50 protein-coding genes and 1 riboswitch (1 of these 51 running past the window's edge) are annotated in these 56899 nt (G+C 68.9%); of the genes, 27 read left to right on the top strand and 23 right to left on the bottom strand.

Annotated features, from left to right (window positions below):
* Nucleotides 1-1023, top strand: the 3' portion of a protein-coding gene (locus ACZY1G_RS11215; RefSeq protein ID WP_463822392.1) for a C40 family peptidase. Its footprint begins 54 nt before the window's first position; the window shows 1023 of its 1077 coding nt (coding positions 55-1077); the start codon falls outside the window, past its left edge; its stop codon occupies nucleotides 1021-1023.
* Between the two features lie 22 nt (nucleotides 1024-1045).
* On the top strand, nucleotides 1046-2296 hold the full coding sequence (satS, locus tag ACZY1G_RS11210; RefSeq protein ID WP_463814334.1) for a protein export chaperone SatS: 1251 nt from the start codon (nucleotides 1046-1048) through the stop codon (nucleotides 2294-2296).
* Here the strand turns inward: satS and ACZY1G_RS11205 are convergent.
* The 4 genes from ACZY1G_RS11205 to ACZY1G_RS11190 form a co-directional block, all read right to left on the bottom strand.
* On the bottom strand, nucleotides 2276-3085 hold the full coding sequence (locus ACZY1G_RS11205) for an alpha/beta fold hydrolase (RefSeq protein ID WP_463822391.1): 810 nt from the start codon (nucleotides 3083-3085) through the stop codon (nucleotides 2276-2278). The two genes, satS and ACZY1G_RS11205, sit on opposite strands and share 21 nt — an antisense overlap.
* A gap of 95 nt (nucleotides 3086-3180) precedes the next feature.
* Nucleotides 3181-4269, bottom strand: coding sequence for an adenosine deaminase (locus ACZY1G_RS11200; protein ID WP_463814331.1), 1089 nt, complete (start codon nucleotides 4267-4269; stop codon nucleotides 3181-3183).
* Between the two features lie 10 nt (nucleotides 4270-4279).
* A complete protein-coding gene (locus ACZY1G_RS11195) occupies nucleotides 4280-5575 on the bottom strand; it encodes a thymidine phosphorylase (protein ID WP_463814330.1) in 1296 nt (431 codons plus the stop codon).
* A complete protein-coding gene (locus tag ACZY1G_RS11190) occupies nucleotides 5575-5994 on the bottom strand; it encodes a cytidine deaminase (protein WP_463814329.1) in 420 nt (139 codons plus the stop codon). Before ACZY1G_RS11190 ends, ACZY1G_RS11195 begins: the two co-directional genes overlap by 1 nt.
* A 218-nt stretch (nucleotides 5995-6212) precedes the next feature.
* On the opposite strand from ACZY1G_RS11190, the gene sdhC reads away from it, so the two are divergent.
* The 4 genes from sdhC to ACZY1G_RS11170 are packed head-to-tail and all read left to right on the top strand — an operon-like array spanning nucleotide 6213 to nucleotide 9652.
* Nucleotides 6213-6638: a succinate dehydrogenase, cytochrome b556 subunit gene (sdhC, locus tag ACZY1G_RS11185; RefSeq protein ID WP_335333221.1), complete on the top strand. Its 426-nt coding sequence runs from the start codon at nucleotides 6213-6215 to the stop codon at nucleotides 6636-6638.
* Nucleotides 6639-7112 carry a succinate dehydrogenase hydrophobic membrane anchor subunit gene (locus ACZY1G_RS11180; RefSeq protein WP_463814328.1) on the top strand — a complete coding sequence of 158 codons (474 nt, stop codon included), beginning with the start codon at nucleotides 6639-6641 and terminating at the stop codon, nucleotides 7110-7112.
* A 13-nt stretch (nucleotides 7113-7125) separates the two neighbouring features.
* Complete coding sequence (gene sdhA, locus ACZY1G_RS11175) at nucleotides 7126-8880, top strand: succinate dehydrogenase flavoprotein subunit (RefSeq protein WP_463814327.1); 1755 nt, start codon at nucleotides 7126-7128, stop codon at nucleotides 8878-8880.
* Between the two features lies 1 nt (nucleotide 8881).
* The gene (locus ACZY1G_RS11170; protein ID WP_463814326.1) at nucleotides 8882-9652 is read left to right on the top strand and encodes a succinate dehydrogenase iron-sulfur subunit; all 771 of its coding nucleotides are present in this window, start codon (nucleotides 8882-8884) and stop codon (nucleotides 9650-9652) included.
* Between the two features lie 42 nt (nucleotides 9653-9694).
* Here the strand turns inward: ACZY1G_RS11170 and ACZY1G_RS11165 are convergent, their stop codons facing one another.
* Both ACZY1G_RS11165 and ACZY1G_RS11160 read right to left on the bottom strand, forming a co-directional pair.
* Complete coding sequence (locus ACZY1G_RS11165) at nucleotides 9695-10765, bottom strand: AI-2E family transporter (RefSeq protein WP_463822390.1); 1071 nt, start codon at nucleotides 10763-10765, stop codon at nucleotides 9695-9697.
* 28 nt (nucleotides 10766-10793) lie between these two features.
* The gene (locus ACZY1G_RS11160) at nucleotides 10794-11660 is read right to left on the bottom strand and encodes an alpha/beta fold hydrolase (RefSeq protein ID WP_463822389.1); all 867 of its coding nucleotides are present in this window, start codon (nucleotides 11658-11660) and stop codon (nucleotides 10794-10796) included.
* Between the two features lie 86 nt (nucleotides 11661-11746).
* Here ACZY1G_RS11160 and ACZY1G_RS11155 point away from each other — a divergent pair, with 86 nt between their 5' ends.
* Genes ACZY1G_RS11155 through idi form a run of 4 tightly spaced genes read left to right on the top strand, consistent with a single transcriptional unit; the run spans nucleotide 11747 to nucleotide 14884 of the window.
* Nucleotides 11747-12232 (top strand): CGNR zinc finger domain-containing protein, encoded by a 486-nt coding sequence (locus tag ACZY1G_RS11155; protein ID WP_463822388.1) that lies wholly within the window; start codon nucleotides 11747-11749, stop codon nucleotides 12230-12232.
* Between the two features lie 24 nt (nucleotides 12233-12256).
* Nucleotides 12257-13066 (top strand): magnesium transporter, encoded by an 810-nt coding sequence (locus ACZY1G_RS11150; protein ID WP_463814870.1) that lies wholly within the window; start codon nucleotides 12257-12259, stop codon nucleotides 13064-13066.
* Nucleotides 13063-14295 (top strand): NRAMP family divalent metal transporter, encoded by a 1233-nt coding sequence (locus ACZY1G_RS11145; RefSeq protein ID WP_463822387.1) that lies wholly within the window; start codon nucleotides 13063-13065, stop codon nucleotides 14293-14295. The genes ACZY1G_RS11150 and ACZY1G_RS11145 overlap by 4 nt, the downstream gene beginning before the upstream one ends.
* A gap of 55 nt (nucleotides 14296-14350) precedes the next feature.
* A complete protein-coding gene (gene idi / locus ACZY1G_RS11140) occupies nucleotides 14351-14884 on the top strand; it encodes an isopentenyl-diphosphate Delta-isomerase (protein WP_463822386.1) in 534 nt (177 codons plus the stop codon).
* Here idi and ACZY1G_RS11135 read toward each other — a convergent pair.
* From ACZY1G_RS11135 to ACZY1G_RS11115, 5 genes are read right to left on the bottom strand one after another with little or no spacing between them, the layout of a single operon-like run.
* Nucleotides 14881-15891, bottom strand: a complete 1011-nt coding sequence (locus ACZY1G_RS11135) for a DUF5914 domain-containing protein (RefSeq protein WP_463822385.1) — start codon at nucleotides 15889-15891, stop codon at nucleotides 14881-14883. The genes idi and ACZY1G_RS11135 overlap by 4 nt on opposite strands.
* Complete coding sequence (locus ACZY1G_RS11130; protein WP_463814319.1) at nucleotides 15888-17423, bottom strand: FAD-dependent oxidoreductase; 1536 nt, start codon at nucleotides 17421-17423, stop codon at nucleotides 15888-15890. The genes ACZY1G_RS11135 and ACZY1G_RS11130 overlap by 4 nt, the downstream gene beginning before the upstream one ends.
* A gap of 3 nt (nucleotides 17424-17426) precedes the next feature.
* Nucleotides 17427-18374: a phytoene/squalene synthase family protein gene (locus ACZY1G_RS11125; protein ID WP_463814318.1), complete on the bottom strand. Its 948-nt coding sequence runs from the start codon at nucleotides 18372-18374 to the stop codon at nucleotides 17427-17429.
* Entirely contained in the window at nucleotides 18371-19879 is a 1509-nt protein-coding gene (gene crtI, locus ACZY1G_RS11120; RefSeq protein ID WP_463814317.1) for a phytoene desaturase family protein, read from the bottom strand. Before crtI ends, ACZY1G_RS11125 begins: the two co-directional genes overlap by 4 nt.
* Nucleotides 19879-20970 carry a polyprenyl synthetase family protein gene (locus tag ACZY1G_RS11115; protein ID WP_463822612.1) on the bottom strand — a complete coding sequence of 364 codons (1092 nt, stop codon included), beginning with the start codon at nucleotides 20968-20970 and terminating at the stop codon, nucleotides 19879-19881. The genes crtI and ACZY1G_RS11115 overlap by 1 nt, the downstream gene beginning before the upstream one ends.
* 385 nt (nucleotides 20971-21355) lie before the next feature.
* On the opposite strand from ACZY1G_RS11115, the gene ACZY1G_RS11110 reads away from it, so the two are divergent.
* The 4 genes from ACZY1G_RS11110 to ACZY1G_RS11095 all read left to right on the top strand — a co-directional run bounded on the left by ACZY1G_RS11110 (nucleotide 21356) and on the right by ACZY1G_RS11095 (nucleotide 31030).
* Entirely contained in the window at nucleotides 21356-23050 is a 1695-nt protein-coding gene (locus ACZY1G_RS11110) for an APC family permease (RefSeq protein ID WP_463822384.1), read from the top strand.
* Nucleotides 23051-23112: 62 nt separating this feature from the next.
* On the top strand, nucleotides 23113-24624 hold the full coding sequence (locus ACZY1G_RS11105; protein ID WP_463822383.1) for an APC family permease: 1512 nt from the start codon (nucleotides 23113-23115) through the stop codon (nucleotides 24622-24624).
* Nucleotides 24625-24633: 9 nt separating this feature from the next.
* Nucleotides 24634-25494, top strand: coding sequence for a universal stress protein (locus ACZY1G_RS11100; RefSeq protein WP_463822382.1), 861 nt, complete (start codon nucleotides 24634-24636; stop codon nucleotides 25492-25494).
* Between the two features lie 292 nt (nucleotides 25495-25786).
* Nucleotides 25787-31030 carry a PE family protein gene (locus ACZY1G_RS11095; protein ID WP_463822381.1) on the top strand — a complete coding sequence of 1748 codons (5244 nt, stop codon included), beginning with the start codon at nucleotides 25787-25789 and terminating at the stop codon, nucleotides 31028-31030.
* A gap of 89 nt (nucleotides 31031-31119) precedes the next feature.
* On the opposite strand, the gene ACZY1G_RS11090 is transcribed toward ACZY1G_RS11095, so the two are convergent.
* A complete protein-coding gene (locus ACZY1G_RS11090; protein WP_463822380.1) occupies nucleotides 31120-32613 on the bottom strand; it encodes a gamma-aminobutyraldehyde dehydrogenase in 1494 nt (497 codons plus the stop codon).
* A 123-nt stretch (nucleotides 32614-32736) separates the two neighbouring features.
* On the opposite strand from ACZY1G_RS11090, the gene ACZY1G_RS11085 reads away from it, so the two are divergent.
* The 4 genes from ACZY1G_RS11085 (at nucleotide 32737) to ACZY1G_RS11070 (ending at nucleotide 36128) form a co-directional block, all read left to right on the top strand.
* Nucleotides 32737-33255, top strand: coding sequence for an Lrp/AsnC family transcriptional regulator (locus ACZY1G_RS11085; protein WP_335333206.1), 519 nt, complete (start codon nucleotides 32737-32739; stop codon nucleotides 33253-33255).
* Complete coding sequence (locus ACZY1G_RS11080) at nucleotides 33252-34640, top strand: aspartate aminotransferase family protein (protein WP_463814311.1); 1389 nt, start codon at nucleotides 33252-33254, stop codon at nucleotides 34638-34640. Before ACZY1G_RS11085 ends, ACZY1G_RS11080 begins: the two co-directional genes overlap by 4 nt.
* A 23-nt stretch (nucleotides 34641-34663) precedes the next feature.
* Entirely contained in the window at nucleotides 34664-35665 is a 1002-nt protein-coding gene (locus tag ACZY1G_RS11075) for an SMP-30/gluconolactonase/LRE family protein (RefSeq protein ID WP_463814310.1), read from the top strand.
* A 160-nt stretch (nucleotides 35666-35825) separates the two neighbouring features.
* Nucleotides 35826-36128 (top strand): hypothetical protein, encoded by a 303-nt coding sequence (locus ACZY1G_RS11070; protein WP_463814309.1) that lies wholly within the window; start codon nucleotides 35826-35828, stop codon nucleotides 36126-36128.
* 61 nt (nucleotides 36129-36189) lie between these two features.
* Here ACZY1G_RS11070 and ACZY1G_RS11065 read toward each other — a convergent pair whose 3' ends face one another.
* Both ACZY1G_RS11065 and ACZY1G_RS11060 read right to left on the bottom strand, forming a co-directional pair.
* The gene (locus ACZY1G_RS11065; RefSeq protein WP_463814308.1) at nucleotides 36190-36360 is read right to left on the bottom strand and encodes a hypothetical protein; all 171 of its coding nucleotides are present in this window, start codon (nucleotides 36358-36360) and stop codon (nucleotides 36190-36192) included.
* A gap of 124 nt (nucleotides 36361-36484) precedes the next feature.
* Nucleotides 36485-37627 (bottom strand): metallophosphoesterase, encoded by a 1143-nt coding sequence (locus ACZY1G_RS11060; protein ID WP_463822379.1) that lies wholly within the window; start codon nucleotides 37625-37627, stop codon nucleotides 36485-36487.
* A gap of 152 nt (nucleotides 37628-37779) precedes the next feature.
* Here ACZY1G_RS11060 and ACZY1G_RS11055 point away from each other — a divergent pair, with 152 nt between their 5' ends.
* The gene (locus tag ACZY1G_RS11055) at nucleotides 37780-38994 is read left to right on the top strand and encodes a D-alanyl-D-alanine carboxypeptidase family protein (protein WP_463814306.1); all 1215 of its coding nucleotides are present in this window, start codon (nucleotides 37780-37782) and stop codon (nucleotides 38992-38994) included.
* Nucleotides 38995-39007: 13 nt separating this feature from the next.
* Here ACZY1G_RS11055 and yhjD read toward each other — a convergent pair whose 3' ends face one another.
* Genes yhjD through ACZY1G_RS11040 form a run of 3 tightly spaced genes read right to left on the bottom strand, consistent with a single transcriptional unit; the run spans nucleotide 39008 to nucleotide 41505 of the window.
* Nucleotides 39008-40060: an inner membrane protein YhjD gene (yhjD, locus tag ACZY1G_RS11050; protein ID WP_463822378.1), complete on the bottom strand. Its 1053-nt coding sequence runs from the start codon at nucleotides 40058-40060 to the stop codon at nucleotides 39008-39010.
* Nucleotides 40061-40073: 13 nt separating this feature from the next.
* Nucleotides 40074-41087 carry a tryptophan--tRNA ligase gene (gene trpS, locus ACZY1G_RS11045; protein ID WP_463814304.1) on the bottom strand — a complete coding sequence of 338 codons (1014 nt, stop codon included), beginning with the start codon at nucleotides 41085-41087 and terminating at the stop codon, nucleotides 40074-40076.
* Between the two features lie 16 nt (nucleotides 41088-41103).
* Nucleotides 41104-41505: a MarR family winged helix-turn-helix transcriptional regulator gene (locus ACZY1G_RS11040; RefSeq protein WP_463814868.1), complete on the bottom strand. Its 402-nt coding sequence runs from the start codon at nucleotides 41503-41505 to the stop codon at nucleotides 41104-41106.
* Nucleotides 41506-41590: 85 nt separating this feature from the next.
* On the opposite strand from ACZY1G_RS11040, the gene ACZY1G_RS11035 reads away from it, so the two are divergent.
* Together ACZY1G_RS11035 and ACZY1G_RS11030 are read left to right on the top strand one after the other, a co-directional pair.
* Nucleotides 41591-42205, top strand: a complete 615-nt coding sequence (locus ACZY1G_RS11035) for a TIGR03086 family metal-binding protein (RefSeq protein WP_463814303.1) — start codon at nucleotides 41591-41593, stop codon at nucleotides 42203-42205.
* A 53-nt stretch (nucleotides 42206-42258) separates the two neighbouring features.
* Nucleotides 42259-43284, top strand: coding sequence for an esterase/lipase family protein (locus ACZY1G_RS11030; RefSeq protein ID WP_463814302.1), 1026 nt, complete (start codon nucleotides 42259-42261; stop codon nucleotides 43282-43284).
* 49 nt (nucleotides 43285-43333) lie between these two features.
* Here the strand turns inward: ACZY1G_RS11030 and ACZY1G_RS11025 are convergent, their stop codons facing one another.
* Nucleotides 43334-44146, bottom strand: a complete 813-nt coding sequence (locus ACZY1G_RS11025; protein WP_463822377.1) for an exodeoxyribonuclease III — start codon at nucleotides 44144-44146, stop codon at nucleotides 43334-43336.
* A gap of 62 nt (nucleotides 44147-44208) precedes the next feature.
* On the opposite strand from ACZY1G_RS11025, the gene ACZY1G_RS11020 reads away from it, so the two are divergent.
* The 4 genes from ACZY1G_RS11020 to ACZY1G_RS11005 all read left to right on the top strand — a co-directional run bounded on the left by ACZY1G_RS11020 (nucleotide 44209) and on the right by ACZY1G_RS11005 (nucleotide 48441).
* Complete coding sequence (locus ACZY1G_RS11020; RefSeq protein WP_463814299.1) at nucleotides 44209-45039, top strand: alpha/beta fold hydrolase; 831 nt, start codon at nucleotides 44209-44211, stop codon at nucleotides 45037-45039.
* 43 nt (nucleotides 45040-45082) lie between these two features.
* Nucleotides 45083-45202, top strand: a riboswitch (SAM riboswitch).
* Nucleotides 45203-45242: 40 nt separating this feature from the next.
* Entirely contained in the window at nucleotides 45243-46589 is a 1347-nt protein-coding gene (locus ACZY1G_RS11015; protein WP_463822376.1) for a bifunctional o-acetylhomoserine/o-acetylserine sulfhydrylase, read from the top strand.
* Nucleotides 46590-46594: 5 nt separating this feature from the next.
* Nucleotides 46595-47713 (top strand): homoserine O-acetyltransferase MetX, encoded by a 1119-nt coding sequence (gene metX / locus ACZY1G_RS11010; protein ID WP_463814867.1) that lies wholly within the window; start codon nucleotides 46595-46597, stop codon nucleotides 47711-47713.
* A complete protein-coding gene (locus tag ACZY1G_RS11005; protein ID WP_463814296.1) occupies nucleotides 47710-48441 on the top strand; it encodes a class I SAM-dependent methyltransferase in 732 nt (243 codons plus the stop codon). The genes metX and ACZY1G_RS11005 overlap by 4 nt, the downstream gene beginning before the upstream one ends.
* A gap of 16 nt (nucleotides 48442-48457) precedes the next feature.
* Here ACZY1G_RS11005 and ACZY1G_RS11000 read toward each other — a convergent pair whose 3' ends face one another.
* From ACZY1G_RS11000 to ACZY1G_RS10985, 4 genes are all read right to left on the bottom strand, one after another.
* The gene (locus ACZY1G_RS11000) at nucleotides 48458-49660 is read right to left on the bottom strand and encodes a fatty acid desaturase family protein (RefSeq protein WP_463814295.1); all 1203 of its coding nucleotides are present in this window, start codon (nucleotides 49658-49660) and stop codon (nucleotides 48458-48460) included.
* Between the two features lie 11 nt (nucleotides 49661-49671).
* The gene (locus tag ACZY1G_RS10995) at nucleotides 49672-50802 is read right to left on the bottom strand and encodes a ferredoxin reductase (RefSeq protein WP_463822375.1); all 1131 of its coding nucleotides are present in this window, start codon (nucleotides 50800-50802) and stop codon (nucleotides 49672-49674) included.
* Between the two features lie 178 nt (nucleotides 50803-50980).
* Nucleotides 50981-51265, bottom strand: coding sequence for a DUF3017 domain-containing protein (locus tag ACZY1G_RS10990; RefSeq protein ID WP_463814293.1), 285 nt, complete (start codon nucleotides 51263-51265; stop codon nucleotides 50981-50983).
* Complete coding sequence (locus ACZY1G_RS10985; protein WP_463822374.1) at nucleotides 51262-52119, bottom strand: bifunctional methylenetetrahydrofolate dehydrogenase/methenyltetrahydrofolate cyclohydrolase; 858 nt, start codon at nucleotides 52117-52119, stop codon at nucleotides 51262-51264. The genes ACZY1G_RS10990 and ACZY1G_RS10985 overlap by 4 nt, the downstream gene beginning before the upstream one ends.
* A 28-nt stretch (nucleotides 52120-52147) precedes the next feature.
* Here ACZY1G_RS10985 and ACZY1G_RS10980 point away from each other — a divergent pair, with 28 nt between their 5' ends.
* A complete protein-coding gene (locus ACZY1G_RS10980; protein ID WP_463822373.1) occupies nucleotides 52148-53356 on the top strand; it encodes an NADH:flavin oxidoreductase in 1209 nt (402 codons plus the stop codon).
* Here the strand turns inward: ACZY1G_RS10980 and ACZY1G_RS10975 are convergent.
* Nucleotides 53340-53903: a TetR/AcrR family transcriptional regulator gene (locus tag ACZY1G_RS10975; protein WP_463814289.1), complete on the bottom strand. Its 564-nt coding sequence runs from the start codon at nucleotides 53901-53903 to the stop codon at nucleotides 53340-53342. The two genes, ACZY1G_RS10980 and ACZY1G_RS10975, sit on opposite strands and share 17 nt — an antisense overlap.
* A gap of 305 nt (nucleotides 53904-54208) precedes the next feature.
* On the opposite strand from ACZY1G_RS10975, the gene ACZY1G_RS10970 reads away from it, so the two are divergent.
* Nucleotides 54209-56782, top strand: a complete 2574-nt coding sequence (locus ACZY1G_RS10970; protein ID WP_463814288.1) for an FHA domain-containing protein — start codon at nucleotides 54209-54211, stop codon at nucleotides 56780-56782.
* Nucleotides 56783-56899: the final 117 nt, after the last annotated feature.

Genomic DNA, 56899 nt, shown 5'->3' with positions numbered 1-56899 from the left:
CTGGTCGGTCCGGGCTGGTCGGGCGATCAGGCCGGCGATCCCGCGGCGGTGCTGACCGGGGTCCGAGACACCCTGACCGACGTGGCCGATGCCGCCTCGCAGGCGTGGCGCGAGGCCGACGCGGACTGGTCGGGTTCCGGCGCGGACGCGGCGGCGGAATTCGCGGCGACGACGACCGCGGCGATCGACGGTGCGGCGGAGCGGGCCGGTCGGCTGGGTTCGGTGGCGCGCGACGCCGCCGGATCCGTCGCATCTGCACACCGGCGGCTGCAGGACATCGTCGACGAGTTCGAGGCGAAGGCCGCGGCACTCGAGCCGAGATTGGACGAGCCCGGCGTGGCCAAGCAGTTGCTCACCGAGGCACGCGACGCGCTGAGCCGCGCGATCGCCGTGGTCGAGGAGCTGCTCGCCGAACTCGACCGGCATGCCGCGGCGATCGAGACGCGGCCCGCACCCACCCACGCGGCGGGGTGGCCGGGCACCGGCACGGGCGGGGGCGGACTCCCCGCGGGTGGGACAGCCGGGCTTCCCGGGGGAGGTCTGTCCGGCGGCGAGCCGATGGCCCAACCAGCGGCTTTCACAGCGGCAGAGGCGCCGATCGACACCCCCGACGCGGCGACCTTCGGCGAGGGTGTGGCGGTGCGATTGCCCGATGGGACGGTGGTGATGGCACCCAACGCCGTCGCCGCCGACGCCGTCCGCCACGCGTTGACCCAGCTCGGCGTCCCCTACCAGTGGGGCGGCACCACGCCGGGCCAGGGCCTGGACTGTAGCGGCCTGACCCAGTGGGCGTATCACGAAGCGGGCCTGGACCTCCCGCGGTTGGCCCAGGAGCAGGACATCGGCCGCGCGGTGCCGCCGGGCGCGCTGATGCCCGGGGACCTCGCGGTGTGGGACGGCCACGTCGCGATGATCGTCGGGGACGGCACCATGATCGAGGCGGGTGATCCTGTGAAGCTCTCGCCGATCAGGACGGCGAACGCCGGCCAAGGCTTCCAGGGGTTCTGGCGGCCCACCGCCTAGAGGCCTCGTTAGGCTGTGCCGCATGGCTGCAGACATCGTGCCGATCGGGCTGAGCTTGACCAAGGGCGACGTGTACACGCTGTGGGCACCGCGGTGGCGCGCCGACGGGGACGAGTGGGAAGCGTTCCTCGGCAAGGACGAGGACCTCTACGTGCTCGATTCTGTGGCCGACCTGGCCGCGTTCGTGCGGACCAACGCCGACAACGACCTCACCGACCACCCCGCGTGGGAGAAGCTGACGACGGCGAACGCGCACCGGCTCGTGCCCGACGAGGAGCACTCCTACGACCTCGCCGGCTTCGAGGAGATCCTGTCGAACAAGCCGACCGAGGACAGCGTGCGCACGCTGCACCGCGCACTGTCGGTCGTGTCGTCGATCGGATCGGTGTGCGAACTGCCCGCGGTGACGAAGTTCTTCAACGGCAATCCGCTGCTGGGCACCGTCGGCGGCGGCGCCGAGGCGTACGCCGGTCGAGCGGGGCGCAAGCGCTGGGCCGAGATCGAGAAGATCATCAACCGCGGCTGGGACGCAGTGATCGAGTCGATCGACGAGATCATCACCAAGCCCGACGTGGACAGTGCCGCCGTCGAAAAGGCGCAGGCAGAGCTCGACGAGCCGGCGCCTGAGCCGGAAGAAGACGAGGTCGTCATCGACGACATCGTGGACACCGAGGAGGAGGCCGACGACCTGACCGCGGCCGCCGAGGACAAGGTGCTGGGCAGCGACGAGGACTTCTGGGCGCGCGTCGGCATCGACCCGGTCCGGATGATGACCAGCAGCGGCACCTTCTTCACGCTGCGCTGCTACCTCGACGACCGGCCGATCTTCCTGGGCCGCAACGGCCGCATCAGCGTGTTCGGGTCGGAGCGGGCCCTGGCTCGCTACCTGGCTGACGAGCACGATCACGACCTGTCGGACCTCGCGACCTACGACGACATCCGAACCGCGGCGACCGACGGCTCGCTGCGCGTGGAGGTCACCGACGACAACATCTACGTGCTGTCGGGGATCGTCGACGACCTCGCCGAAGGTCCCGACGCGCTCGATCACGACCAGCTCGAGCTCGCCGTCGAGTTGCTGCGCGACATCGCGGACTACGCCGAGGACACCAGCGTCGCGGCCAAGCTCGACAAGGACACCGCGCTGGGCCGGCTGATCGCCTACTCGCTGGAGCCGGGCTCGGTGTCGCGGCCGAGCGCGCCGTACGCCGAGGCCGTCACGCAGTGGGAGTCGTTGGAGCGCTTCGTGGAGTCACGCCTGCGCTCGGAGTGACGCCCGCAGAGCCTCGGCGAAGACGGCCGTATCGGTGAGAAACCCGACGTGTCCGCCAGGGAAGATCTGCGCACCGATGCCGAGCGCATCGGCGAGCGCCGATGACGTCGGGTGGGTGAGCAACGCGCCCGAGTCGGCGCCGATGCCGACGACGATCCGGCTGCCGCGCAGTGAGTCGACGTCGGGCCGGTAGCCCGTGGTGGCCCGCAGGTCGTGGTCGAAGAACCGGGCCGCGTGCCGGCGCTCCTCCTCGCTCGGCGGCGGGGTCTCCCCCACAGCCTCGGGCGGCTCGAAGCCTGCATTGATCATGAAGGCGCGCCACGCGGCGTGGACGCCGTCGGCGTGGAAGGTGTCGATGATGCGCTCGGTGTCGGCGCGGCGGCTCTCCGCGTCGGCCAGCAACTCGATCAAGGGCGGCTCGTGGGCTATCGCCGTCTGCACGCGTGCCGGCCACCGCGTCATCAGCGCCACCACTGTGACCGCACCGCCGCTGGAGCCGAAGACCTCCGCGCGGTCAGCGCCCATGTCGTCGAGGATCGCGACCACGTCTTCAGCACGCGTCTCCACCGTCGCCTTCTGGTCCGGGTCGTCGAGCGTGCTGGCGCCATACCCGCGCGGGTCGAGGGTCACGACCGTGCGCTCGGGCGCCATCGCATCGGCGAGCGGCTGAAAATCGCCGGCACCCATCGGCGACCCGACCAGAACCAGCAGGGGCCCGCTACCGCGGACTTCGTAATGAAGGACGGCGCCGGGAACGGTCAGCCGACGGGTGACGGGAGAGGTGGTCATGGGAAGTTCGACTGCTTCAGCGAGCCGAAGTCATCGCTCGGCCGCGATTTCGGCGTGCTGGCCGTCGGTGAGCGACGACAGACACGCCGAAATCGCTAGCCGATGAGGACCGCGTAGCGGGGTTTGATCACTTCGTCGATGATCGTCAAGCGCTCGTCGAACGCGATGAACGCCGACTTCATCGCGTTGATGGTGAACCGTTCGAGATCGCTCCACCCGTAGCCGAACGCCTCCACCAGCCGGAGCATCTCCTGGCTCATCGTGGTGTCGCTCATCAACCTGTTGTCGGTGTTCACCGTCACCCGGAAGCGCAAGCGAGCCAGCCGGTCGAACGGATGCTCGGCGATGCTGTCGACTGCGCCGGTCTGCACATTGGAGCTCGGGCACATCTCGAACGGCACCCGCTTGTCACGAAGCAGAGACGCGAGCCGGCCCAACCGCGCGGTGCCGTCGGGATCGACGGTGATGTCGTCGACGATGCGCACCCCGTGGCCGAGCCGGTCCGCTCCGCAGAACGCGATGGCCTCGTGGATCGACGGCAACCCGAAAGCCTCGCCCGCGTGAATCGTGAAGCGCGCGTTGTTGCTTCGCATGTACTCGAACGCGTCGAGGTGACGGGTGGGCGGGTAGCCGGCTTCCGCGCCGGCGATGTCGAAGCCGACGACGCCCTGGTCCCGGAACCGGATCGCCAGTGCCGCGATCTCCCGCGAGCGCGCGGCGTGGCGCATCGCCGTGACCAGGCAGCGCACCACGATGGGGCGGCCCCCGGCAGCAGCCGCCTTCTCTCCGTCGGCGAAGCCGGCCAGCACCGCCTCGACGACCTCGTCGAGAGACAACCCGCCGTCGATGTGCAGTTCGGGGGCGAACCGGATCTCGGCGTAGACGACGTTGTCGTCGGCGAGGTCCTCCACGCATTCGAGGGCCACCCGATGCAGTGCCTGCGGGGTCTGCATCACGCCGACGGTGTGGGCGAACGGTTCCAGATAGCGCACCAGCGAGCCGCTGTGCGCGGCGGTGCGGAAAAACGTCGCCAGCGCCTCGGAGTCCTGCTCGGGCAGCTGGTCGTACCCGGTTTCCTCCGCCAGTTCGAGAACCGTCTGCGGCCGCAGCCCGCCGTCGAGATGATCGTGCAGCAGCGCCTTGGGCGCCTGCCGGATGTTCTCCAGCGTCAACGGTGTCGTCATCTGGCTCTCCTCACGTGATCCGGTCGATGATCAGCGGACGCGTGGGCGGCGCCTCGTCGCCCACGCGCCAGGCCCCGTCGAGTTCCGACAAGGCGGGCCCGAACCGCTCGGGGGTGTCGCTGTAGAGCGTGAACAGCGTCTCACCCGCGGCCACGGGTTCACCGGGCCGACGATGAATGCGCATTCCTGCGCCGAACTGCACCCGCTCGCCGGGTGCCGACCGGCCCGCGCCGAGCCGCCACACCGCGAGTCCCACGGCCATCGCGTCGATGTCCCCCATCGTGCCACTGCGCGAGGCGATCACGGTCTCGCTGTGAGCACCGATCGGCAACGGTGTCGCGAGGTCACCACCCTGCGCCGCGATCAACGCGCGGAACCGGTCCATCGCCGACCCGTCGCGCAGTGTCTGTGCCGGATCGACGGCGTCCAGACCGGCCGCGTCGCACATCTCCCGCGCCAACGCGACGGTCAACTCGACCACGTCCTCGGGTCCGCCGCCGGCGAGGACGTCCAACGACTCGGCCACCTCGACCGCGTTGCCGACCGTGCGTCCCAGCGGCACCTCCATGTCAGTCAGCAGCGCGCGGGTGGCCACCCCGTGCTCGCGGCCCAGGGCGACCATCGTCTCCGCCAATTCGCGCGACTCCGGTTCGGTGGCGAGGAACGCCCCGGAGCCGACCTTGGTGTCGAGCACCAGCGCTGCGGCGCCTTCGGCGATCTTCTTGCTCATCACCGAACTCGCGATCAGCGGAAGCGATTCGGTGGTGCCGGTGACGTCGCGCAGCGCGTAGATCTTGCGGTCGGCGGGCGCCAGCTCCCCGGCGGCGAAGATCGCCGCGCCGAGGTCCCGAAGTTGTTGGTGGATCTGCGGTTTGGTGATCTCCGCGGTGAACCCTGCGATCGACTCGAGCTTGTCCAGGGTGCCGCCGGTGTGCCCGAGACCCCGTCCCGCCGCCTGCGGGACCGCACCACCGCACGCCATCACCATCGGGACCAGGGGGATGGTGATCTTGTCCCCGACGCCGCCGGTGGAGTGCTTGTCGACGGTCGGGCGGCCGACGTCGGAGAAGTCGAACCGCTCCCCGGAGGCGACCATCGCCGCGGTCCAGCGAGCGATCTCGTGAGTCGACATGCCCTTCAGGAAGATCGCCATCAACAGCGCCGCCATCTGTCCGTCGGTGACGCGGTCGCGGGTGTAGGCGTCGATCACCCAGTCGATCGCGGCGTCGGAGAGGGTGTGGCCGTCGCGCTTGGTCCGAATGACGGTGGGCGCATCGAAACTCGATCCGAAAGTGTTCTGGGTCACTAGTTTTCCCCGATTTCCCCGGGCCTACGGGCCAGATCGTCGGGTCCGAATGCGTCGGGCAGCAGCTGGCGCAGCGGGCGCGGACCTGACGGATGGTCGACGAGCATGTCAGGGCCGCCGTGCTCGAGCAGCACCTGCCGGCAGCGCCCGCACGGCATCAACGTCGCGCCGTCGGGGCCCACGCAGGCCAGTGCGAGCAGGCGCCCACCACCGCCGGAAACCAGGGCGCAGACCACTGCGCACTCCGCACAGAGACCCAGGCCATATGAGACATTCTCCACATTGCACCCGGTCACTATTCGGTAATCGTCGACCAGTGCCGCGGCCCCGACCGGGAACCCCGAATAGGGCGCATAGGCGTGCCGAGCAACATCAATTGCACTGCGCCGCAACAACTCCCAATCAACATCGGCGCTCACATCAGGCCTTCCCAGCAGATTCTGAATCCATTCCGAACCCCCCGCCTCGTGACCAGCAGTATCAGATAGGCGACCCTAATAAACGCCCGTTTTCGAGGGCATACGGCCACAGGCTAGTTCGTTCGACAGTACAAAGGAGATTAGAGTCGCTGCGAGGTTCGGAGAACCAGCCGACGGGCACATCTCCGAGCATCCACCGATGGCGTTGGAGGGGTCAGATGAGTACGGCAACATCATCGGGCGACATTGCGGCACCACGCTCGCAGCCGTCGCGCCGACGAACCCTGTATCGCGGCGATCCCGCGATGTGGTCGTGGGTTCTGCATCGAATCTCCGGTGCCTCGATCTTCTTCTTTCTGTTCGTTCACGTGACGGACACCGCGCTGGTCCGGGTCAGCCCGCAGGCCTACAACGAGATCATCGAGACCTACAAGACGCCGATCATCGGCCTCATGGAGCTCGGCCTCGTCGCCGCCGTCCTCTACCACGCGCTCAACGGCATCCGCGTGATCCTGATCGACTTCTGGTCGGAGGGACCGCGCCATCAACGCAAGATGCTGTGGGTCGTCGCCGGAGTCTTCCTCACGGTGCTGATCGCGTCCGTGGGTGTGATCGGCATGCACATGGTGGAGAGGTTCTTCTAAATGGCCGAGAACCCGTACGACCACATCAGCGATCGCGGCGGCAGCGCGCCGGTCATGCAGCGCAGCCACGACCGGCCGGCCAGCCTCGACAATCCCCGGTCGCCGCGGCGCGCGGGCGGGATGCCCAACTTCGAGAAGTACGCCTGGCTGTTCATGCGCTTCTCCGGCCTGGTGCTCGTCTTCCTGGCGCTCGGCCACCTGTTCATCATGTTGATGTGGGACGGCGGCGTGTACCGCATCGACTTCAACTTCGTCGCGCAGCGCTGGTCCTCGCCGTTCTGGCAGACCTGGGACCTGCTGCTGCTCTGGCTCGCTCAGCTGCACGGCGGCAACGGCATGCGCACGATCATCGCCGACTACAGCCGCAAGGATTCGACCAAGTTCTGGCTGAACACCCTGCTGGCCCTGTCGATGGTGTTCGTGCTGGTGCTGGGCACCTACGTGCTGCTGACGTTCGACGCGTCCATCTCTTGATCGGGAGCTCACGATGATTCAAGAACACCGCTACGACGTCGTCATCGTCGGTGCCGGCGGCGCCGGCATGCGCGCCGCCGTCGAGGCCGGCCCGCGCGTGCGCACCGCCGTGCTGACAAAGCTGTATCCGACGCGCTCGCACACCGGCGCGGCCCAGGGCGGAATGTGCGCCGCGCTGGCGAATGTCGAAGAGGACAACTGGGAGTGGCACACCTTCGACACCGTCAAGGGCGGCGACTACCTCGCCGACCAGGATGCTGTCGAGATCATGGCCAAGGAGGCCATCGATGCGGTGCTCGACCTCGAGAAGATGGGGATGCCGTTCAACCGCACCCCCGAGGGCCGCATCGATCAGCGCCGCTTCGGCGGCCACACCCGCGATCACGGTAAAGCCCCGGTGCGCCGGGCCTGCTATGCCGCCGACCGCACCGGCCACATGATCCTGCAGACGCTGTACCAAAACTGCGTCAAGCACGACGTCGAGTTCTTCAACGAGTTCTACGCCCTCGACATCGCGATGACCGAGACCCCGTCGGGTCCGGTCGCCACCGGCGTCATCGCCTACGAACTCGCAACCGGAGACATCCACGTCTTCCACGCCAAGGCGATCGTGTTCGCCACCGGCGGGTCGGGCCGGATGTACAAGACCACGTCCAATGCGCACACGCTGACCGGCGACGGCCTGGGCATCGTCTTCCGCAAGGGACTTCCCCTGGAGGACATGGAGTTCCACCAGTTCCACCCGACGGGCCTGGCCGGTCTGGGCATCCTGATCTCCGAGGCCGTGCGCGGCGAGGGCGGCCGGCTGCTCAACGGTGAGGGCGAACGGTTCATGGAGCGCTATGCGCCCACGATCGTCGACCTGGCGCCCCGCGACATCGTCGCCCGCTCCATGGTTCTCGAGGTGCTCGAGGGTCGCGGCGCCGGACCGAACAAGGACTACGTCTACATCGACGTGCGCCACCTCGGCGAGGACGTGCTCGAGGCCAAGCTGCCCGACATCACCGAGTTCGCCCGCACCTACCTGGGCGTCGACCCGGTGAAGGAACTGGTGCCCGTCTACCCGACCTGTCACTACGTCATGGGCGGCATCCCCACCACCGTCAACGGGCAGGTGCTCTCGGACAACACCACCGTCGTGCCGGGTCTGTACGCCGCCGGTGAATGCGCATGCGTCTCGGTGCACGGCGCCAACCGGCTGGGCACCAACTCGCTGCTCGACATCAACGTCTTCGGTCGCCGTGCCGGCATCGCCGCCGCGAATTACGCACTGGGACATGACTTCGTCGACCTGCCGGAGAAGCCCGCCGACATGGTGGTCGGCTGGGTCGGCGACATCCTCTCCGAGCACGGCAACGAGCGCGTCGCCGACATCCGGGGTGCGCTGCAGCAGTCGATGGACAACAACGCCGCGGTGTTCCGTACCGAGGAGACCCTCAAGCAGGCGCTGACCGACATTCACGCGCTCAAGGAGCGCTACGCCCGAATCACGGTGCAGGACAAGGGCAAGCGCTACAACAGCGATCTGCTCGAGGCCATCGAGCTCGGCTTCCTGCTGGAGCTGGCGGAGGTCACCGTGGTCGGCGCGCTCAACCGCAAGGAGTCCCGCGGCGGACACGCCCGCGAGGACTACCCGAACCGCGACGACACCAACTACATGCGTCACACCATGGCCTACAAGGACGGCAAGGACCTGCTGTCGGACATCCGCCTGGACTACAAGCCGGTGGTGCAGACGCGGTACGAGCCGATGGAACGGAAGTACTGAGATGAGTGCACCAGTTCTGGACAAGCAAGACACTCCCCCCGTGCCCGAGGGCGCGGTGATGGTGACGCTGAAGATCGCCCGGTTCAACCCGGAAGCACCCGATGACGCAGGCTGGCAGAGCTTCCGCGTACCGTGCCTGCCCAGCGACCGGCTGCTGAACCTGCTGCACTACGTGAAGTGGTACCTCGACGGGACGTTGACGTTCCGCCGGTCCTGCGCGCACGGGGTGTGCGGGTCGGACGCCATGCGCATCAACGGCGTGAATCGGTTGGCGTGCAAGGTGCTGATGCGCGACATGCTGCCGAAGAACCCGAACAAGGCGCTGACCATCACGATCGAGCCGATCCGCGGGTTGCCCGTGGAGAAGGACCTCGTCGTCGACATGGAGCCGTTCTTCGACGCATACCGGGCGATCAAGCCGTACCTGATCACCTCGGGCAATCAGCCCACCCGCGAGCGGATTCAGAGCCAGACCGACCGGGCGCGTTACGACGACACCACCAAGTGCATCCTGTGCGCCTGCTGCACCACCAGCTGCCCGGTGTACTGGAGCGAGGGGTCCTACTTCGGCCCGGCGGCGATCGTCAACGCCCACCGGTTCATCTTCGACAGCCGTGACGAGGGGGCCGCCGAACGGCTGGACATCCTCAACGACGTGGACGGGGTGTGGCGCTGCCGCACCACGTTCAACTGCACCGAGGCGTGTCCGCGTGGCATCGAGGTCACGAAGGCGATCCAGGAGGTCAAGCGCGCGTTGATGTTCGCGCGCTGACGAAGGCGAGCGAGGGACGAGCCCGACGAGGAAGCGCGCCATCTAATTTGGCGCGCTGACACTCTCAGCGACCTGCTCGTCGTAGTAGCGCAGGATCACCGCGACGGCCGCGGCCACCGGCACCGCCAGGAACGCGCCGATCACCCCGAATGTCGACGCGCCCAGCGTCACCGCGAGCAGCACGATCACCGCGTGCAGCTTCATCGACTTCGACTGCAGCCACGGCTGCAGCACGTTCCCCTCGAGCTGCTGCACCGCGACGATGATGCCCAGCACGATCAGCGCATTGACCGGACCATTGGCCACCAGCGCGACGAGCACTGCCAACCCGCCCGCGACGAACGCGCCGACGATCGGTACGAAGCCGCCGATGAACGTCAGGATCGCCAGCGCGTAGGCCAGCGGGACGCCGAGGATCACCAGGCCGATGCCGATCAGCACCGCGTCGACGAGGCTGACCAGCGCCTGGGTCCTGATGAACCCGCCGAGGGTGGCCCAGACGCGTTGGAGCACCTCGGCCAGGTGCGGGGCCGCGGGCATGCCCGCGACGCGCCGCAGCCACGGCAGGAACCCCGGCCCGTCCTTGAGGAAGAAGAACGCGACGACGATCGCGGTGAACACCGTGACCAGCGCCGACGTCGCGGCACCGACACCGGTGAACAGTCCGGCCGCGATCTTGGCGCTGCTGGAGTTGAGCGTGTCGTTGATTGCGTCGACCGCTGAGTTCAGTTGGGCGTCACTGATGTTCAGTGGCGGTCCGCCGAGCCAGTCGCGCACCTCGACGACGCCGGCGGTGGCCTGTTCAGCCAGCTCGCCCGCCTGGTTCACGATCGCCGGCGTGACGGCGGCGATGACCCCGGCCAGCACGGCGACGGCCGCGACGAGAACCAGCAGCGCCGCGGGAGCCGGCGGCAGCCCCTTGCCGCGCAACCAGCGCACCGGCGGCCACAGCACCGTGCACAGGATCAGCGCCAGCGCGACCGGCAGCAGGATCACCCACGTCTTGCCGATCACCCACGAGAGCACCCACAGCGCCGCTGCGACCGCGACGAGACGCAGCGACGCACTCGCCAATGACTGGAGATGCCTGTTGTACAGCTGGCCGCGGTCCACCCGCCCTTTCTACCCATCGGCGCGGAATTCACCGCCATCGGCGAGCCAGGAAGTCACGGATCAGCGCTGTCACCGCGGCGAGGTCGCTCTCCAGCAGGAAGTGGCCGCCGTCGCGCAGGTGGATCTCGGCGTCGACAGCGTCCTCGGCGAAGGCCCGGGCCCCGTCGGGTCCGAAGAACGGATCCTTGTCGCCCCACACCGCGAGCACCGGCACGGCGCTGGTGCGCAGATAGTCGTGCAGCTTGGGGTAGAGGCGGGGATTGCTCGCGTAGTCCTTGAACAGAGCCAGCTGGATCGCGTCGTTGCCGGGCCGGGACAGCAGCGCGTGGTCATGATGCCAGGTGTCGGGGCTGACGACGCTCGGGTCGGGCACGCCCGCCACGTATTGCATCCGCGTCGCCTCGAACGACAGGAACTCTCGTAGCTTGTCCGCCGTCGCGGGTGTCTGCTCGCGCTGGTAATCCCAGACCGCCGTCCAGCCCTCTGGGACGAAGCCCGCGTCGTAGCCGTTCCCGTTCTGCGTGATGATCGCGGCGATGGCCTGTGGGTCGCGCAGAGCCAGCCGCCAGCCGACCGGGGCGCCGTAGTCCTGCACGTACATGGCGTACGTGGTGATCGCGAGCTGGTCGAGCAGGCCGGCGGTCAGCTCGGCCAGCGCGTCGAAGGTGTAGTCGAACTCGTCGGCCGGCGGCGCGTCGGAGTAACCGAAGCCGAGATAGTCCGGCGCGATCACGTGATAGCGGTCGGCCAGTTCACCGATCAGGTCGCGGAACATGAACGAGCTGGTGGGAAACCCGTGCAGCAGCACGATCACCGGCGAGCCCGGCGTGCCTGCCTCGCGGTAGAAGATCTGGCGACCGGCGACGGTGGCGTAGCGATGATGCACGACATTCACGGTATAACTCCTAAAATTGCTTTTACTGGTTATTCCTAGTGAACCCTCGGAGGTGTAACCTGTCAATAGCATTTAGGAGGTTAGTCATGGAGCTTCCGGTCGCGGGGCCCGACGACGAGACACTGCTGCTCGATCTCGTGAACACCACCCCGGTCATCGACGGCGTGCCCACCGACCTCCTGACGTCGGAGTGGCTTGCCGAGCACGACATCGAGCCGTCCGAGCTCTCCGGCCTCGTCGCTGCGCGGGACGTGCTGCAGGCGGTGGTCCGTGGTGAGCGATCGCCGGCGGCGTTGCTGCAGCTTCTCGACGGCGTTGCGCTGCAGCCCGTCGCGACCGACGGCGGCATCGACTGGCAGTTCACGAGCGTCGACGCCGCAGCCCGGGCCGTGATCGCGTGGGACACGCTGCGGATCACCAACCCTGGGCGTCTGCGGCCGTGCGCCAATGACGAATGCCAGCTGTTCCTGCTGGATCGCAGCAAGCCGAACACCGCGCGGTGGTGCTCGATGGCGATCTGCGGAAATCGCATGAAGGCCCGGCGGCACTATCGGCGCACTCACCCCGACTGAGTCGGGCATGCTTCTCAGGTGCTGATGCTGAGCCAGGTCGTCGGGGCCGTGGTCCGCGGTCCCGACGGGACACCGGTGGGTCGCGTTGCCGACCTGACGGTCAGCCTGGCCGATCCGAATCCGCTGCCGCTGATCGACCGCGTGCTGATCCGGCGCTCTCGCGCGAGCGATGCGCTGCTGCCGTGGTCGGCGGTGTCGGCGGCCCACGGCATGCTGTCGCTCATCGACGAGCCGGCCCAGTTCGCGATCGGTTCGCTGTCCGCGGCGCTCGACGACGACGAAATCCTTGTGCGGCGCGATGTTCTCGACACCCAGGTGGTGGACATCGGTGAGCAGCGGCTGGCCCGGGTCGCCGACGTGGTCCTGGCCCGCACCCCCGACGGACACATGGAGGTCGTCGGAGTCGAGGTCGGGTTTGGCGCCGTGCTGCGGCGGCTGGGTCTGCGTCGGCTGGCAGCCCGAGCGGGACGAGACGCAGTCGCGTGGAGCGATCTGCATCTGACCTCCGATCGCGGCCATGCCGTGCAACTCGCCACTCCGCGCTCGGCAGTGCACCACCTCGACGCGCGCGCGCTCGCCGCGCTGGTCAGCCGACTGGACACGGGCGCGGCGACCGACGTTCTCGCCACCCGGAATCCGTATGTGGCCGCCGAGGTCGTCCGTGCCGGACCTGCCGAGGTGGGCGAGCGAGTACTGCGGGCACTGCCCGACACGACCGCCGTCAAGATCGTCGCCGCGATGCCCGCCGAGCACGCCCGCACGTGGCGCCGCCGCCTCGCCCGCCCCCGCGCCCGGCGGTTCCTGCGGTCGCACGTCTGGCCGCGTCGCACGTGAAGCGCCGGAAAGGGATCGCCCTCGGTGGTCTGTTCGCGGTCGCCGGCCCGGGACTTCTGGCGGGCCTCTCCGACGATGATCCTGCGGGCATCACGACCTACTCGGTGCTGGGCGCCGAGCACGGCTACCAACTGTTGTGGGTGCTGTTGTTGTCGACAGTCGCGCTGGTGATGTTCCACGGTCTGGCCGCACGCATGGGAGTGGTGACCGGCCAGGGCCTGATCGGCCTGGTACGCCAGCGCTACGGCGTCCGGGTCGGCGGCACCGTGCTGATCGCGCTGGTGATCGCCAACATCGGCACCATCTGTGCCGAATTCGCAGGTATCGCAGCAGGTTTCGAACTCTTCGGGATCAGCCGCTACATCAGCGTGCCGGCCACCGCGGTGATCGTGTCGATGGTGGTGCTGCGCGGCAGTTTTCATCGCGTGGAGCACGTGCTGCTTGCGTTGTCGACGGTGTTTCTCGCCTACATCGCTTCGGGGGTGCTGGCGCGGCCCGACTGGGGTGCGGCGGCCAGGGGGCTCGTGGTGCCGAGCATGCCGACCGACAGCGCGACGATTGCGATCGTCACGGCGACTGTCGGAACGACCCTGGCGCCCTGGGGGCTGTCGTTCATCCAGTCCTACGCCGTCGACAAGAAGTTGCGCACCGAGGATCTGGTGTTCGAGCGCATCGACGTGGTGACCGGAGCGATACTGACCGGCGTCATCGGCTTCTTCGTCGTGGTGGCCTGCGCCGCGACACTGCACCGCGACGGCCGGTCGATCAGAGACGCCGCCGACGCCGCCATGGCGCTGCAGCCTCTCGCAGGCGACACGGCGGCCACACTGTTCGCCGTCGGCCTGATCTGTGCGGCACTGCTCGCCGCCTCGGTGCTCCCGCTGTCGACGGCGTACTCCGTGTGTGAGTACGCCGGAGTCGAAGCGGCCCTCGACGATCCGGTCGGCGAGGCGCGGACGTTCTACGTCTCGTTCGGGCTGGTGAGCGCACTGGGCGCGACGGTGGTTCTCATCCCTGGCGCGCCGCTGGTGACCATCCTGGTCGGCACGCAGGTGCTCAACGCGGTGCTGCTGATACCGCTGCTGATCGCGATGATCGGCACGGGCCGCGACCGGGATCTGATGGGCGAGTTCGCCATCGGCCGGACGGCGACCATCGCCTACGGCGTGACGACCGCGGTGGTGCTGATGTGTGTGGCCGTGCTGGCGGTGGTGTCGGTCACTGGGTGAGCCGAGTCTCGCCGATCGGACCCATCCGACCCGGGGGCGGTGACGAATTCACCGTATGCCGAATGAACTGGTTGTCCTGGTCGACGACGACGGCCGTCGCCTCGGGTCCGCGCCCAAGGCGCAGGTGCACCACGAGTCAACGCCGCTGCACCTGGCGTTCTCCTGCTACCTCTTCGACGAGTCCGGCAACGTGCTGATGACCCGTCGGGCGCTGCACAAGCGCACCTTCGCCGGCATCTGGACCAACTCCTGCTGCGGCCACCCCGCCCCTGACGAGTCGATGACCGACGCCGTGCACCGCCGCGTGCGTGAAGAACTGGGCGTCGGCATCGCCGAGCTGACCTGCGTGCTGCCCGACTTCCGCTACTACGCCGTGGCCGCCGACGGTGTCGCCGAGAACGAGCTCTGCCCGGTCTACTGCGGACGCGTCGACGGACCCGTGCACGCCGACCCGGAGGAAGTCATGGACTACCGGTGGGTGCCCTGGGAGCACGCCCGCACCGCCGCCGGCCTGGGCTGGGCGATCAGCCCGTGGGCCGCCGAGCAGATCCCGCTGCTGGACAACGCCGGCGTCCCGCGGGGCCGTTAACCCCTGGTCTGGAACAGACGCTCGGCGTACGCCAGATCGTCGCGCCACAGCCTGGCCGCCGCGCGCCGCATCAGCGGCCGCAACAGCGGGCCGGCCACCAGCCCCTTGCCGAAGTGGGGGCGATCCGAGTGCGCGATCACGGCCTCCACCACCGCGGTCCTCGGCCGCCCGTCGGGGCCTGGCCCGAGAGGTGTCGCGTGGGTCTCCACGACGCTGCCCTGCCCCTCGCCCTCGATGATGCGCATCGTGACCGTGCGCGGACCCGGCGTGGTGAACTCCGCGATGACGGGGACGCCGAGACGTCCGATGCGGAACGTGACGTCGACGACGAACCGGTCGAGCGACTCGGGCAGATCATCCTCGGCCGGCGGGGCACTGAGCACCTTGAGCTGGGTGAACGAATACGGGTGGAACCACGCGCCGTGCCAGGGGTCGAGCCGGTTGGCCACGACGTCGGCCGGTTCGCAGACGCCCTCGAGCCGCGTCACGGCGGCCAGCGCCGGATCGCCGGGGCGCGGCATCGGCGGCGGTGTGTCAGACAGTGGCGACGTCGCCGGGTCGACGGCGTCGTCGAAGCGCACCCAGCACAGCACCCCGTCGTCGTAGGACGCGTACGGCTTCCACGTCCCGTGCCTGCGTTCGCCGAGCCGCAGCCCGTGCCACGGGCACACCAGCGTGCCGCACTCCACCGGCGCGGTCGCCAGATCGGCGCCGAGGTGCGGGCACGCCCGGGGCGCGACCAGCAGAGCACCGTCGGCCCCGCGCCACGCGACGATCTCGCGACCGGCGACGGTGGTGCCCAGCGCCGAGGACGTCAGCGTCGAACTCTCCGCGAACGCGAACCAATTGCCGCCCGCCTTGCGCTGAGCCCGGCGCAGCGCGGCCGAGATCAGCGCCGGGTTGGCATCAGCGTAGGTCGGGGTCTGACCCGCCCAGTCGAGCGCCGGGAGCACCTCGAACGGCCATGCGGCAGCGACCCTTTGGCGCCAGCCCTTGTCCTCGCTCATCGGGCCGCACCCGCGCTGGCCAGCCGGCGCAACACGCCGGAGCGTCCGTGGTTGGGCACCGTGTGCAGGGGATGGCCGGCCAGCCCGAAGCCGCCCAGCAGCTCGTTTGCGGCCGTCCAGCCCGTCGTCGCGGCCCGCTCCATCAGGGCAACCGGCAAATCGATGCGAATACCGTCTCCTGCCAGCATGATTCGCGGATCCGGTGTGCGGACTCCCGGCCGGTCGGCGAAGTCGCCCGGAGCGAAGCGCGGACAATCGTCGCGGCGCAGGAGCCGCTCGTCGACAATCGAGGCAGTCACCGTCTCAGGGTAGAGCTCCTGCATGCGTGCGATCAGCGCATCGCGCACCGTGTTCATTGATTCGGCGGCCACCGGTTCTGTGACCGAGTAGGCGTGCAGTTCCACGACCGATCCCCCGGTCCGCGCCGCCCATCGCGCGGCCTCCCGCTCGTAGCGTTCCACCACGCTGACATTGTCCAACGGTTCGCGTCCCCCCGTCCCGACGAAGGCGGCGCGGTCCGGGCGCACCGGACGGTCCAGCCACAGCCGCAGCACCACGAACGGTGGTGCGGTGCCCATCGCCGCGACCCGCTGCCGCCACGACACATCCCCCAACCCGGGTGACGCCGCGACGATACGCTGCAGACCGGCGACGTCGGTGGCGAGGACCACGCCGTCGGCGTCGAGGACGTCACCGCCTGCGGTCCGCACCGTCACAGCGTCCGCGGCCGTCACGGCGTCGACGGTCTCCCCCGTGTGGAACACCACGCCGCGTCCCGCAAGGTAGTCGCGCAGCGGATTCCACAGAGCCACATCGAAATTGGCGTTCGCGACGTCGAAGATGAGACCTTCGCTGGAGCCCAGGAAATAGATGTGGAACATCGTGACCAGTTCCCCGGCCGACAGCGCCTCGGGCCGGGCAAAGAAACTGCGGGCGAAGACCTCGAACGCGAGGTGACGCGCCGCGTCGGGAAAGTTGATGTCGCGCAGAAATGTCTGCGCATCCCGATGGTCGAGCTGTCTATACGTATCGGGTACGGACACCGCCGCGAGCGGCGCAGCCGCCTTCGCGTCGATGCGCACGAGGTCGCGCAACCGAAAGGTGGGGCTGCGCAACGCGAACGCCAATGCATTCAGCGGCGGCGTCTGCGGCAACCCGCGGAACGTGTCCTGCCGACCGGAGCCGTCGATCAGCGGGTAGTCGGAGACCGGTGTCAGCGCCGACAGAGCCGGATCGCCACGCCTCAGCAGCGCACGCAGGTTGTAGTACTGCCGGAAGAACGCGTGGAAGCCGCGGTTCATCCCGGTCTGCGACCCGTCGGCCAGCGTCTCGGTCCACCCGCCCACGCGACCACCGAGATAGGCCTGACGCTCGATGACGTCGACGGCGACACCGCGTTCGGCCAGGCCGGTCGCCGCCGCCAGGCCAGCGATCCCGCCGCCCACCACGACCACGCGGGGACGGGCGTCGTCACCGGTGATCGCGGGACGCCCGGGGCGGGCGGGCCAGGTCTGCCGGCGACGATCAGTCACCGATCACACGCTCCCGTGCCGGGCACGGGCCACCCATGACTTGCCCAGGCCGGCCGCGGCGACGACCGCGCGCCGCGGCTTACCCACGGTGGCGCGCCGGCCGAAGATGTCGAAGTCTGACGCCTCGATGCGGTCGAGGATCTCCGAGTACAGCGTCGACGCGGCCGCCACGCAGGGTCGCGAGGCGTGAGCGAGCTTGCCGATTCCCGGTTGGGCCTCGTCGTAGGTCTTACGGGTGATGGCGTGCTGTTCGGCCAGCGCGGCACGCAGCCGGGGCTCGGTGCGCCGGTTGGCCTGGCACCACAGCAACAGATCCCGATCCACGCCGTGGGCGGCCAGCTCGTCGGCGGGTAGGTACACCCGACCCCGGTGCAGGTCCTCGTCGACGTCGCGCAGGAAGTTGGTCAGCTGGAACGCCTTTCCCAACGCGGCGGCATACGGAGCGGCCTCGTCGCGCGGGACGACGGTGCCCAGGATCGGCAGCATCTGCAACCCGATCACTTCGGCCGAGCCGTACATGTACTTCTCCAGCGAGGCACGGTCCGGATAGTCGGTCACCGTGAGATCCATCCGCATCGACGCGAGGAAGTCATCGAACAGATCCCAGCCGATGTCGTATTTGCGCGCGGTGTGCACCACCGCCGCCAGCACCGGGTCGTCGCCGCAGGGCTGGTTCTCGACCAGGGCGTTGAACAGCCGCGTCGACAGCAGCTGCAATTGCTCGGCACGCTGATCGACGGTGCGCGGATCGTCGAGGTCGTCGAGGATGTCGTCAGCGAAGCGGGCGAAGCCGTAGAGCGCGTGCACGGCAGGCCGCTGTCGCGGCGCCAGCAGCCGGGTGGCCAGGAAGAAGGTCTTGCCGTAGCGGGCATTCAGGCTGCGGCACTGCCGGTAGGCGTCGCGTAGCGACGGGTCCCGAACACCCGCCGCGTCGAGCTCGGTGTGGATCATGAGCGGTTGACCTCCGAGGTGGGGTGGCTGGCGTGCACGCCGGTGATGCGATCGGCGGCAAGCCGTCCTGACAGGATCGCGGTCGGCACGCCGACCCCGGGGACAGTGGAGGAACCTGCGAGCACGACGTTGTCGACGCCGCGGACGGTGTTGGCCGGCCGGAACGGCCCGGTCTGAGAGAACGTGTGCGCCAACGCGAACGGGCTACCGGCGGCCATGCCCTGCCGACCCCAGTCGGCCGGGGTCACGACGTGGAGCACCTCGGCATCGTCGGCGACACCCGGCGCGCGCTTGCGGACCGCGTCGATCATGTCGTCGACGTAGCCCGGCCCCACAGTGTCCCAATCCACCACGCCCACATCGGTGTTCGGTGCGGGCGCAAGCACATACAGCAAGTCGCGACCGGCCGGGGCCAGCGACGGGTCGCTGGCCGTCGGACGAGTCACCAACAGCGACGGGTCTCGCATGGTGCGGCCGTCGTCGATGATGTCGCGGAACGTCTGATGCCAGGCGTCGCCGAACAGGATCGTGTGGTGCCCGGCGGCCTCTCCGACCGCCTCGCAACCGACGTGCGCGACGACGGCCGACGGGGCGGCCCGCAGCTTCACCGGACGACGCGGCGTGCGACGCACGAGACGGTAGGTGTCGGGCAGCTCGGTGGTGAGCACCACGGCGTCGGCCGGCACCCGGACCCCCTCGGCCGTGCGGACCGCGGTGACCCGGGAGCCGCTGAACTCGAGCTCGGAAACCGTTGCGTTGTAGATGAATTCGACACCAGCGTGCGACGCTGCCGCAGCCATCGCGTCGGGCAGCGCCCGGACCCCGCCCTGCGGGAAATACACACCGGCCACCGTGTCCATGTAGGCGATCACCGCGTACGCGGCGAGCGCGCTCTGTGGCGGCACGCCCGCATACAGAGCCTGGAAGGTGAACACCCGCAACAGCCGTTCGTCGGTGATGTGGCGGCGCACCATGCGCTCCCAGCCGCGGAAGCCGCCGAGAGCGGCGAGGCGGGCGAGCTGCGGCGTCACCAGCGACAGCGGCGAGTCGAAGTTCGCCCCGATGAAGCCGTCGAACTCGGTGCGGTACAGCCGGGTCAGCCAATCCCGAAGTCGCAGATAGCCGTCGGCCTGCTCGCGGCCGGCGAAGCGCTCCACCTCGGCGGCCATCGCCGCGGCGTCGGTGTGCACGTGCACCGCGCTGCCGTCGGCGAAGCGCGCCTCGTAGGCCGGATCGACCCGTTCCATCGGCAACCGCGCGGCCAGCGAGTCACCGACAGCGGCGAACGCGTCGTCGATGATGTCAGGCATGGTCAACACCGTGGGACCGGTGTCGATCTTGTAGCCGCGGATGTCCTCGCGGCCCACCCGCCCGCCCGGGTGGGCGCCGCGCTCGACGACGGTGACAGCCCGGCCGCGGCCGGCCAGCTGCAGTGCGGCAGAGAGCCCCGACAGTCCGGCTCCGACGATGACGACGCGGTCGGTGCGCCCGGCGACGGTGCGCATCACGCCGCCCGCTGGGTGCAGGCGACGGCCATGTCGGCCAGCGCGGCTCGGGCGAAATCGGGCAGCTCGACCGCGTCGAGGTGGTCCAGTGCCAGGCTGTGCCGATCGGCGATGAGCTCCTCGATCCACTCCACGGCACCGCTGGCTGCGATCAGGTTGCGCCAGTGCTCGGCGGCCTCGGCATCGATGTGCGAGCGGTTCATCAGATCGAACAGCTGATCGCGCAGTGGCGGCTCAGCCAGCTGGTAGGCGGCGATGATGACGCTGGTGGCCTTGCGTTCCTCCATGTCGGTGCCTGCCGACTTCCCGGTCAGCGACGGGGTGCCGAACACTCCGAGGAGATCGTCACGCAGTTGGAACGCTTCGCCGATGGCGGCGCCGTAGGCCGACAGCGCGTCGACGACGTCGTCGTCACACCCGGCCATCACCGCGCCGATCTCCAGCGGCCTGCGCACGGTGTAGTTCCCTGACTTTCGACGCAGCACGTCGAGGACCTCCTCGAGGGTGGGCAGAGCATGTGAACTGTTCACCAGGTCGGCGAACTGACCGATCGCCAACTCGGTACGCATGTCGTCGTAGTGGGGCCACACCCGATCCAGCGCGTGCTGCCCGACGCCGCTGCGGCGCAGCATCTGCTCGGCCCACACCAGGCACAGATCGCCCAGCAGGATCGCCGCGGATTCGCCGAACCGATCGGACGACCCCGCCAGCCCGCGCTCGCGGTGCCACCGGCTGAACGAAACATGCGCGGCAGGCCGGGCGCGGCGCAGCGGCGAGCAATCCATGACGTCGTCCTGGATCAGCGCGAACGCGTGCAGCAGTTCCAGGCTCGCCGAGGCGCGCATCGCGGCTGGGTGTTCATGCTCGTCCCCGTGGCCTCCGCACAGCCACCCGATGTACATGAACGTCGACCGCACGTACTTGCCGCCGTCGAGGAAGTCGGCGAGCAGACCGCCGGCGATGTCGACGTTCGCCGCCGCCAGGCGGCCAACGCACTCGGATCGCACGAACTCGGCAAGATGGCCGCGCACCGACTCACGAACACTGTCACGCCAGGCGTCGAGCCGATCGGCCGGTCGTGCGCCCGACATCACCAGGCGAGAGCCCGTCCACTTGCCATCTCTCAAGCTGACCCCTCCTGGTGCACGCCCTGATCGACCCGCGTCACCACCCATTCGTAGCGCCGTCGGCTCCGGATTGGTCGGCATCGCGGCGAGCGACAGTGGCGCCCGCCACATCTCCGACCGAAGCTACTCGACCCTCACTACAGCGACCCTGAAGACGACGCTGAATCACCCGTACCCGTTCCAAAGCCAAGCACGTATAGGCGGCGAGATCACCCGGAATTCGGATCGGACGTCGAACCCCACACCACCTGGCGGCACGCCCAACTGATTCCGAAGCTGTGAGGTAGCTGAATCGACGGAATCAGTCGATAGTGATCGAGTTCACAACTGATTCCAAGCAGGAGGCGCGATGACCAGCGTGGAAAGCAAAGGACTCAAAGGCGGGGCGCTCGGTCTTGTCTCGAGCATCGTGGTCGGGATGGCCTCCACGGCTCCCGCTTACAGCCTGGCCGCCACGCTGGGCCTCATCATCGCCAGCGGCGGAGCCATCCTCTCCGGGGTCAAGGCGCCGGCCATCGTGCTGATCTCCTTCATCCCGATGTATCTGATCGCGGTGGCGTATCAGGAGTTGAACAAGGCCGAACCCGACTGCGGAACGACCTTCACCTGGGCCTCGCGCGCCTTCGGTCCGGTCATCGGATGGCTCGGCGGCTGGGGCATCATCGCCGCCGACGTCATCGTGATGGCCAACCTCGCCCAGATCGCGGGGGCCTACTCCTTCACCTTCGCCGGAGATCTGGGCTGGGACGCTGCGGCCACGCTGTCAGACAGCACGTTCTGGTCCACCGTGGCCGGCGTCATCTGGACCGCCGTGATGACCTACATCTGCTACCGCGGCATCGAGGTGTCGGCGAGGCTGCAATACGCACTGCTGGCCATCGAAGTGGTGGTCCTGATCGGGTTGTCCATCGTGGCGCTGGTCAAGGTGTACACCCGAACCGCGGAAAGCTACTCGCTGATGCCGTCGCTGTCCTGGTTCTGGCCCGGCGGGCTGGACTTCAGCACCGTCATCGCGCCTGCGGTCCTGACCACGATCTTCATCTACTGGGGCTGGGACACCGCGGTCGCCTGCAACGAGGAGTCCGACGATCCCGGTCGCACCCCAGGCCGGGCTGCGGTGATCTCCACCTTTCTGCTGCTGGCCACCTACGCACTCGTCAGCGTCGCGGCCGTCGCCTTCGCGGGGGTCGGAACCGAGGGTGTCGGGCTGGGCAATCCGGACAACTCCGCCGACGTGTTCGCCGCGATCGGGCCGGACCTGTTCGGCGACAGCACGCTCGGCCACATCGGCATGCTGCTGCTGTCCGCGTCGATCCTGACCTCGGCCTCGGCGTCGACCCAGACCACGATCCTCCCCACGGCACGCACCACGCTGTCGATGGGCGTCTACCGCGCACTGCCCGAATCGTTCGCCAAGATCCACCGGCGCTACCTGACCCCGACCACGTCGACGATCGCGATGGGTGTCGTCTCCGCCGTGTTCTACGTCCTGTTCACCGTCATCAGCACCAACCTGCTGACCGCGCTGATCGGCTCGGTGGGTCTGATGATCGCCTTCTACTACGGGCTCACCGGCTTCGCGTGCGTGTGGTTCTACCGAAAGACGTTGACCCGCAACACACGTGACCTGGTCATGCGCGGCGTGGTCCCGCTGCTGGGCGGCATCGTGCTCACCGTCGTCTTCGTCTACGGCCTGCTGCAGTACGCCAAACCCGACTGGCTCACCGACGACGACGGCAACAACGTCACGATCTTCGGCGTCGGGGCAGTCGCGGTGGTGGGTATCGGCGCGCTGATCCTCGGCCTGGTGTTGATGATCGTCTGGCGGATCGCGTCGCCGGACTTCTTCGCCGGCCGGACGCTGCCCCGGCGCAGCCACGACCTCGTGCTCGAGACCGTGCCGGATCAAGAGGCGGCCGTGCCGCACTTCGGCCTGCCCGACGCCGGCGACATGCCGACCGTCATCGCCCGCGACCTGTCCAACCTGCCGCCGGGTGAGCGCGCGATCGACCCGCGCACCGGCGAGGAATTCACCAAAGGCTGATATTCACACAGGTTTCACGCACTGTCCTGCCAGCAAGCTGACAGGACCGTATATTTCCGCCCATGGCGATCACGGAGGAACCGGCGACACCCGCTGTCGGCGGGAAGGGTCTACAGGCAGGCGCCCTCGGCCTCGTCGGCAACGTCGTGATCGGCCTGGCCGCGGTGGCGCCCGCCTACAGCCTGGCGGCCACGCTCGGCTACGTGGTTCTCGAAGTCGGCGAGAAAGCCCCGTCGATGTTCGTGCTCGCGTTCCTGCCGATGCTGCTGGTCGCGTTCGCCTACAAGGAACTCTCCCAGGACACCCCGGATTGCGGGACGACGTTCACCTGGGGCACCAAGGCATTCGGACCGTGGATCGGCTGGATCGGCGGGTGGGGCCTCGCGGTGTCGGCGATCATCGTGCTGGCCAACGTCGCCGAGGTCGCCGCGATCTACCTCTACAACTTCCTCGGCCTGGACTCGCTGGCCGACAATCCCGTCGCCACGGTCTCGCTGGGCTGCTTCTTCATCATCTCGATGACGCTGATCTCGGCGCGGGGCATCGTCGTCAGCGAGCGGGTGCAGAACGTCCTGATCGTCATCCAATTCGGGGTGCTGATCGTGGTCAGCGTCATCGCACTGGTCCGGGTGTTCTCGGGCAACGCAGGGGCCCAAGCGATCACGCCGCAGTGGTCCTGGCTGTGGCCCAGCGGACTCGACGTGTCGTCGATCGCGGCGGCGGTGATCCTCTGCATCTTCATCTACTGGGGGTGGGACGCCTGCCTGGCCGTCGGCGAGGAGACCAAGGATCCCGGAAAGACCCCGGGCATCGCCGCGGTGATCACCACGCTGATCCTGGTGTGCACCTACGTTCTGGTGGCCTACGCGCTGCAGTCCTTCGCAGGCTTCGGTGAGGTCGGGATCGGGCTGAACAATCCCAACAACACCGACGACGTGCTGACCGTGCTCGGTGAACCGGTGGCCGGCGCCGTCGCCGCGTCTGCGCTGCTGCTGACGGTGTCGGTCTCGGCGCTGTCCTCGACGCAGACCACGATCCTGCCGACGGCCCGCGGCACCCTGTCGATGGCTGTCTACGAAGCGATTCCGCAACGGTTCGCGAACGTGCATCCGCGCTACATGACGCCGGCGTTCGGCACCATCGTGATGGGCGTGTCCGCGCTGTTCTTCTATCTGCTCCTGAAGGTGTTGTCGGAGAACGCACTCGCCGATTCGGTCGCGTCGCTGGGACTTGCCGTGGCGTTCTACTACGGGATCACCGCGTTCGCCTGCGTGTGGTACTTCCGCGGCACACTGTTCACCTCGATGCGAAACCTGTTCTTCCGCGGCGTCTTTCCACTCCTCGGCGGCCTCGCGATGGCTGCCGCGTTCGTCATCAGCGCCAAGGACATGATCTCCCCCGACTACGGTTACACCGCATTCGGCCCGATCGGCGGCGTGTTCGTGCTCGGCATCGGCATGCTGGTGCTCGGCGTGCCGCTGATGCTGGCCTGCTTCGCCTTCGGCACCAAGAGGTTCTTCCGCGGCGAGACGCTCAATGCCCGCACCGAAGTCAAGGTTCCCGACGTCTTCTAAGGACTCACCATGCACCTGACCGTGGGCTATCTCGCCACGCCGACCGGCGACGATGGCGTCGCACTGGCCAGCGCTCTCGCCACGACGTTCGGCGCGACCGTCGACGTCGTGCTCGTCGTGCGCGAAGAACTGCCCGACGGCCACCCGGGTCGGCAGGAATACCAACGCCTGCTGCTCGAGCGGGGCGAGGAGTGGGTGGGGCGGGCAGTGGCCGCGTTGGCCCGCGACGGTGTCGAGGCGAACTCGTCGGTGATCGTGGGAGAGTCGTTCGCGCAGACGCTGATCGACGTCGCCGAGGAGAAGTCGTCGGACCTGATCGTGGTCGGCGGGGCACGTGACGGGTTCTTCGGCCGGCACACCATCGGTCCGGTCACCGGCGCGCTGCTGCACTCTTCACCGCTGCCGGTGGCGCTCGCGCCGCGCGGTTATGCCGAAGACCCCGACGACAACTTCGCCGCGATCACCGCGGCCGTGCCCACCCGACCCGGTGACGACAACCCGTTGCCGTTCGCGATCACGCTCGCCAGCGCGGCGGGCCTGCGGATTCGGATGCTGTCCCTGGTGTCGGCAGAAAACCTCGCCGAGGCGGGCAGCGCACGCGAGGTTCGCCAGCTTCAGGTCGCGGCGGCCGAGGAGAACCAGGCCGTTGCCGCGCGGGCGCTGCCCGACGCACCGGACATCGAATCGCTGGTGGCCGACGGCATGACGCTGGAGTCGGCGTTGAAGAAGCTCACATGGGACGACGGCGACCTGCTCGTGGTCGGCTCGTCGCGCTTCGCCGCTCCGCGCCGCATCTTCCTCGGGTCGACGGCCGCGCGGATCCTCGCCGGGGTGGACGTGCCGGTGATCGTGGTGCCCCGTGACGGGTAGCGGCCGCGCCTACCGCTCGGCGTCGGATGCTGCCGCCGCTGCACGTTCACCGCGCAACGCCTCAGATCGTGGGTCTCCGACGACCGACGCAGGCAAATGTGTTCGACGTAGCTCTCACAGCTAATTTGCCGGCAAGTTTCGCTTGCAAATTTTCGCCAGCGTAGAGATGCAGTTGATTGCGATTTAGTGCGCACACCACCTCGGCCGGATAGGGTGCCCTTGAGTTTGCCCAGCTATCGCAGGATGCGCGAAGCGGGCTCGGGGTATCGGGGGGTCGTCAATGCATCGTGCGATGGATGTCGTTCGGGTCGGAACCGCTGCAGCAGTGCTGGGGTTGGGTGGCGCCGTGGTTGCCGCATCGCCCGCCTGGGCTGATGACGACGGGGCGAGCCCCCGAGAATCGTCCTCGACGTCGGACTCGGCGGAGGCCAGCACAGCTGGTGCTACCACGGTCTCGAAGACCGACCGCGAAGACCACACCGCAGGCGGTGCCGCCGACGACGGCGACGCGTCTGACGTCGGCGACGCACCCGACATCAGCGACGAAGCCTCCGAGGAACCGTCAGACAAAGTCGACTCGACAGAAGATGGCCGGAACGTACCCGACATCAGCGACGAAGCCACCGAGGGACCGTCAGACAAAGTCGACGTGACAAAGGGCCACAGGGACGTACCGCGTGTTGAAGGCGAACCCTCCGAGAACACCGACAACTCATCGACACCGACCGAGCGAGACGAAGTCGCATCTGATCCCATTGCGCACACGGTGCCCGAAGCGCTCCGCCCCGTCGCGGTCCACACTCCTGCCATCCACAGCGCGGGCACCAAGCCAATCCGGACCGCGGCGCCGGTAGCTACAGTGGCCCTGTTCGACGTCACCACGACACCGGCTCCCAAGACGTTGACTCATATTCTGCTTCAAGGTCTTTGGGAATTCTATCGCCGTGAGAACTCACCGGCCGTGAGCGAGCGGTCGAGAATCACCTTTACCGGCTACAGCGCCGTAGCTGCCGTCGACGATGGTGACGACGACGTTCGCCGACTGATCGGCAACGGCACCGCAGACGATCCCGACGGCGGCTGGCTGTTCGGCAACGGGTACTCGTGGACAGCCGATTCGTGCAATGCGGGACTGGCCTGCAACGGCGGGAGCGGGGGCCTGTTCGGTAACGGCGGCAATGGATTCAACGGGGGTCGCGGCGGGGACGCCGGCATGTTCGGCAACGGCGGTGACGGCGGCAATGGCATCGTCACGGTTAACGACGGCCGCGGTGGCGATGGCGGACGCGGCGGGGTCGTCGCCGGCGACGGCGGCAACGGCGGCCACGGCGCTGACGCCGGCACTGCCGGGGGCAAGGGTGGCGACGGTGGCCGCGGAGGCGACGTCGGCGAACGCTCACAGCTCGGCGAAGGCGGCGCCGGGGGCGCTGGTGGCGCCGGAGCCGACGCTGGAGAGAACGGCGACGGCAGCGCAGGCGGCGGCGGTGGCGACGGCGGCCAAGGCGGCGGCACCGGCGGTGTCGGCGGGCGAGGCGGCGCCGGCGGCACCCTGACCGGAAATGGCGGGGTCGGCGGCGCGGGCGGTGATGGCGGCGACGCAGCAGGCGACACCGAGACCGGCATCGGCGGGGTCGGCGGCGCGGGCGGCGCGGGAGGTGATGCCGGAAGCCTCGGTGACGGCGGCGCCGGCGGGATCGGCGGGCACGGTGGCGCCGGTCTCGACGGTGACGACGCAGACCAACCCGGCGGCGACGGGGATGGTGGTCAACACGGCGGCGCAGGTGGTGCGGGCGGTGCAGGTGGACTGGGCGGCACCACCGCCGGTGACGGCGGCCGCGGCGGTACGGGAGGTGGGGGCGGAAACGGCGGCTTCGGCGGAAATGGCACTGCCGCAACACGTCCCGGCAGCACCGGCGGCCGCGGCGGGCGCGGTGCAGTAGGCGGGACGGGCGGGACCGGCGGCCTCGCCGGAACAGCGCTCGGTGTCGGTGTCACCGGAGTCCACGGTGACGGTGGTGTAGGCGGCAACGGCGGCCAGGGTGGTCGCGGGGGCGACAGCGCCGACGCTGCAAACCTCGGCGGTGACGGTGCCGCCGGCGGTGCCGGTGGCGACGGTGGAGACGCCGGAACCGGCGGCGCCGCAGGCGGCCTGGGAGCCTCGGCCGGCAACGCCGGCGTCGGTGGCACCGGAGGGACCGGGGGCGCCGGCGGCGACGCCGCCGACGGCCGGGAAGTGGGCTCGGGCCGCGACGGCAACACGGGTTTCACCGGCGGCGCAGGCGGCGGCGGAGGCCGGGGCGGTGACGCGGGCGCAGGAGGTGTCAACGGCACCGGAGGCCAGGGCGGCGTCGGCGGCAAGGGTGGCGACGGCAGCCGCGCGGGCGCGAACACCGGCGGGACCGGCTTCCGAGGCGGTGACGGCGGCGCAGGTGGCGATGCCGGTGCAGGTGGTATCGCTGGAAATGGTTCCGGGGCAACGGGTCTCGCCGGCAATTCGGGCTCCGGCGGTACGGGTGGAAACGGCGGCGCCGGCAGCGGCGGCGACAGTGGCGCGTGGATCGGTGCCGGACGGGACGGTTACGCCGGCGAAGCGGGCGGCGCGGGCGGAAACGGCGGAGCCGGTGGAGCCGCGGGAGCGGGCGGCGTCAACGGCGACGGTGGCCGTGGCGGTACCGGTGGCACCGGCGGTAATGGCAGCAATGGGGGCAATCACACCGGCTCGACCGGCTATGCCGGCGGAGACGGCGGCAGGGGCGGCGCCGCAGGAGAAGGCGGCAGCGCCGGATCGGGTTCCGGTGCAACGGCTTCGACTGGTGCCGCCGGTACGGGCGGCAGAGGAGGGAACGGCGGCAACGGCACCTACGGCGCCAATGGCACACCGGGATTTTCGCGCGTGGGGAGCAACGGGTTCGCTGGCGGTCGGGGCGGAAACGGCGGGAGCGGCGGTGACGCCGGGGCGGGCGGAGTCAACGGTGACGGGGGCCGCGGCGGCAACGGAGGGTACGGCGGCAGCGGTACTCGTGCCGGCACCCACCTGGGCGCAAACGGTTTCAACGGCGGCTCCGGCGGCGATGGTGGCAACGCCGGAAACGGCGGGCAGGCCGGCGCCGGCGCAGGAGCCGCGGGAGTGGTCGGCAACTCCGGCAATGGTGGCAACGGCGGCGGTGGCGCCGACGGTAGTGACGGAGCAAACGGCGCCGCCGTCGGCAACGGACAAGCCGGGAACAGCGGATACGCCGGCGGCGCAGGCGGAAACGGCGGCAACGGCGGAAAGGCCGGGGCCGGCGGAGTGAACGGTCGAGGCGGCGCCGGTGCCAATGGTGGCGACGGCGGCAACGGCAGCAAAGCCGGCAACAACGTCGGGGGCGCAGGCTTCACCGGCGGCGCGGGCGGTGTCGGCGGCAATGCCGGGACCGGCGGCAAGGCCGGTGACGGCGCGGGCGCGGCGAGCGCGGCCGGTAACGCCGGCCGCGGCGGCACGGGCGGCGATGGCGGCGCGGGCAGCGCTGGAGCCAACGGCGTGCGGAGCAACAGCGCCCTCAGCGGCGCCGGCTCCGCAGGTGGCGCAGGTGGCGCGGGTGGTGCGGGCGGCAACAGTTCCTCCGGCGGACGCAATGGCAACGGCGGCAAAGGCGGAGCGGCGGGTAGCGGTGGCGATGGCGCTGACGGCATTTCCGGTCGATTCGCGATATCGACGAGCCTCGAGTTCGTCTCCGGCAGCGGAGGTGCGGGCGGTGCTGGCGGCGCCGGCGGAAAGGGCGGCGCTGCAGGTTCCGGTGGAGCCGGCGGCATCGGCGGCCTCGGCGCAGCCGGCGGCGCCGGCGGTAAGGGCGGCTCCGGGGCTGACGCCGACCAAGCGATCGGCGGAATCAAGAGTTACAACGGCGGGTACGGCGGCAACGGTGGCCGTGGAGGTGACGGAGGCGCAGGCGGTGCCGCCTTCGGTGGAGGCACCGCGGGGAACGCCGGCGCGGGGGGCAAGGGCGGCACAGCAGGCCAAGGTGGTAACGCGCAGGACAATTTCTCTGCGAGCAACTACATGAGCATCGGCGGTGCAGGCGGCCGCGGTGGCGACGGGGGATGGGGCGGCAACGGCGGATTGGCGTCCGGGGGCGGCACTGCCGGAAGCGGCGGCAACGGTGGCAAGAGCGGCGCCGGAGGTGACGCCGGATTGGGACCTCAGTGGTACCCCCTCACCGGAGGCGGAGGTAGTGGCGGCGCAGCCGGAAGCGGTGGCAACGGCGGCAACGGGGGCGCGGTGTTCGACGGCGGCATCGCAGGCAAGGGTGGGTCGGGCGGGGACGCCGCCAATGGCGGTGCGGGCGGATACACCGGCTCCAACGAGAAGAACTTCGCCGGAAAAGGCGGCACAGGCGGGCGCGGAGGCGACGGCGGAGACGGCGGAGGGGCGCCCGACGGCGGTGTGGGCGGCGACGCAGGTGCCGGAGGCCGAGGCGGATCGGGTGGCGCCAAGCTCGCGACTCGGCTATACAACGTCGCCGATGCCGACGGCGGAAATGGCGGGAACGGCGGACGAGGCGGTGCTGTCGGCACATCCGGGAACCTTGCGGGCGGTACCGCCGGCAGAGGTGGCGACGGCGGTGCGGGTGGCGCCGGTGCAAGCAACAGCTCCTACCAGTACCTCAAAGACCCGTTGGACCACACACCTCTGCCCGGTGGCCGCGCCGGCACAGGCGGCGCCGGAGGCCGCGGCGGCAACGGCGGCGAGCTCTTCGGCGCCGGTCGCTCCGGTGACGGTGGTGCCGGTGGTGCCGGGGCCTCGGGCGGTGTCGGCGGATCGAGGGATGCGATCAGCGACGACGGTGGCGCGGGCGGAGCAGGTGGCGCGGGTGGCGCCGGTGGCGTGGCCGGGAGCGCGCAGGGTGGCGGCATTTCGGGCATCTCCGGCAACGGCGGAGCGGGCGGCGACGGTGGGGCTGGCGGCAATTTCCCCGGTGACGCGCCCGACGCCCGACACGGCGGCGAGGGTGGCCGAGGCGGAGACGGTGGCGCCGCCGCGCCTAATGGCACTGCCGGTCGCGGAGGCGCCGGTGGTCAAGGTGGCGACGGCGGCGACAAAGGGATCACATTCACCGGTGGCCCCGGCGGAAAGGGTGGCATCGGCGGCGACGGCGGAGCGGCGCTCGCCGGCGGACAGGCAGGCGACGGTGGCACCGGTGGAAGCGGGGGTGTCGGCGCAGACGGTAAGCCTGCCTGGATATTCGCAGGTGAAGGTCTCTCGGGCGGTGCCGGCGGTGCCGGCGGAGCCGGCGGCGCCGCGCTCGGCGATGCGCACGCCGGGAACGGCGGAGCCGGCGGCACTGGCGGCACAGGTGGCGCCGGCGGCAATGCCATCGTGTCGAGCTCGGGCACCGGAGGCGACGGCGGAATGGGCGGCACAGGAGGCAACGGCGGTACCGCGTCCACGGTGCAGAACGCCGGCACGGGCGGGTCCGGCGGCGCGGGTGGTGCAGGCGGCACAGGCAAACCAACCGGTACCAACGGTGCGACGGGACTCCCCGGCGCTGACGGCTGACGGCGCGCTCTCGCAGCTCGCGAGCGTGCGCTGAATGCCAGATGTGGCGGCGCGTCGGCGTGCAGACACGCGCGCTCGCGGTGCCCGCGCTACCGCTTCGTGAAAATCGTTCGGTGCCACTCTTTGTCGACCACGCCGTTGATGTCGCTCATCACGTGCTTGATCGACAGGTACTCCTCGAGGGAGTACTGGCTCATGTCCTTGCCGAAGCCTGATGCGCCGAACCCGCCGTGCGGCATCTCCGAGATGATCGGGATGTGGTCGTTGATCCACACGCAGCCCGCGTGGATCTCGCGCGACGCCCGTTGCGCGCGATAGACGTCGCGCGTCCACGCCGACGCCGCCAGCCCGTAGGCGGTGTCGTTGGCCTGCCGGATCGCGTCGTCGTCGTCGGTGAACGGCCGCACCGTGAGCACCGGACCGAAGATCTCGTCTCGATACACCTCCGACTGCTCGGACACGTCGGCGATCAGCGTCGGCCGGTAGAACGAGCCCGGGCCGTCCGGGGCCACGCCGCCGGTCACGATGCGTCCGCCCTCTCCCGGCGCGCGCGCCACGATGTCGGCCACCTTCGCGCGATGCGCCAGCGTGATCAGCGGTCCGAGATCGGTGTCGGGGTCCTGTGGGTCGCCGACGACGACCTTGCCCATCACCTCGGCGACGCCGGCGACGAAGTCGTCGTAGACCTCGCGGGCGACGATCGCGCGCGTTGCCGCCGTGCAGTCCTGACCGGTGTTGATCAGCGAGCCCGCGACCGCGCCCTGAATCGCCGCGTCCAGATCCGCGTCGTCGAACACGACGAACGGCGCCTTCCCGCCGAGCTCGAGCTGGGTGCGGTGACCGTGCACCGCGGCCGCCGCCATCACCTTTCGCCCGACGGCCGTCGACCCGGTGAACGTCACCATGTCCACCCCGGCGTGACCGGCCAGCGCGGTGCCCACGTCGGCGCCGGCACCGGTCACCACGTTGAGCACCCCGGGCGGCAAACCCGCTTCACTGGCCAACCGGGCCAGGGTCAGTGTGGTCAGCGGGGTGATCTCGGCAGGCTTGATCACCACGGAGCATCCAGCGGCCAACGCCGGCAACACCTTCCACACCGCCATCTGCAGCGGGTAGTTCCACGGCGTGATCGTCGCGACCACGCCGACGGCCTCCCGGCGAATCGAGGAGGTGTGGTCGCCGGAGTACTCGCCGGACGCCTTGCCTTCGAGATGGCGTGCGGCGCCGGCGAAGAAGTCGATGTTGTCGACGCTGCCCGGCACGTCGAACTCGCGCGCGAGGCGCACCGGCTTGCCTGTCTGGCTGACCTCCTCGGCGACCAGCGTCGCCGACGCCGCGTCGGCGAGCTTGGCCAGGGTGGCCAGAACCGTCGAGCGTTCGGCCGGGGTCGCGCCGGCCCAGCCGGACAGCGCCGCGCGTGCCGAGGCGACAGCCCGGTCGACGTCGGCAGTGGCGGCCAATGCCATATGGGCCACGGGCGTACCGGTGGCCGGGTCGATCACGGTGTGCGAGGCGCCGCCGGTGCGGACCGGCTCGCCGTCGATCCAGCTGCTGGCGACATCCGTCTCGGAAACCACAGTCATGGCCCAAAACTACCGTGCCGACGCCGGAGAAATCTACGCATTACGGCACCGTCAACGACTCACAGCGAGTGATTTCATGGTTATGGTTGCTTGAGACGACGGATTCCGTGCACAATCACAGGCATGGTCAACCCGGGCGTTCCGCACGTCGGCCCCGTCTCCTTCCGAGTGAATCAGTCCCGCCCCGGTGCCGCCTTCCAGCTCGACGAACTGTCCAAGGCGATCATCGAGAAGCTGCAGCAAGACGGCCGGCGGTCCTACGCCGGTATCGGAAAGGCTGTCGGGCTGTCCGAGGCCGCAGTGCGCCAGCGCGTCCAGCGCATGGTCGACGCCGGGGTCATGCAGATCGTCGCGGTCACCGATCCGATGCAACTCGGGTTCGCCCGTCAGGCGATGATCGGCGTGCGCTGCACCGGGGACACCACCAAGATCGCCGAGAAGCTCGCCGCACTGGACTCCGTCGACTACGTGGTGCTCACTGCCGGCTCCTTCGACGCCATCGTCGAGGTGGTCTGCGAAGACGACGACCATCTGCTGCAACTGCTCAACACCCAGATCCGCGCGCTGCCGGGAGTGATATCCACAGAAACCCTCGTTTACCTGAAACTCGTTAAACAGCAATACAATTGGGGTACCCGATGACCATCATTTCCGAAACCGAACAGACCGACACCTCCGGCCTGGGGGCCAAGGCCAACCGCCATCTCTGGGGTCACTTCGCCCGTCACGGCGAGGGCATCACACCGACGATCATCACGCGCGGCGAGGGTGTCCACATCTGGGACAGCAACGGCAACCGCTACATCGACGGCCTCTCGGGGCTGTTCGTGGTGCAGGTCGGACACGGCCGCGCCGAGCTTGCCGAAACTGCCGCCAAGCAAGCGGAATCGCTGGCGTTCTTCCCGCTGTGGTCGTTCGCGACGCCGCCGGCAGTCGAGCTGGCCGAGCGCCTCGCCGGCTACGCACCCGGCGACCTGAACCGCGTCTTCTTCACCACCGGTGGCGGCGAGGCCGTCGAGAGCGCCTGGAAACTGGCCAAGCAGTTCTTCAAGCTGACGGGCAAACCCGGTAAGTACAAAGTGATTTCGCGGTCCATCGCCTACCACGGCACCCCTCAGGGCGCTCTGGCGATCACCGGTATCCCGACGTTCAAGGCGCCGTTCGACCCGCCGACACCGGGCGGCTTCCGCGTTCCGAACACCAACTTCTACCGGGCGCCCGAGCAGTTCAGCTCCGACCCCAAGGCGTTCGGCCGCTACTGCGCTGACCGGATCGCCGAGGCCATCGAGTTCGAGGGTCCCGACACGGTCGCCGCGGTGTTCCTCGAGCCGGTCCAGAACGCCGGCGGGTGTTTCCCGCCGCCGCCCGGATACTTCGAACGGGTCCGCGAGATCTGCGACGAGTACGACGTGCTGCTGGTCTCCGACGAGGTGATCTGCGCGTACGGCCGCATCGGTTCGATGTTCGCCTGCAACGATTTCGGCTACGTCCCGGACATCATCACCTGCGCCAAGGGACTCACCTCGGGCTACTCCCCGATCGGCGCGATGATCGCCAGCGACCGACTGTTCGAACCGTTCAACGACGGCTCCACGGTGTTCGGGCACGGATACACCTTCGGTGGGCATCCGGTGTCGGCGGCCGTGGCGCTGGCCAACCTCGACATCTTCGAGCGCGAGGGCATCAACGCCCACGTCAAGGAGAACGCTCCGGCGTTCCGCGCCACGTTGGAGAAGCTGCTCGACCTGCCGATCGTCGGCGACGTCCGCGGTGAAGGATTCTTCTACGGAATCGAACTCGTCAAGGACAAGGCCACCAAGGAGACGTTCAACGACGAGGAGTGCGAGCGGCTGCTGCGCGGGTTCCTGACGCCGGCCCTGTTCGAAGCCGGGCTGTACTGCCGCGCCGACGACCGTGGCGACCCAGTCGTGCAGCTGGCTCCGCCGCTGATCTGCGGGCAGCGCGAGTTCGACGCGATCTACGACGTGCTGAGCAGCGTGCTCGGCGAAGCCAGCCGCCGGATGTAGATCGGTCGGCGACACTGGGCGGTATGACCAAACCGCCCATCGATCCCGTCCGCTGGCAGGCTCCCCCGGTGGGGGCCCTGCCCGCGTTCCCGGCGGCCGACATCACGCTGACCTCCGTTCCGGGCGGGGAACCCGAAGACGTCGTCGTCGACGGCGCCGGTCGACTGTGGGCCGGCGCCCTCGACGGCAGCATCGTGCGGTTCGAGCCCGACGGCACCGCGCCGACGGTGATCGCCAACACCGGCGGGCGGCCGCTGGGCTTGGCGTTCGCGCGCGACGGCCGGCTGCTGATCTGCGACAGCCCACGCGGTCTGCTGGCGCTGGATCCTGGCAGCGGGCGAATCGACACACTGGTCGACGCGGTGGCGGGCAGAAAGCTGCAGTTCTGCTCCAACGTCACCGAAACTGACGACGGCACAATCTATTTCACCGAATCCACCTCAGCTTTCACCGTGGCCGACTACCTCGGCGCGATCCTGGAGGCGCGCGGCCGCGGCGCGCTACACCGCCTAGACCCCGACGGCACCCTCACGACCGTCGTGGACGGGCTGTACTTCGCCAATGGGGTCACGCCGACCGCCGACGGTACCGCGCTGATCGTGGCTGAAACCCAGGGTCGGCGGCTGTCGAAGTATTGGCTGACCGGACCGCACGCCGGGACGTTGCGGCCGTTGGCCGAGAACCTGCCCGGCATGCCGGACAACCTGTCCACCGGCGCCGACGGGCGCATCTGGTGTGCGATGGTGACCCCCGCCAACCGCCTTGCCGACCGGCTGGCCGCCGGCCCGCCGATCCTGCGGACCCTGATCTGGCGATTGCCCAAGCGACTGCAGCCCACCCCCGAGTCGGTGGTGTGGGTCGTCGCCTTCGACCCCGACGACGGCACCGCCGTCGCCGGAATGCGCACCACCCACCCGCAGCTGCAGATGGTCACCGGCATGGTGGAGAGCAACAACCGGCTGTGGCTGGGCAGCATCGGCGGCCCGTATCTCGGCAGCATCGCGCTCGCCTCGACCGTGTTGTGAGACACACTGCGAAACATTCGGGAAGCATTGCGGGCAGCGCCTGGTTGTACCGCGCGTATCGGACACACGACGAAGTCCGGTCGCAGACCGACAATTTCACACAGTCAGAACCGCGCGACATCGCTCCACGGCTCCGACCCGATCAAGGGAAGAGCACCCCATGAAGTCACTCATGATCACCACGACCGCCGCTGCCGCCCTCACCGCGGGCGTCCTCGGGTTCGCCGCCCCCGCGCTCGCCGCCCCGTCCGGCGCAGGCAGTGCCGCTGACACCATCAGCGCACTCGAGGCGCAGGGCAACCGCGTCGTCGTCAACCGGCAGAGCAGCACGCCGCTCGAGGAGGCGTCCGTCGTGTCCGTCACGCACGGGCCCAACGTCCGCCAGGCGGTACCGAATGCCACCTCCAACGGCGACAACACCCGCTCGGTGAGCAACCAGACGGTCTACGTCAACGTGCGCTGAGCACGCCACAGACAACACAGGGGCACCTCCAATGAGGAGGTGCCCCTGTGTTGTCGGGGGGTCAGATGGAGTGCAGAGGTGCGGCACCCGTGCGCGACTGGAAGGACGGATGACGGCGCATGGCCTCCTGCATGGCGAAAGCCCGCCGCTCGGAGGCATTGAATGCGGGATGTGATCGCAGGTCGACCACGCCCGCAGTGCTCGCGTTGGTGTTGCTCACTGTTGTCGCCATCTCAACGTCCTTCCGCTGAATCGCCTGGATTCCTTCAGCGTGCTCGGCCCACCTGAGCGATTCGGTCAGTGTTAGCCGTGAAGTTGATGAGAAAGTAACCGCCCGCGAGCAGGTGTAAACCCACTCAGCCGCGCAATGTGAGCACGCTGATGTCCGGCGGGGCGCCGACACGCACAGGCGGCCCCCAGAAGCCCGCACCTCGCGAGACATAGAGCTGCGTCCCGTCCACGGTCGACAGGCCCGCCAGCGAGGGCTGGGCCAGCTCCACCGCGTAGTGGAACGGCCACATCTGTCCGCCGTGGGTGTGGCCGGACAGCTGCAGGTCGACGTCGCGCCGCGCGGCCTCGGCCACCTGGATCGGCTGGTGCGCCAGCAGGATCGTCGGCGTCGAGGCGTCGACGCCACGCAACGCCGCGTCGAAGTCAGGTGGCTGCTGGATCGACCGTCCCGCGAGATCGTTGACCCCGGCTAGATCGAACGCGGATGCGCCTCGGCGGATCCGGGTGTTCTCGTTGCGCAGCACCTGCAACCCCAGTCGGTCGAGCTCGGTCAGCCACTCGGCGGTGTCCTCGACGAAGTACTCGTGATTGCCGGTGACGAAGAACGTTCCCTCCCGCGACACCAGGTCGGCGAGCGGCGCCGCCGCGGGCCCCAGCTGCGCGACCGTACCGTCCACCAGGTCACCGACCACGGCTACCAGGTCGGGCTCGGTCTCGTTGATCATCCGCACGATCCGCTCGGTGTGCCGGCGGCCCAGCAGCGGCCCGAGATGGACGTCGGAGACCACGGCGATGCGGAACCCGTCGAACTCCGCACCCAACCGGTTCAATCGCACGGGAACGCGCACCACATCGGGCGGCCCGAGCGCGGAAGCGACGCCGACACCGGTCACGCCGACCGCCGCCGCACCGGCGGCCATGGCGCCCGCTCGGGCGAGGAAGAGCCGCCGCTCGAGGTCGGGCGCCTTATGGGCGGAGCGCCGACGCCGGCGCACGCGGGCGACCAGGTGTGCCGGCTCGAGAACAAGCAGCGCCAGCACCAGGTAGGCCAGCAGGCCGAACCACAGATAACCGGGCCAGGCAGCCCAACTCGAGCCGCCGGGGTCGCGCCGGAGCATCAGCGCCGCCACCAGCAGCGCGGTCAAGATCAGCAGCAGCGCGGTGAGGACCCCGCGCACGCGCCCCGGGCGGGTGGTGGATCGCACGAGGCGAAACCAGACGTAGAGGGTCATCAGCCCGAGGAACGAGCCGAGAACGAGCAGGAACATGGATGACTTTCTTTGGCGGCTCGGGCGGTCCCGCCAGCCTAGTGAGCGGCGAGGAGCACCGAGCTCGGCCAGTAACTTGCGAAACTCTCTTCACATCTGTCACCGCGTGGCTCACCGATCCGAAAGCCGCGATCGCCTAACCTTCAACCCCGATGGCGACCTTCACGACGTTCCCACTGCGGGTGTCTGCGCTGCTCAGCGCGGCGATGCTGGCGATGGCCCCGGTCGCTGCGGCCCAGCCCGTCCCCGAGGCGAACACCTGCCCCTACCGGGAGGCGACCCCGCCCGCCGTCGACGCGTCGGAGGTTCCGGAATCCGGCGACCCACCCGCACCGCTGCCTGTGCCGGCCAAGCCGATGGGCGGCGACGCGCTCTCCGGGTGCGGCGTGATCACCGCGCCGGGCACTCCCCCGCTGCCCGGCGACGTCTCCGCCGAGGCGTGGGTCGTGGCCGACATCGATTCCGGTGACGTCATCGCCGCCCGCGACCCGCACGGCCGCCACCGCCCGGCCAGCATCATCAAGGTGCTCGTCGCGATGCAGGCGATCCGCGACCTGCCGTTGCACAAGGTGGTGCCGGGCACCCAGGAGGACGCGAACGCCGAGGGCACGCGGGTGGGCGTCGGCGAAGGCGGCTTCTACTCCATCAACGACCTGCTGCACGGTCTGCTGATGCACTCGGGCAACGACGCCGCGCACGCCCTCGCGATGCAACTGGGCGGCATGGACGCCACACTGACCAAGCTCAACGCGCTGGCCAACAAGCTCGGCGCGCGGGACACCCGCGTGGCGACCCCGTCCGGACTGGACGGGCCGGGCATGAGCACCTCCGCCTACGACGTCGGACTGTTCTACCGCTACGCATGGAACAACCCCGTCTTCGCGAATATCGTTCACACGCAAGAGTTTTCGTTTCCCGGGCGCGGCGACGGCAGCTACCCGATCGAGAACGACAACAAGCTGCTGGCCAACTATCCGGGCGCGCTCGGCGGCAAGACCGGCTACACCGACGACGCCGGCCAGACCTTCGTCGGTGCGGCCGACCACGGCGGACGACGTCTCGTGGCGGTGCTGATGCGCGGCACGCGGCAACCCATCGCCCCGTGGGAGCAGGCCGCGCACCTTCTCGACTACGGCTACGCCACCGCGCCGGGAACCAAGGTCGGCAGCCTGGTCGAACCCGACCCGTCCCTGCGGACCCCTGACGCCGACCCGGCGGCCGCCGCCGCCGCGACCAGCAAGGCCAGCGCGACACTGCCCGAGATCGACGCCATGCCGGTGCGCGTCGGCGTCGGCGTCGTCGGCGCGGTGATCGTGTTCTGCCTGATCATGGGCGCCAGGGCGCTCAACCGCAGGCCCCAACACTAGAGGGCGGACAGCGTCAGCGCTTGCGCCGCCGCGCGAAGCCCAGCGCGCCCAGCGCGCCGACCGCCGCGGCACCGGCCGCCTGCCACGGCGCCAACCCGGGCCTGGTGATGATGCGGTTGCGGATGACGGCCGGCCCGGGCGCCGGGATGGGCGCCTCCACCATGTTCTCCGGCATCGTCGCCGCCCACGCGGTGGAGAACAGGATCAACCGCGCGGTGATGTAGGCGAACACCATCAAGCCCAGCACCGGTCCGAAGGTGGCGCCCGCCGGGCCCGTCAGTACCGACTTCAGGTAGATCGACGCCACCAGCTTGAACACCTCGAACGCGACCGCGGCCAGCAGGCCGGCGCGCACACTGCTGCGGAAGCTCGTCGACTCCCGCGGCAGCCGCGAGATCATCCAGGTGAACAGCAGCCAGGACACCAGAAGCGACACCGCGATCGACCCGATGCGCAGCAGCACTCCGAGCACCGGCGACTCGGGGATGCCCAGCCATTCGAGCACACTGCCCGTCACCGAGCGGCTCCCCAGCGCCGAGAGCGCCACCGTCACCACGATCGCGGCGAACGTCGACAGCAGCGCCAGCAGATCGGACACTTTGGTCTTGACGAAGCCCGGCTGCTCTTCGCGGTAGAGACCCCACATCTGGCTCAGCGCCTCGCGCAGATTGGCCATCCAGCCCAGACCGGCCCACGCCGCGGTGGCGAGCCCGATGATGCCGACGGTGCCGCGTGAGTCGATCGCCGAATCCATCAGCTGCGTGACTTGTTGCCCCAGGTCTCCGCTGACCGCTCCTGCGATCTTGGCCTTGAGCTGCTCGAGCAACTCCGGCTGATAGGTGAGCACGAAACCGCCGATCGCGAACCCGACCATGAGCAGCGGGAACAACGCGAAGATCGTGAAATAGGTGATGCCGGCGGCATAGAAGTCGCCCTTGCTGTCGTTGTAGCGCCCCTGGGCCCGCATCACGTGGTCGAACCACGGCATGCGCGCCCGCAGCCGATCCAGCAACCCGGGCTTGTCCTCGGCATTTTCCGGGGAGGCCGAACCGTCCGGCGCCGTCATCGTCAGCCTCCCGTTATCGCGGTGCGAGGAATCCCAGCCGGTCGTATACCCGTGCCACCGTCTTGCCAGACACCTCACGCGCACGCTGCGCGCCTGCGGCCAGCACATTCTCCAGTTCGGCCGGGTCGGAGAGGTAGTCGTCGACCCGCGCCTTGATAGGGGTGACGAACTCGACGACGGCGTCGGCCGTCTCCTTCTTCAGGTCACCGTAGCCGCGGCCGGCGTAGCCCGCGACCAGAGCCTCGACCGGGGTGCCCGTGACCGCTGACTGGATCGTCAGCAGGTTCGAGACCCCCGGCTTGGCGTCAGGATCGAAGCGGATCTCGCGGTCGCTGTCGGTGACGGCGGAGCGGATCTTCTTGGCGGTGCGCGCCGGATCGTCGAGCAGGCTGATCAACCCGGCATCGGTGGCCGCGGACTTGCTCATCTTGGCAGTGGGGTCGGCCAGGTCGTAGATCTTCGCCGTCGCCTTGGGGATCATCGGTTCTGGGACGACGAACGTGTCGGGGAAGCGCGCGTTGACGCGCTGCGCGACGTCGCGGGCGAGCTCGAGGTGCTGGCGCTGATCCTCGCCGACCGGCACGAGTTCGGTGTCGTAGAGAAGGACGTCGGCGGCCATCAGGATCGGGTAGGTGAACAGGCCGACGGTCTGCGCATCAGCGCCGTGCTTGGCGGACTTGTCCTTGAACTGCGTCATCCGCGACGCCTGCCCGAACCCGGTGAAACAGCCCAGCACCCAGGCCAATTGGCTGTGCTCGGGGACGTGGCTCTGGACGAACACCGTGGCGCGGGACGGATCGACACCCAGGGCCAGGTACTGCGCGGCCGTGGCCAGCGTGCGCCGGCGCAACGTCGCGGGGTCCTGGGCCAGCGTGATCGCGTGCAGATCGACCACGCAGAAGTAGGCGTCGTGCCCGTCCTGCAGACCCACCCACTGCGCGACCGCGCCGAGCGCGTTACCCAGATGCAGGGAGTCGGACGTCGGTTGCGCGCCGGAGAAGACGACGGGCTTGGCTGAAGTGCTCATGGTGATGACCAGTTTTTCACGCGCGGTCATCGTTTTGTCCGGCGGCCATCCGGCGGAGGGCGCGCAGGAACACCCGGCGCTCCTCGGCGTTCAGGACGCTGAGCCAACGTTCCTCCCCGCGCTGGATCTGCGTCTGCGCCGCGTTCTTGACCCGTCGGCCCTCCTCGGTGATGGCCAGCACGCGGGCGCGTCGGTCCGCGGGGTCGGCGACGCGGTCGAGATAACCCCGGTCCTGCAGGTCGTCGAGCGTGCGGATGATGCGCGTCTTGTCAGCGTTGATGGCCTCGGCCAAGGCCGCCTGGGTGCGGATCGCTCCTCGGTCCAGCGCCGAGAGCACCACATAACCCCACATCGTCAGGCCATGCTCGGCCAGTATCGGTTCCTCAGCGGCCACGAGGTCACGCGTGAGCGGGGCCATCAGGGCAGCCAGGTCGGGACGGGGCGAATCCACGAATCAGAGCGTAGGCGTTGCGCAATTATATGCATGTGCATATCATATGCTTATGCATACTTTTTCTCTTCAGCATCACCGCGCCGTCTCCACATCGATGGACATCGTCGCCCTCGTCCGCCCCGGCGACCTCGACCGGCATACGCCGTGCGCCGGGTGGACGCTGGGAGATCTGCTCACCCACATGACAGCTCAACACCGCGGCTTCGCCGCCGCAGCGCGCGGTCTCGGCGCCGATATCGACGTGTGGCGCACCGAACCGCTCGCCGCGGCGATCGCAACGGATCCCGCAGGCACCTACGCCGCCGCGGCAGCCGATGTGCTTGCGGCGTTCGCCCGACCCGGTGTGGACCAAGCGATGTTCGCGCTCCCCGAGTTCGGGGCCGACGTCACCGTGATCGGCGAGACGGCGATGGGCTTCCACTTCGTCGACTACGTGGTGCACAGCTGGGACGTCGCGGTGTCGCTGGGAGCACCGTTCGCCCCGCCGACCGAGGTGCTCGAGGCGGTGACACCGCTGGTGCTCGCGGTACCCGACGGCGAATTCCGGGACGATCTCGCGTCGCCATTCGCCCGCGCGCTGCCGCCGAGCGACGGCGACGTCCTCGCCCAGCTGCTGCGCCACCTCGGACGCAACCCGGCCTGGACTGCGGCGACCGCGGCATAACCGCCGTCCCAGCTCACCGCCCGAGCTAGCATTCGCGCAACCGAGGGGGTCTCATGCGACGGTGGTCGTCGGCCTTTGTTCTGTTGGTGCTCGCGACGCTTCTTCCATGCGCTCCTGCGCACGCCGCACCCGGTCACGCCGTCGTCATCGTCTCGGGCGGTGACGCGGTCAGTCCCTTCACCACGCCGGAGGCGGCGTGCCGGTCCGGCCTGGCCGCCGGCAACACCGACACGGCGCTGCGAGAGAACCTGCTCGCAGCGGGCCACACCGTGTACACGTCGCCGGCCATGGCGGGCCGCGGCCCCGTCGCCGACCAAGGCGGATTCGGCGCGTTCGGCGACTGCCCGATCGTTCTGCCCGACACAATGACCGTCGACTCCACGGCGTCGATCGACCTGGCCGGCGAACACCTCGCCCGCTTCCTGACCTACCTGCACGACACCCGAGGGGTGGACGTCGTCGACGTCGTCGCTCACTCGATGGGCGGGCTGTACTCGCGGTCGGCGTTCCGCGTGATGCAGAACCTCGGCTCGCCGATCCGCATCCGATCGCTGACGACGGTGGGCACCCCATGGGAGGGGTCGTTCCTGTCCGACTACGCCAACGGCATCACCCCGCTGTCGGACTGCTTGGGGGATGCCTACTGCGAGAAGGCGTCGCTGGCGATGGCCGCCGAGGTGACGCGGCTGCAGAGCGGATCGGGCCGGGAGGTCAACCAGGGGTACCTGATGGGCCCGCACGGGTGGAACGAATTCCAGGCCGGCGTCCTGGACCGCATCCCCGTCGTCCTGATCGGCGGCGCTCGCTTCACCCGCCCCGCGCCGGTGAACCCGATGGTGTGGCCGAACGACGGCATTGTGACCACCCGCAGCGCGCTGGCCACCGACATCAGCGACCGCGTACTGCCCCACCGCCGCTGCGTGTCCTTCGACGACACCCACAGCATCTTCGTCTCCGATTCCGTCGGCCTGCCGTGGGAGACCGGGATGACGTGGGACCCGCGGGTGTTCGAGGTGGTCCGGGGCGCGATCGACGGCGCCGACGACGCGCTATCGACCCCCAACCGCGTCGGCTGCTGAGCGATTTCGGCGTGTCTGTCGTCGGTCAGCGACGACAAGCACGCCGAAGTCACGCGTAGGTGACCGTCACAGGGCAGTGGTCGGACCAGCGCAGCGCATACGCCGCGGGACGTTCGGTGTGCACCGCCGTGACGCGCGCCGCCAGTCCCGGGGTGGCCAGCTGGTAGTCGATGCGCCAGCCGGCGTCGTTGTCGAACGCCTTACCGCGCCATGACCACCACGCGTACGGCCCGGGCTGGTCCGGGTGTGCCACCCGCACCACGTCCACCCAGCCGGTCGCCAGCAGCTCGGTGAGCCACTGGCGTTCCTCGGGCAGGAATCCTGCCTTCTTGACGTTGCCCTTCCAGTTCTTGATGTCGTTCTCGGTGTGGGCGATGTTCCAGTCACCGCACAGCACCGCGTCGCGGCCCTCGGCCCGCAGAACGGCCATCCGCTCGGCGACCGTGGCCATGAACCGCTCCTTCTCCCGCTGCCGCTCGGTGCCGGCCTCGCCGGTGGGAAAGTACACGCTCGCCACCGTCACACCGCCGGTGTCGACCTCGATGTAGCGGCCGTGATCGGCGAATTCATCTGCCCCGCAGCCGATCTGAGCGCGTTCGTGGGCGGTGCGGGACACCACTGCGACACCGTTGCGACCCTTGACGTGGGGCGCGGCCGACGCCAGATGCCAGCCGTCGGCCAGCAGCGGCGCCAGCGCCTCTGCCACCTGCGGGTCGTCGGCGCGGGTCTCCTGCAGACAGACCACGTCGGCACCCGTCTGCGCGAACCACGGCAGCAGGCCGCGGTTGTCCTCCGAGCGGTGCTTGATCGCGGCGCGGATGCCGTTGACGTTGACAGTGCTGATCGTGAGGGGGCGCGTCACGGCCGTCGACCCTAGCGGGCGTCCTTGCGGTACCGCGGGTACCACCTTTAGGGTCGGGCGCTATGAGCCAACGCGCGCCCATCCACCTCGGCTCCGGGGAACCGGTGTTGCTGCTGCACCCGTTCATGATGTCGAACAACGTGTGGAAGGACGTCGCGCCCGCGCTGGCCGACACCGGCCGCTACGAGGTGTTCGCACCGTCGATGGCGGGCCACCACGGCGGCAGTCCCAACCGCTCCTGGCTGCTCGACAGCGGCACACTGGCCGACGACATCGAGCGCCACCTCGACCGCCTCGGGTGGGACACCGCCCACATCGTGGGGAACTCGCTCGGCGGCTGGGTGGCCTTCGAGCTCGAACGCCGCAATCGGGCCCGGTCCCTGGTCGGCATCGCCCCGGCCGGTGGCTGGCACCGCTGGACCCCGGCCAAATACGAGATCGTGTTCAAGTTCGTGATGGGGATGCCCGTCTGGGTGGTCGCCAAGCTGCTCGGAGAGCGCGCGGCGCGCGTGCCCGGCGCGCGGTTCCTGACCAGCCTGCCGGTCAGCGCCCGGCCCGACGGGATCAGCGACGCCGACATCCTGGAGATCATCGACGACGTCCGGCACTGCCCGGCCTACTACCAGCTGCTCGTCAAAGCGCTGCTGATGCCGGGGTTGATGGAACTCGCCGACACCAAGACGCCCACCTATCTGGTGGTGTGCGAGAAAGACCGGGTGCTGCCGGATCCCCGGTTCACCGCCCACTTCCGCAAGTTCCTGCCCCAGTCGACCCGCTACACCAGACTCGATGGCGTCGGACACATTCCGATGTTCGAGGCACCCGAACGGGTCGCCGACGTGATCCGCGAGTTCCTCGACGAACAGACCGGCCCGCAGCGCGCCATCAGCTGAACCCAGTGGCACCCGATCTGCCGGGTGCGTTATTCTTCGAAACGGTCATGAGTGCCAGCGTCAAGCCCCGGCTTGCTGGCCGGCAACCCTCCAACCGCGGTGGGGTGCCCCGGGAGACGACCAGGTTGAGTAGCCGAATACGGCTATAAGGCAAGCGCGGGTCCGCTGTGAATCGGGCCCCCCGTTCACGGAGGAGACATCTGATGAGCCTCGATACCCCCGATCCGACTGCCGACTGGGCTTTCGAGACCAAACAAGTCCACGCCGGCCAGGCACCCGACACCGCCACGGGCGCGCGGGCTTTGCCGATCTACCAGACCACCAGCTACGCATTCCGCGACACCGACCACGCGGCCGCACTGTTCGGGCTGGCCGAGCCGGGCAACATCTACACCCGCATCATGAACCCGACCCAGGACGTCGTCGAGCAGCGCATCGCAGCGCTCGAGGGCGGAGTCGCCGCGCTGTTCGTCGCCTCCGGGCAGGCGGCCGAGACGTTCGCGATCCTGAATCTCGCCCACAACGGCGATCACATCGTGTCGAGCCCCCGGCTCTACGGCGGCACCTACAACCTCTTCCACTACTCGCTGCCCAAGCTGGGCATCGAGGTCAGCTTCGTCGACAACCCCGACGACCCCGAGTCGTGGCGGGCCGCAGTGCGTCCCAACACCAAGGCGTTCTTCGCCGAGACGATCTCGAACCCGCAGATCGACGTGCTCGACATCCCGACCGTCGCCGCGGTGGCGCACGACGCCGGGGTGCCGCTGATCGTCGACAACACGATCGCCACGCCCTATCTGATCCAGCCGATCGCCCACGGCGCCGACATCGTGGTTCACTCGGCGACCAAGTACCTGGGCGGGCACGGCACCGCGATCGCCGGCGTGATCGTCGACGGCGGAAACTTCGACTGGACCAACGGGCGCTTCCCCGGATTCACCGAACCCGACCCGAGCTACCACGGTGTGGTGTTCGCCGAACTGGGCGCGCCCGCGTTCGCATTGAAGGCCCGCGTGCAGCTGCTGCGCGACTTGGGTTCTGCCGCATCGCCGTTCAACGCGTTCCTGATTGCGCAGGGTCTGGAGACGCTGAGCCTGCGCATGGAGCGCCACGTCGCCAACGCCCAGCGCGTAGCCGAATACCTGGCCGGCCACGACGCCGTCACCTCCGTCAACTACGCGGGCCTGCCCAGCTCACCCTGGTACGAGGTGGGAAATAAGCTGGCGCCCAAGGGAACCGGCGCAGTCCTGGCGTTCGAGTTGGCGGGCGGGGTCCCCGCGGGCAAGGCGTTCGTCGACGCGCTGACATTGCACAGCCATGTCGCCAACATCGGCGACGTGCGCTCGCTGGTGATCCACCCGGCGTCCACCACCCACCAGCAGCTCTCGGCCGAGGAACAACTCGCCACCGGCGTCACCCCCGGCTTGGTACGTCTGGCGGTCGGCATCGAGGGCATCGATGACATCCTGGCCGACCTCGAGCGGGGCTTCGCCGCGGCGCAGCGTGCCGGCAGCACCGCCGATGCCCAGCTGCTCGAGGTGCAGACGTGACCGTCATGGACGTGCGCAACGATCGCGTGGCGCTGCCGCCCGAAGGCGAGATCGGCATCGTCGACGTCGGATCGCTGCGCCTCGAGAACGGCGCCGTGCTCGACGACGTCTCGATCGCGGTGCAGCGCTGGGGTGAGCTCTCTCCGGAGCGCGACAACGTGGTGGTGGTGCTGCACGCGCTGACCGGCGACTCGCACATCACCGGCCCCGCGGGCCCGGACCATCCGACGCCCGGGTGGTGGGACGGCGTGGCCGGCCCCGGCGCCCCGATCGACACCGACCGCTGGTGCGCGATCTCGACGAACGTACTGGGCGGCTGCCGCGGCTCGACGGGGCCGAGCACCATCGCCCCTGACGGAAAGGCTTGGGGCTCGCGGTTTCCGGCGACAACGGTGCGCGATCAGGTTGCCGCCGACGTCGCGGCGCTCGAGCGGCTGGGCATCACCGAGGTGGCCGCCGTGATCGGCGGCTCCATGGGTGGTGCGCGGGCTCTCGAATGGATCGTCAGTCACCCGGACGACGTGCGCGCAGCGCTGGTGCTCGCGGTCGGAGCCCGCGCCACCGCCGACCAGATCGGCACGCAGAGCACGCAGGTCGCCGCGATCACCTCAGATCCCCACTGGTGCAACGGCGACTACCACGACACCGGCCACTCCCCCGACACCGGCATGGAGATCGCCCGCCGCTTCGCTCACCTGACCTATCGCGGCGAGGCCGAACTCGACGAGCGCTTCGGCAATTCCGCGCAACCGGGTGAAGACCCCACCGCGGGCGGCCGGTACTCGGTGCAGAGCTATCTCGAGTATCAGGGCCGGAAGCTGTCTGCACGCTTCGATGCCGGCACCTATGTGGCGTTGACCGACGCGCTGTCGAGCCATGACGTCGGCCGTGGCCGTGGTGGCGTGGCGGCCGCCCTGAGGGGCTGCCCGGTGCCGACCGTGGTGGGCGGAATCACCTCTGATCGGTTGTATCCCCTTCGCCTGCAACAGGAATTGGCCGATCTGCTGCCGGGCTGCGACGGGCTCGACATCGTCGAGTCGAAGTTCGGGCACGACGGCTTCCTGGTGGAAACCGACGCGGTGGGGGTATTGATCCGACGCACGCTGGAGTTGGCCAGCCGGTGAGTGGTTCGGCACAGCAACGGTCGCTGTCCTTCGGCGCCGAAGCGGCCGCCTACGAGCGGGGCCGCCCGTCCTATCCGCCGGAGGCCATCGACTGGCTGCTTCCCCCCGATGCCCACACCGTGCTCGATCTCGGTGCGGGGACCGGAAAGCTGACCACGCGGCTGGTGGAACGCAACCTCGACGTCGTCGCCGTCGATCCCGTTCCGGAGATGCTCGAACTGCTGCGCACCTCACTCCCCCACACGCCCGCGCTGCTCGGTACCGCCGAAGAGATCCCGTTGCCGGACAACAGCGTCGACGCCGTGCTCGTCGCTCAGGCCTGGCACTGGTTCGATCCGGTACGCGCCCTCGATGAGGTGGCGCGGGTACTGCGACCCGGTGGCCGGCTCGGCCTGGTGTGGAACAACCGTGACGAAAGACTGGGCTGGGTCAAGGATCTCGGCCAGATCATCGGCCACGAAGTCGATCCGTTCACGCAAACCGTCGAGCTACCCGCGCCCTTCACCGAGGTCTCACGGCATCAGGTCGAGTGGACGAGTTATCTGACGCCGCAGGCGTTGATCGACCTGGTCGCCTCCCGCAGCTACTGCATCACCTCGCCCGAGCAGGTGCGTACCCGCACGCTCGACCGGGTGCGCGAGCTTCTCGCCACGCACCCGGCCCTGGCCAACGCGTCGGGGCTTGCACTGCCGTACGTGACGGTGTGCGTGCGCGCGACGCTGTCCTAGCGCGAGTCCTAGTGCGTCAGGCCGCCCTGGTGCGCTCCTTGATCGCGGTGCGCAGCCCGCGCTTCGGCGTACCCGGGGTGGGTTCGACGCGGCCGAACCGCCGCTCCGAGGCCGTCTCCGGCGCATCGTCGGCATTGGCCTTCAGGTACTTGTCCGGCAGCGCGAGCTTCAGGATGGTCCAGAACGACTGCCAGTACTGGCGCAACAGCGGCCCGGTCGTGTAGGGCAGGTCGTACTTCTCGCAGAGCTCTCTGATCCGCACGCTCATCTCGGCGTACCGGTTGCTCGGCAGGTCGGGGAACAGGTGGTGCTCGATCTGGTAGCACAGGTTGCCGCTCATGAACGCCATGATCGGCCCGGCATGGAAATTGGCCGACCCCAACATCTGTCGCAGGTACCACTCGCCGCGAGTCTCGTTCTCGAACTCCTCGACGGTGAACTTCTCTGCGCCGTCAGGGAAATGGCCGCAGAAGATCACCATGTACGCCCAGTAGTTGCGGATCAGGTTCGCCACCGCATTGCATTTGAGCGTGTGCTTCCAATTCGTTCCTGTCAGCGCCGGGAAGACGATGTAGTCCTTACCGACCTGCTTGCCGACCTTGCGGCCGATGACCTTGAGGTCTCTGCGCACCTCGCCGATCGATTTCTCACCCTTGCGGTACTTCGTCACCTCGACGCCGTGCAGGGCGACACCCCACTCGAACAACGTACCCAGCATGAGGTTGTAGATCGGGTTGCCGATCATCCACCGTTCCCAGCGCTGGTCACGGGTGAGCCGCATGATGCCGTAGCCGATGTCGTCATCCAGACCAACGACATTCGTGTACTTGTGGTGGACGAAGTTGTGCGACTTCTTCCACTGCACCGACGGGGAGGTGGTGTCCCATTCCCATTCGGTCGAGTGGATCTCCGGATCGTTCATCCAATCCCACTGACCGTGGGTGATGTTGTGGCCGAGTTCCATGTTCTCGATGATCTTCGCCGTCGCCAGCATCGCGGTGCCGCCGATCCGTGCGATGCGGCTGCTGCTCGCGAACAGCGCGATCCGCCCGCCGGCGGCCAGCGCGCGCTGCAGCTGGATGGTGCGCCGGATGTAACGGGCGTCGCGTTCACCGCGCGACTCCTCGATGTCGGCACGAATTTGGTCCAGCTCCGCGGTGAGGTTCTCGACGTCCTCCTCGGTCAAGTGGGCATAGACCTTGATGTCGGTGATTGCCATGGTCAGTCTCCTCAGATCTTGATGGTGCAGTCACCGGAGGCGGTGGATATGCATGTCTGGATGCGGTCGCCCGCACCGTGTTCCTGCCCGGAACGGATGTCCCGAACGTGCCCCTCTTCGAGCGGGAGCACACAGGTCTGGCAGATACCCATCCGGCAGCCGAACGGCATCTGAATGCCGGCGTCCTCGCCGGCCTGCAAAATGGTTGTCGCACCGTCGATCTCGACGGACTTGTCGGAGATCCCGAAGTGCACGGTACCGCCTTCGCCCCCTTTGTCGGTGGCGGCGATCGTGAATCGCTCCATGTTGAGCTGATCAGCCAGACCGTGCTCTTCCCACACCTCTTCGGCCGCGTCGAGCATCGCCGAGGGTCCGCACACCCACGCGGAGCGCTTCTGCCAGTCCGACACGAGCTTGTCGAGTTCGGTGAGCTCGACCTTGCCGTCCTCCTGGGTGAGCTGCAGGTGCAGGCGATAGCCGCGTTGTCGGCTCTCCAGTTCCCGGAGCTCGTCGTGGAAGATCACCGACTCGGCCGACGGCGCCGAGTGGATGTGCACGATGTCGGGCTCCTGGCCGCGGGCATTCAACGAGCGCAACATCGCCATGATCGGGGTGATGCCACTGCCCGCGGTGATGAACAGCAGCGACTCCGGCGGCGGATCAGGCAGCGTGAACTCGCCCTGCGGTGCGGCGAGCCTGATGATCGTGCCGGGCTCCACCCCATCGACGAGGTGCGTGGAGAGGAACCCCTCCGGCGTCGCCTTGACGGTGATCGAGATCTCGCCCTCGGTCTGTTCCGGGACCGAGGTCAACGAATACGAGCGCCAGTGCCACCGTCCGTCCACCCGCAGGCCGATGCCGACGTACTGGCCGGGCTGATAGTCGCGGGCGAAACCCCACCCAGGACGGATGATCACGGTGGCCGAATCGTCGGTCTCGGCGCGAACCTCGACGATCTCACCGCGCAGCTCACGCGCCGACCAGAGCGGATTGAGCAAAGACAGATAGTCGTCGGGCAGCAGCGGCGTGGTGGCGCGGGCAGCGAGCCCGCGCACCATGTTCACCCACCCCCCGCTCGGCGCCTCGACGTCACGAGCCGGCGCTTTGGACCATCGCGCCACCGTCTTGACCAATCCGGCCATGGATCACCCCTGTTGCGCTCCGCAGGTAACGGTGTGACTGCAGTCACACCGTTGAGGACGCCCCTGGGGTATCCCTACTCACCGGTAACGAAACATTTGTTCACCAAAGAATCCGGGCAACGTTGAAAACCTTGTGACCTGCACTATCAGTCGGGAGAGCGGCGCGGTCGGGAAACGCTCAGCTGGTTCCCAGCGGGTCGATGGTCCACGCGATGTAGAGCATGGCGGCGCTGACCGCGGCGGTGGTGGCGACATCCACCGTGCGGCTCCGGACGGCGAGCAACCCCACGCGGTCCTCCGGCAGTGTCAGCCGCAGCGCCGAGGCCGTGCCCACCCCGATGGCCATCACCAGCGCGCCGCGCCGCCAGTACCCCGCTGCCACGAGCACGAACGCGGCGAGCAACGACAGTCCCACGACCAGGATCGGCCACTGACCGCTGAACAGCCTGCGCGTTGACCTCACGACGCGGCGGCAGCCTCGGCGCGCTCGACGACGTTGGTGAGCAGGAACGCCCGAGTGAGCGGACCGACACCGCCGGGATTGGGTGACACGTGTCCGGCCACGTCCCAGACATCGGGATGGACGTCGCCGACGAGCTTGCCCGCGTCGTCGCGGCTGACGCCCACGTCGACGACTGCCGCTCCGGGCCGCACCATCTCCGCGGTCACCATGTGCGGCACGCCCGCGGCGGCGACGATGATGTCGGCCTCCCGGGTGATCTGCGGCAGGTGCCGGGTCGCAGTGTGGCACAGCGTCACCGTGGCGTTCTCCGAGCGACGGGTCAGGAGCAGGCCGAGTGGACGACCGACCGTGACGCCGCGGCCGATGACCACGACGTGCGCTCCGGCGATCTCGACCTCGTAGCGTCGCAGCAGGTGCACGATCCCCCGCGGTGTACACGGCAGCGGGGCGGGCTCGTTGAGCACGAGCTTGCCGAGGTTCATCGGGTGCAGCCCGTCGGCGTCCTTGTCAGGATCGATGCGTTCCAGCGCGGCGTTCTCGTTGAGGTGGCGCGGCAGCGGCAGCTGCACGATGTAGCCGGTGCACTCGGGGTTGGCGTTGAGCTCGTCGAGCGTGGCCATCAGGTCGGCCTGGCTGATGTCGGCAGGCAGGTCGCGACGGATCGAGGTGATGCCCACCTTCGCGCAGTCGGCGTGCTTCCCCCGCACGTAGGCCTGCGACCCGGGGTCGTCCCCGACCAGGACGGTGCCCAGTCCCGGGGTGTGACCGGCCTCGACGAGGCGCGCCGTGCGCGCCGTGAGGTCGACGAAGATCTCGTCGCGCGTGGCCTTACCGTCCAAAGTGATCGCACCCACGGCGATCATTGTGACAGGCTCTGTAGACATGACAACTGTCGGCGATGTGTTCACTCCGGCCACGCTGGGCCCCATCACGTTGCGCAACCGAGTGATCAAAGCGGCAACGTTCGAGGCCGCGACCCCGAACGCTCTGGTCACCGAGGACCTCATCACCTACCACCGGCTGCCCGCCGCCGGCGGGGTCGGCATGACCACGGTCGCCTACCTCGCCGTCGCTCCGGGCGGACGCACGGAGGGAAACCAGATCTACTGGCGACCCGAGGCAATGGCCGGGCTGCGCAGGCTCACCGACGCCGTGCACGCCGAAGGCGCGAAGATCAGCGCGCAGATCGGCCACGCCGGCCCGGTCGCCAACTCGAAGTCCAACCGCACCGCTGCCTACGCCCCGGTGCGCTTCTTCAATCCGCTGTCGATGCGCTTCGCCAAGCGGGCCACCCGCGACGACATCACCGACATCACCGAAGCACACGCCCAGGCTGCCCGGATGGCCATCGACGCCGGCTTCGACGCCGTCGAGGTGCACCTCGGCCACAACTACTTCGCGAGCTCGTTCCTGTCCCCGCTGATCAACCGGCGCGACGACGAGTTCGGCGGCTCCCTGGAGAACCGGGCCAAGGTGGCGCGCGGCACGGTGCTCGCCGTCCGGCGGGCCGTCGAGAAAGCAGGCACGCCGATCGCGGTGACCGCCAAGCTGAACATGAGCGACGGTGTTCGCGGCGGCATCTCGACCGATGAGGCGCTGCAGACCGCGAAGTGGCTCGAGGAAGACGGGGGCCTGGACGCCATCGAACTCACCGCGGGCAGCTCGCTGGTCAACCCGATGTACCTGTTCCGCGGCGACGCGCCCGTCAAGCAGTTCGCGGGTGCGTTCAAACCGCCGCTGCGCTGGGGAATCCGGATGACGGGCAATAAGTTCTTCCGCGAGTATCCCTATCGCGAGGCGTATCTGCTCCGCGACGCCCGGCTGTTCCGCGCGGAGCTGTCGATGCCGCTGATCCTGCTGGGCGGCATCACCAATCGCGAGACCATGGACCTGGCGATGGCCGAGGGCTTCGACTTCGTCGCGATGGGGCGGGCCCTGCTCGCCGAACCGGATCTGATCAATCGCATCGCCGCCGACGGGCGATCGGTGCAGTCGATGTGCACGCACTGCAACCAGTGCATGGCGACGATCTACACCCACACCCACTGCGTGGTGACGGGATCGCCGTCGCCGGTCAGTTCGGGTCGATGAGTGCCCGCGCGCAGTCGGTGACGATCGCATCCGCGCTGGCGGGGATCGCCTGACGCGCCCGCAGGTGGCGTCGCACGATCGCGTAGGGCACGTCGATCACGGCGGCGCTGACCCGGGCAGCTTCTCCGTCGATCTCGCCCAGCGCCTTATTGAGTTTGCGCTGCAAGCGTTTCCGCCGGCCGAGGAGATTCTCGGGCCAGTCGCCGAGCCCCAATTGCCCGGGGCCGGTCAGCAGCACCTGCGCCTCGGTCGGATGTGCGCGGCACCAGGCCAGCACGCAGAGCGCGCCGGACACGCAGCGTTGCGCCGAGTCGCCGTCGCTGTTGAGCGCTGACAGCAGCGCGTCCTGCAGACGCTCCTGGGTGCGCACCCACAGTTCGCCGCACAGTGCCGCCCGGGTCGGGAACCTGTGGTAGACCGAGCCACTCGGCGCGCCGGTGGCACGCGCGACCGCCGACATCGTCACCGCACCCGGGCCGTCGGCAGCCAGCAGGTCGGCCGCTGCGTCGAGGAGGACGTCGACGGTGTATCGGGCGGGCCGTGGCATTGCTCCACCCTAAAGTAGAGAATAACCTCTAAAATGCGCGGCGCACTCAGCGGCGAACCTGTGAATTCCGACAGGAAGGAAATGAGCGCGCGCTATTCCCAGTGTTCACAGGACATTTCAGGTCCCGCGCGTGGGCGTGTCGGGCCACGCTGCGACACGATATGCACACGCTCGAGTAACGGCCCGGCCACAGATCGCCCACATCTCTCCCACAGAGTCACGATGGAGTCACGGCCGACCTTCGACGATGCAGCCCTACCGATAGAGTTGGGCGCGATGTCTACTGTCGCCGCGGGAGCGGCTCTGTGACCCGAGCAGCACCCCCTGCGCTGACCGTGCGCTACGACGGGTCCACACGTACCTTCGCGGCCGGTAACGACGTGGTCGTCGGCCGGGATCTACGCGCCGATGTCCGGATCGCGCATCCGCTGATCTCTCGAGCACATCTGGTGTTGCGTTTCGATCAGGGCCGCTGGCTCGCGATCGACAACGGTTCGCTCAACGGGATGTTCGTCAACAGCCGGCGGGTGCCGGTCGTCGACATCACCGACGGCGCCCAATTACACATCGGCAATCCCGACGGACCGCTGCTGACATTCGAGGTCGGCAGGCACCAGGGGTCGGCGGGCACACCGCCGCCCACCACCGCGGTTCCGGTGCCGAGCCGCCCGAGCGGACAGTGGCCGAGCCAGCCGGTCACTCACCCGGGACCGCCCACGCGGACACCCGGTGCGCGGACCTACCCGACCACCGGGCAGCGGACCGGCTATCCCCCGCCACCGCCGCCGTCGCGCCCCCTGCAGCAGCAACCGATCTCGTCACCGGCGATGGAGTCGGTGACCCAGATGGGCCCCGCCGCCGCACCGCGGTCAGGTGGTGACAACAACCTCGCCACCAGCATGCTGAAGATCCTGCGGCCCGGTCGCGCGCCTGAGGTGCCGCCCGGCTCGGTGAAGATCGGCCGCGCCAGCGACAACGACATCGTCATCCCCGACGTGCTGGCATCGCGCCACCACGCCACCCTCGTCACCACGCCGTCCGGCACCGAGATCCGCGACAACCGCAGCATCAACGGCACGTTCGTCAACGGCTCGCGCGTGGAGACGCAGCTTCTCTCCGATGGCGACACCGTCACGATCGGCAACGTCGACCTGGTCTTCCGTGACGGCACGCTGGTCCGGCGCACCGAAACGGCCGCCGCCACCGCCACCGGCGGCCTCGACGTCCACGGCGTGACATGGACGATCGAGAACAACAAGACGCTGCTCGACAACATCTCGATCTCCGCGCGGCCCGGCACGCTGACCGCGGTCATCGGCCCGTCGGGTGCCGGCAAGTCGACCTTCGCCCGGCTGGTCGCCGGCTACACCCACCCGACGACGGGGCAGGTGTCGTTCGAGGGCCACGACGTGCACGCCGAGTACGCCTCGCTGCGCTCCCGGATCGGCATGGTGCCGCAGGACGACGTGGTCCACGGCCAGCTGACCGTGCGGCAGGCCCTGATGTACGCCGCGGAGCTGAGGCTGCCGCCGGACACCACGAAGGCCGACCGGGAGCAGGTCGTCAACGAGGTGCTCGAGGAACTCGAGATGACCAAGCACCTCGACACCCGCGTCGACAAGCTCTCCGGTGGCCAGCGCAAACGCGCCTCGGTGGCGCTCGAGCTGCTGACCGGCCCGTCGCTGCTGATCCTCGACGAACCCACCTCGGGCCTGGACCCCGCGCTGGACCGGCAGGTGATGACGATGCTGCGTCAACTCGCCGACGCCGGCCGCGTCGTACTGGTGGTCACGCACTCGCTGACCTATCTCGACGTCTGCGATCAGGTGCTGCTGCTCGCGCCGGGCGGCAAGACGGCGTTCTACGGACCGCCGAATCAAATCGGCGCCTCGATGGGGACCACCAACTGGGCCGACATCTTCTCCGCCGTCGCCGGCGACCCCGACGCGGCCGCGCAGCGCTACCTGGACCAGCACGGTCCACCGCCGCCGCAGCCGCCGGCGCTGACACCGTCGGAACTCGGCAATCCCACGCGCACCAGTTTGCGCAGGCAGCTGTCCACAATCGCGCGCCGGCAGATCCGGCTGGTGATCTCCGATCGCGGGTACTTCGCGTTCCTGATGCTGCTGCCGTTCATCATGGGCGTGCTGTCCCTCTCGGTGCCCGGCGATGTCGGGTTCGGTGTACCGAAGACGGCGCTCGAGGGTGGTGAAGCGCCCAACGAACCCGGCCAGATCCTGGTGATGCTCAATGTCGGCGCGATCTTCATGGGCACCGCGCTGACGATCCGCGCGCTGATCGGCGAGCGCGCCATCTTCCGGCGCGAACAGGCTGTCGGGCTCTCGACCTCGGCGTATCTGCTGGCCAAGATGGTGGTATTCACCGCGTTCGCGGTCGTGCAGTCCGCGATCGTGACCGCGATCGCGATCATCGGTAAGGGCTGGGGGCCCGGCGCCGTCGACGCCGGCAACGTGATCAGCAACCGCAGCCTCGAACTGTTCATCGACATCGCACTCACCACCGTCGCGGCGGCGATGGTCGGCCTGGCCCTGTCGGCGCTGGCCCGCTCGGCCGAGCAGATCATGCCGCTGCTGGTGGTCGCGATCATGAGCCAGCTGGTGTTCTCCGGAGGCATGATCCCGGTGACCGACCGGATCGTGCTCGACCAGATGTCATGGGCGACCCCGGCCCGTTGGGGCTTCGCCGCGTCCGCGTCGACGATCGACCTGATCCGTCTGGTGCCGGGGCCGCTGACTCCGCAAGACGACCACTGGAAGCACACCTCGGGCGCGTGGCTGTTCGACGTGGGCATGCTGTTCGCGATCAGCGTCGTGTACGTGGCGTTCGTGAGGTGGAAGATCCGACTGAAAGCCGCGTAGACACCGCGTGACGACGAGCGTGCGAGGAGTCGCGCAATCAGACACCGCGTGACGACGAGCGTGCGAGGAGTCGCGCAATCAGACACCGCGTGACGACGAGCGTGCGAGGAGTCGCGC

It is taken from the genome of Mycobacterium sp. IDUB_5 (assembly GCF_055419565.1).
Note: the sequence above shows the minus strand (reverse complement) of the source record. Positions and strands in the feature narration are given on the sequence as shown.

What these genes read in the sequence shown, in the direction of transcription:
- satS (WP_463814334.1), top strand. Translation starts at nt 1,046, where the DNA reads ATGGCTGCAGACATCGTGCCGATCGGGCTGAGCTTGACCAAGGGCGAC.
- ACZY1G_RS11205 (WP_463822391.1), bottom strand. Translation starts at nt 3,085, where the DNA reads ATGACCACCTCTCCCGTCACCCGTCGGCTGACCGTTCCCGGCGCCGTC.
- ACZY1G_RS11200 (WP_463814331.1), bottom strand. Translation starts at nt 4,269, where the DNA reads ATGACGACACCGTTGACGCTGGAGAACATCCGGCAGGCGCCCAAGGCG.
- sdhC (WP_335333221.1), top strand. Translation starts at nt 6,213, where the DNA reads ATGAGTACGGCAACATCATCGGGCGACATTGCGGCACCACGCTCGCAG.
- ACZY1G_RS11180 (WP_463814328.1), top strand. Translation starts at nt 6,639, where the DNA reads ATGGCCGAGAACCCGTACGACCACATCAGCGATCGCGGCGGCAGCGCG.
- sdhA (WP_463814327.1), top strand. Translation starts at nt 7,126, where the DNA reads ATGATTCAAGAACACCGCTACGACGTCGTCATCGTCGGTGCCGGCGGC.
- ACZY1G_RS11170 (WP_463814326.1), top strand. Translation starts at nt 8,882, where the DNA reads ATGAGTGCACCAGTTCTGGACAAGCAAGACACTCCCCCCGTGCCCGAG.
- ACZY1G_RS11155 (WP_463822388.1), top strand. Translation starts at nt 11,747, where the DNA reads ATGGAGCTTCCGGTCGCGGGGCCCGACGACGAGACACTGCTGCTCGAT.
- ACZY1G_RS11150 (WP_463814870.1), top strand. Translation starts at nt 12,257, where the DNA reads ATGCTGAGCCAGGTCGTCGGGGCCGTGGTCCGCGGTCCCGACGGGACA.
- idi (WP_463822386.1), top strand. Translation starts at nt 14,351, where the DNA reads ATGCCGAATGAACTGGTTGTCCTGGTCGACGACGACGGCCGTCGCCTC.
- ACZY1G_RS11135 (WP_463822385.1), bottom strand. Translation starts at nt 15,891, where the DNA reads ATGAGCGAGGACAAGGGCTGGCGCCAAAGGGTCGCTGCCGCATGGCCG.
- ACZY1G_RS11125 (WP_463814318.1), bottom strand. Translation starts at nt 18,374, where the DNA reads ATGATCCACACCGAGCTCGACGCGGCGGGTGTTCGGGACCCGTCGCTA.
- crtI (WP_463814317.1), bottom strand. Translation starts at nt 19,879, where the DNA reads ATGCGCACCGTCGCCGGGCGCACCGACCGCGTCGTCATCGTCGGAGCC.
- ACZY1G_RS11115 (WP_463822612.1), bottom strand. Translation starts at nt 20,970, where the DNA reads ATGTCGGGCGCACGACCGGCCGATCGGCTCGACGCCTGGCGTGACAGT.
- ACZY1G_RS11110 (WP_463822384.1), top strand. Translation starts at nt 21,356, where the DNA reads ATGACCAGCGTGGAAAGCAAAGGACTCAAAGGCGGGGCGCTCGGTCTT.
- ACZY1G_RS11105 (WP_463822383.1), top strand. Translation starts at nt 23,113, where the DNA reads ATGGCGATCACGGAGGAACCGGCGACACCCGCTGTCGGCGGGAAGGGT.
- ACZY1G_RS11100 (WP_463822382.1), top strand. Translation starts at nt 24,634, where the DNA reads ATGCACCTGACCGTGGGCTATCTCGCCACGCCGACCGGCGACGATGGC.
- ACZY1G_RS11095 (WP_463822381.1), top strand. Translation starts at nt 25,787, where the DNA reads ATGGATGTCGTTCGGGTCGGAACCGCTGCAGCAGTGCTGGGGTTGGGT.
- ACZY1G_RS11090 (WP_463822380.1), bottom strand. Translation starts at nt 32,613, where the DNA reads ATGACTGTGGTTTCCGAGACGGATGTCGCCAGCAGCTGGATCGACGGC.
- ACZY1G_RS11085 (WP_335333206.1), top strand. Translation starts at nt 32,737, where the DNA reads ATGGTCAACCCGGGCGTTCCGCACGTCGGCCCCGTCTCCTTCCGAGTG.
- ACZY1G_RS11080 (WP_463814311.1), top strand. Translation starts at nt 33,252, where the DNA reads ATGACCATCATTTCCGAAACCGAACAGACCGACACCTCCGGCCTGGGG.
- ACZY1G_RS11075 (WP_463814310.1), top strand. Translation starts at nt 34,664, where the DNA reads ATGACCAAACCGCCCATCGATCCCGTCCGCTGGCAGGCTCCCCCGGTG.
- ACZY1G_RS11070 (WP_463814309.1), top strand. Translation starts at nt 35,826, where the DNA reads ATGAAGTCACTCATGATCACCACGACCGCCGCTGCCGCCCTCACCGCG.
- ACZY1G_RS11065 (WP_463814308.1), bottom strand. Translation starts at nt 36,360, where the DNA reads ATGGCGACAACAGTGAGCAACACCAACGCGAGCACTGCGGGCGTGGTC.
- ACZY1G_RS11060 (WP_463822379.1), bottom strand. Translation starts at nt 37,627, where the DNA reads ATGTTCCTGCTCGTTCTCGGCTCGTTCCTCGGGCTGATGACCCTCTAC.
- ACZY1G_RS11055 (WP_463814306.1), top strand. Translation starts at nt 37,780, where the DNA reads ATGGCGACCTTCACGACGTTCCCACTGCGGGTGTCTGCGCTGCTCAGC.
- yhjD (WP_463822378.1), bottom strand. Translation starts at nt 40,060, where the DNA reads ATGACGGCGCCGGACGGTTCGGCCTCCCCGGAAAATGCCGAGGACAAG.
- trpS (WP_463814304.1), bottom strand. Translation starts at nt 41,087, where the DNA reads ATGAGCACTTCAGCCAAGCCCGTCGTCTTCTCCGGCGCGCAACCGACG.
- ACZY1G_RS11040 (WP_463814868.1), bottom strand. Translation starts at nt 41,505, where the DNA reads ATGGCCCCGCTCACGCGTGACCTCGTGGCCGCTGAGGAACCGATACTG.
- ACZY1G_RS11035 (WP_463814303.1), top strand. Translation starts at nt 41,591, where the DNA reads ATGCATACTTTTTCTCTTCAGCATCACCGCGCCGTCTCCACATCGATG.
- ACZY1G_RS11030 (WP_463814302.1), top strand. Translation starts at nt 42,259, where the DNA reads ATGCGACGGTGGTCGTCGGCCTTTGTTCTGTTGGTGCTCGCGACGCTT.
- ACZY1G_RS11020 (WP_463814299.1), top strand. Translation starts at nt 44,209, where the DNA reads ATGAGCCAACGCGCGCCCATCCACCTCGGCTCCGGGGAACCGGTGTTG.
- ACZY1G_RS11015 (WP_463822376.1), top strand. Translation starts at nt 45,243, where the DNA reads ATGAGCCTCGATACCCCCGATCCGACTGCCGACTGGGCTTTCGAGACC.
- metX (WP_463814867.1), top strand. Translation starts at nt 46,595, where the DNA reads ATGGACGTGCGCAACGATCGCGTGGCGCTGCCGCCCGAAGGCGAGATC.
- ACZY1G_RS11000 (WP_463814295.1), bottom strand. Translation starts at nt 49,660, where the DNA reads ATGGCAATCACCGACATCAAGGTCTATGCCCACTTGACCGAGGAGGAC.
- ACZY1G_RS10995 (WP_463822375.1), bottom strand. Translation starts at nt 50,802, where the DNA reads ATGGCCGGATTGGTCAAGACGGTGGCGCGATGGTCCAAAGCGCCGGCT.
- ACZY1G_RS10980 (WP_463822373.1), top strand. Translation starts at nt 52,148, where the DNA reads ATGACAACTGTCGGCGATGTGTTCACTCCGGCCACGCTGGGCCCCATC.
- ACZY1G_RS10975 (WP_463814289.1), bottom strand. Translation starts at nt 53,903, where the DNA reads ATGCCACGGCCCGCCCGATACACCGTCGACGTCCTCCTCGACGCAGCG.